Raw genomic sequence first — 56,780 nt, forward strand, 5'->3', positions numbered from 1 at the left:
GAAGCGCTATCTAGGACAAGCGAACGGTCTGGTCGGATTGGGGACCGCAGCCGCACTCCTGTTCTCCCAGTTGCTGGGCGGCGTTCTCCTGCTGGCGCTCAGCCTCAACGGCGTGGTGTGGATCGACCTCGCCACCTCCGTCGTGGCCTTGGCAACCCTGGCCGCGGTCAAGGTTCCCGATCTCGGCTTCCATGTTCGCGACGAGCCGTTGCTGACCGAGATCGCCGGCGGCTGGCGCTACCTGAACGAACGCCGCGGCCTGCTCGCCCTCGCAGCCTTCTTCGCGATCGCCAACGGACTCGGCGGGGTCGTGGTCGTCGTCACCACACCGATGGTTCTTGCCTTCGGCAGTACTGCGACGCTCGGGCTGGTGCTGGCTGCCCAAGGAGCCGGCCTACTGCTCGGCGGCGTGCTGATGGCGATCTGGGGCGGCACCCGGCAACGGATCACCGGGATGATCGCCGGCGTCGGATTGATCGGTCTGAGTTCCGTGGTGATCGGGCTGCGTCCTTCGGCCTTCTTCCCCATCGCCGGCATGTTCGGCGTCGGCTTCTGCGCCGCGCTGATCAACGCGCACTGGCTCGCGCTGGTCCAGGTGAAGGTGCCGCACGAACTGCTCGGCCGCGTGCTCGCGACGATCCTGATGCTCGCCCGGGTGGTCATGCCACTCGGCTATCTGGCCGCAGGTCCCTTGGTGGACAAGGTATTCGAGCCGCCGATGCGTGCTGGTGGCGGCCTGACCCGGACCCTCGGACCGGTCTTCGGCACCGGGACCGGACGTGGCATGGCCGTGGTGGTCGCGATCACCGGCGTACTGCTGCTGGTGTGGTCGCTCCTCGGCCTCGCCTCCCGCTCCCTTCGCACTGTCGAACAACAACTACCCGATGCAGTGGAGGACTGACGATGTTGACCTACGCCGGCACTGACTCGTTGGGGCTGCACCTGTACTCCGGCAGCGATCTGCCGCCGGAGGGCAGCCGGCACCGGGCTACGGTCGACACCATTCTGCAGTGGGCCAGCGGCTACCTGTCCAACCCGCACGAGGAGCTCGGCCGGAACGGACCGGTCTGCCCGTTCGTCTCGGCCTCGTTGCGCAAGGCTCTCTTCAGGGTTGCGGTCCACCCGGGGACGCCGGATCCGGACGAGGTCGCCGAGATGGTCCTGCGCTACAAGGCGTGGTTCGGCAGCCTCGAACCGACCGAAGGTGCAGGAGCGCAGTTCAAGACGGTACTGATCGCCTTCCCCGATCTCGACGACGAGGCCGTCGGCGCGGTGATCGACGGAGTACAGCTGCGGCTCAAGCCGTCCTTCGTCGCCGATGGGCTGATGCTCGGCCAGTTCCACCAGTTGCCACCCGAGGCGGGCGGCCTGTGGAACCCGGACTTCCGCCCGTTGCACGCACCGGTGGCATTGCTCGCGATCCGGCACATGGTCCGCAGCGACCTGCCCTTCCTGGTCGACGAGCCGGCCTTCGTCACGCAGTACGAGAAGCTCTTCGGTACTGCGTGACGCGGCGAGCCCCCGCAACCTCGGGACAAGGTTGCGGGGGCTCGAACTTCAGCGCGGTTACTGGCCGCTGAAGGTGAAGCTGGAGCCGGGCTCCTTGACGATGTCGCCGTCCCTGGAGTTCGTCACCGTGACATTGCTCAGGACCGCGTTACCGCGGGCGCCGCCCATCGCGAGGATGCCGGAGCCGTTGTTGGACTTGTCGATCCTGACTCCTGTGATCGTCACGTTCGGCATCTCACCGCCGCCGGTCTTGAACTGGATGCCGTCGTACGTCGAGTCGTAGATGTCCGTGTCCCGGATGGTGACGCCCGGGATCGGCAGGTTCGACGGGAACAGCGTGATGGCACCGAACTCCTGGTCCTCGTTCCAGAAGGCGCCGCCGGTCCGGTAGAGGCCGTTGTTCGCGATCAGCGTCGTCCCGGAGAACGGCAGCGGGTCGTGATCGGTCGCCAGCATGATGCCGGGGTAGTTCATCGTGTCGTAGATGAGGTTGTTCTCGATCTTGTTGCCGTAGCCGCCGTAGATCGCGATGCCGTTCGCCCGCCACGGCAGCTGGACGGTGTTGTTGGTGAACGAGTTGTCGTGCCCGATGTCGACGGACTGGTCCTTCACGTACTTGTTCGCCCAGACCGCCAGCGAGTCGTCACCCGTCGTACGGAACGACGAGTTGAAGACCTTGGAGTTCCTGGTGCCGTTGGAGAAGTTGATGCCGTCGGCATAGGTGTCCCGGATCCGCATCCCGCTGAACTCGAGCCCGTCGGCCGGACCCCACAGCTCCGGGATGTTGTCGTAGTCCCGGCCGACCCAGACCGCGACGTTGGCATGCTCGATCCAGACGTTGGTGATCTTGGTGCCGGTACCGAACCGGCCGTTCAGGCCGACGCCACCCTCGGCGTTGCCGTCACCGCCACGGATCCGGCCCGAGCCGAAGATCGCAAGGTCCGAGATCTGCACGAACTTGTCGATGTCGAAGCCGAAGTTGCCCTCGTGCGGGTGGTTGATACCGCCGGCGTTCTGCGGCTCGATGGTGGAGTAGAGCTGCGAGTACCACATGCCCGCGCCCTTGATCATGGTGTTGCTGATGCCCACCTGGTTGTACTGACCCCGGTTCAGCGGGTCGTCGGTGAGGATCTTCTTCTCCTGCCGCCACTGGCCTTGTGGGATCCAGACGCAGGAGATCACGCCGTTCTGGTCGTCGGTGACGGCGCGCTGGATGGCGTCCGCGTCGTCGATCCCGTCGTTCGGCACAGCGCCGTACTGCGTGATGCTGGTGCAGCCGGCGGGTTGGCTCAGGGCCGGCGCAACCTGCTCGAGGTCGACCGTGTCGATGATGTAGAACGACGCGGTGTCACCCGAGTCGCGCTGCAACTTGAACTTGGTGCCAGGCGGGTACGACGAACTCAGCAGCGCGTGGGACTCGTCGAAGAGCCGTCGCGCGTCGCCGCCGGGGGTGTTCGTCAGCGCCTCGGGTCCGTCGCTGCTGCCGTACAGCCAGCTGTAGTGGGAGGACAGGGTCAGCTTCTGCGCGAAGGTGCCGTTGACGTAGAGGCTGATGGTGGCGTCGATGCCCTGACCGTTGGCCGAGTCGGGGATCGAGTTGCGGACCACGATCGAGTTCGTCTGGTTGGTGGAGGTGAACTCGACGAACTGACCGGTGGAGTTCAGCCGGACCGACTGGCGGCCGGAGGACTCCGTCGCGAAGTTGGTGTGGCCGAAGGTCCGCAGCGCGTCCGCAGTCAGCAGCGTGCCCGTGTAGTTGGCGGCCTCTGCCTCGTACGATGTGTAGGGAACCGCCGCACCACGACCGACGACGATCGCCCGCGAGAGCGAGTTGTTGGTTTCGTTGGTCTCGGCAACGACATTGGTGGCGTCAGCCGCCGCCGTCAAGGTTGCTCCGCCGCTCGTCGCGGTCCAGGTGCCGGTGACGGCCACGTTGACCGTAGTACCGGCTGCTATGGAAGCGGTGTTGGTGTTGAGGACCGTACTGCCGATGGTCAGCCGGGTGACGCTGGTTGCTCCGGTCGCGGCGGTACCGCGGTTGTTCACCGAGACGGTGAAGGAGACCTGGGCACCGACTGCCGGGTTCGGCGGGTTGGAGGTGATGCCGAGCACCTGCAGGTCGGGTCCGGGCGCCTGCGCAATCACCAGTTGCGTAGCCGCCTGGAAGGTGTTGTTGGAGTCGTTCTGCTCGACGATCGTGTTGGTCGGGTCGACCACGGCTGCGACGGTGTAGCTGCCTTGGGCCCGGGTTCCGGCGTTGGCCGTGACTGTGGTCGATGCGCCTGCGTTCAATGCTCCGACCGAAGCGGTTCCGACGACCGTGCCGCCGAGGAGGAAGTTGACGCTGGTCGCTCCGGCCCGCTGCCGAGCCGATGTTCTGGACCGTGGCCGACAAGGTGATCGGGCTGGCCTCGTTCGGCGATGCTGGGGTCCAGGTGGTCGAGGTGACCACCAGGTCCGGGTTCGGCGCCGGCGTACCGATGACCTGGAAGTCGGCGACCTGGCCGCCTGGTGCACCGGTGTTGCTGAAGATCTGCAGCCGGACGTCGGCGGCGCGGCCGGTGACCGGGATGGTGATCGAGTTCTGGTTCGACGACGGGTTGAAATGGTAGTCCGTCCGGGCCGAGATCGAGGTGAACGCGGTCGCGGACTGCTCGCGGCCGAACACCTGGATGCTCTGCGTCCGGGCCCCCCACGCCTGGTCGGGGTTCAGCTTCACGACGACCGAGTCGAGGTCGGCGTTCGAGCCGAGCTTCACCGTCAGGGTGGCCGGGTAGCCGTTCGACTCCCAGTAGGTGCCGATGGAGTTGTCGTTGGCGTTGGCCGCGACGAAGCTGAAGACCGACGAGGAGGCCTCGATCGGCTTCCCTGCCGCGAGGTTAGCGCCGCCCGACTGGCCGCTGCGACGTACGCGGTTGCTGTCGGCGGACTCGTTGCCGACGGCATCACGTGCGCGGACGTAGTACTCGACTGTCGTCGAGGTGGGCTGCGCCTCGGTGAAGGTGAGCACATTGCCGGCGACGGTGGTGACGGCCGTGTTGTTGCGGTAGACCGTGTAGCCGGTGACGGCGACGTTGTCGGTCGACGCGGACCAGTTGAGCCGGATCTGGCCTGAGCTGGGCTCGGTCAGCACGAGGTTGCCGGGGACGGTCGGCGCCTGGGTGTCGCCGCCGGTGTCCGGGCCGTAGAGCTCGAACTCCGAGAGCTGGCCGGCGGGCCAGCCGGTGTTCGCGGTGATGTTCAGCCGGACATAGCGGGTGGACGTCGCCGGGAAGTTGATGGTGACCGTGTTGTTGCTCGTCGGCGCGAAGTTGTAGCCGGCGCTGGCGACGATCGTAGTGAACGTCGATCCGTTCGTACTGCCTTGTACTGCGAGGGTCTGGGTACGCGCACCCCAGCTCGCAGGGAGTTTCAGGACCACCTGGTTCACGCCGACCGTCGAACCGAGGTCGGCCTGAAGCCACTGGGGGAACGCGTTGTTGTTGCTCTCCCAGTACGAGTTCTGGTTGCCGTCGCCGGTGTTGCTCGCCGGGTACTCACCGAGCGCACTGCTGGCGGAGAGGGTCTTGGTCAGGGTGGCGGTGATCGCCGTAGGTGCTGCTGAGGCTGTTCTCGGCAGGAAACCGGCGGTGAGTAGCACCGCCGAGAGCAAGCCGATCATCAGCCGCCACGCAGGCTGCTTCCGTTGCATGGGATAGTCCTCCGTCGTTCGGGCGGGGGCGGGAGTGACTGCGCCGAACTCACAAGAGGTGTTATGCAAAATTGCGTTGATCTGCCAACTTCTTGCGGGACGGTAGTCAAAGGTTGCAGTGCCGTCATCTGTTCGTCAACACCTCGTCACACTTGACCGCCCAACGACAGCCGCCGCCCAGACCCCTCATCCGCCCACAACGACCCCTCCACGACATACGCCCTCAACAGCCCCGTCAGCCCCGGATCCCCCCGCCCCCTCAACTCCTCAGTAGCCAGATGCCGCCCCACCCCAGCCAGGAGATCCGCAACCTGCACCCGCGCATCCCCCCGAGAATCAACCAACCCAAACCCCCGCAACGGCCGCGCCGGCGCCACCCTCACCTCTAGAACGGGCTCCCTCAACAACCCTCTGGCCGACGCGGCCTCGCCACCTGCCACCTCTTCGGCCGCATCAACGCCGGCCTCCACCACCGCTGCACTCACCCCCGCCTTCACGCGTGCCTCAGCAAGGAGGATGCGGATCTGATTGACACGATGGGGAGTCAGCGCGCTCTGCTCGTCGTGGATGATGTCGACCACCCGCCCGCCCGCACTCCAGTGCAGCGTGGTGTCAACCAGCGCAGTAAGCAGCGGCTCCAACGGCGGCGGCACACTAGACCGCTCATCGAGCAACGTCGTGAAGACCTCCTCCGCCCGCGCCCGGGTCCCACACAGCAGCTCGATCACCTCATGCCCACCCCGCGCCCGACGAAGCGCCTCGTAGTACCTATCCACAGCAGGCCGATTGACCACCCGATGCCGCTTGGTCCGCATCATCGCGGCGAAACTGGTCAGCACGGCGTACCAGTTGGCAGTACCGAAGACCTCCGGCCCCTCACGATGCAACCTCAACGCCACACCGCGAAGGTCGACCGCGAGACTCGTCCCAGCCGCATACGTCGGCTCACCCAACAGGAAATCGACCATCCGATTCACCACAAAGAACCGCTTGTCGGTCAGATGAACCGAAGCCCGCCCTTCCAACGACTCCAACAAACACTCGACAGCAGACCTCCGCCGAAGCATCTGCGTCGACTTGTACTCCGAGTTCGGGTGCCGCGAATTCGCCCGCACCCGAGCCACCAACTCAACCGCCTCCGCGACCCCGAGATCGACAGCGGCATGAGTGATGACCGGCGTACTCGGATCAAGAAGATTGCTACCAGAGAACCCGGACTCGTCACAGGCAATCTCGACATACCGCATAGGTCCGTCTACTCCTACACCAAAGGCTGCACGCTGAATCACCCCGGCGCCGAACACCAGGGCCAAGCACCCGACCTCACCGGCCCGGGCGCGCGATCACACGAAGTACTCGCGGATCAGTAAGCGGCAGCAGCCTTCTCAGCAGACATGCCCCCATCATCACAACCACCCCACCTCCCCGCCACCACTTTCCGTCCCCACCGCCACCGCCACCACCTTCCGTCCCCACCGCCACCGCCACCACCTTCCGTCCCCACCGCCACCGCCACCACCTTCCGTCCCCACCGCCGCCGTCACCACTTTCCGTCCCCGCCGCCACCAGCTCGCCCATCCACGCGACACCGCGCCACACGCGAGCTCGGCCGCAGCTGCTCAACCCGTTGAGCCAAGTCCTACCGGGCCCCATCGCTCTACCAGTGAGGCATCCCCTCCCACTCAGCCCTTCCGCGAGCGACCATCACCCCGCCGCGCAGCTCCCTTGTCCCGACCGACAGGCAATGGGCAACTACCCGCCCGAGTTCCGCGCTCAGCCCCTGCCGCATCAGGCCTGCATTTCGAGCCATCACCTGTCGGTCGGGACACCGATAGCCATGGCTATCGGTAAGGGGAACTGCTTGTCGGCATATCCAAATTTGTTCCACCCAAGCGGGGATCAGCCTGATTCCGACACCCAGCCAGGCAGTGGTCGAGCTGCGCGAGGCGGGCAGGACCTACTCGATGATGGTCGCGCTCAGACTTGTCGTCGGCGGGTGGTTCGCATGGCATCCGGGATGCACTGCCTAGCTGGCGGTACGACGCGCTCGCCCCCCGTCATCGGTGGCGATGAGTTTTTCCGGCCTCGCTCGTCTCGATGTCCGACAGAGACGAACTCAGGAGGTCAGTGATCATGGCGAAGGTGCTCTACTCGGCCGGTATCTCCCTGGACGGTTTCATGACCGGCCCCGGCGGCGACATGTCGTGGCTGACGCCGTACCTGGGACCGAACCCCCAGGTCGAGGCGCTCATCCCACAGATCGGTTCGCTGCTGGTGGGCCGGCGAACGTTCGACGGCGACGACCCGCACAAGGGCGGCGAAGGCGAAGGCAAGGCATTCGGCGGCGGTTGGGAGGGCCCGCAGTACGTCGTCACTCATAACCCACCCGACACCACGATCACGGACGTCACCTTCGTCGACGACTTCGGCAGCGCACTCGCCCAGGCGAAGGAGGCCGCGGGCGACAAATACGTCAACGTCCTCGGCGCCGGTATGGGCAGGCAATGCCTGGCAGCCGGCCAACTGGACGAGATCTTCGTCGGCATCGCCCCCGTCCTGCTCGGCGACGGCGTCCGCTTCTTCGACCTGGGCGGCGGCAACGTCAAGCTCGAGCGAATCAGCCAGGCCGAACTCCCGCTCGGAACCAACCTCTGGTTCAAAATCCTTTAGCTGGGCCGGCCGGGGCCGGGGGCTGCACGCTCGCGGAGGTGAGCCGGCGAGCGGGCGTCAGCGTCGCCGCGCCGTACAAGCACTTCGCGGACCGGGACGCGCTGCTGGCCGCGCTGGTCCAGAAGGGGTATGCGGAGCAAGGCGAGCGCTTTCGGGCGGCGATGCGGCGCAAGCCGGATCCGGCGGACCAGCTCGCGGCGTTCGCGCAGGCCTACGTGCAGTTCGCGGCGGATCGCCGGCCGGTGTTCGAGCTGACCTTCACGGCCGGCCTGGACAAAGCGCGGTACCCGGAGTTGATCGAGGCCGGCGCCGGGCTCTTCGAGGTGATCTTCGAGCCGGCCCGGCAGCTCCGCCCGACCGACCAGGAAGCACGGAAGTTGGCGCTAGCGGTGACCGCGACCGCGACCGTTTCGCCGTCTTCATGCTCGAAGGGGTTCTGCTCGGCAGTCCACAGCAGGCCGTAGTACAAGCCAGGAAGCAGGCGGCAGCGAGCGCCCGCGCGCTTATCTGACCGGGCCTGTGGAGTCCCGTACTACGAGGTTGGGCACCAGCGAGATCTGGCGACGGGGGGAACCCGGCTCGGCGAGGCGGGCGCGGAGGGTTTCCACGGCCAGCCGGCCGACGTCCAGCTTGGCCGGCGAGACGGCGGTCAGTGGGATGTCGGAGAGGTCGGCGACCTCGTCGTCGTAGCTGATCACCGAGAGGTCGCCGGGCACCGCGATGCCGTTCGCGATGGCCGCGTTGAGCAGCAGGGTCGCCTCGCGGTCGGGGAAGCAGATGACCGCGGTCACCTTCTTGCGCAGGAGTTCCGCGAGGAAACGCTCGGCATCCGCAGTGGTCCACCGCTCGCGCGACTCGACCAGCACGGGGACATCGCCGAGTCCCGCCCGGACCTGCGGAGCCGTGTGCGGGCTAACCCGTTCCAGGTAAGCGATCCGGGTGTGGCCGAGGCCCCGCAGATGCTTGACCGCGGCACGCGCACCGGCTCCATGATTCGAGCCGACGAACTCGTGCAGCGTGTCCGGATCCTCCAGCCCCCGCTCGACGAGGACGACCGGCACATCGAGGTCCTCCAGCCCGGCCAGGCTCGGTCCATCGGCCGCGAGGATCAGCCCGGCCGCACCGGCACTCACCAGCCCGTCGACCGCCTGCCGCTCCTCGACGGAATCCCACTCCGTACTGCGCAACAGCATCTGCGCGCCGTGTTTCGCGAGTTCACGCTCGATGCCGACGATGATGCGCGGGAAGTAGTAGGTCATCGACGGCACGGCCACGCCGATCAGCGGTCCGGTCTCGCTGCTCGCGATGTACATTCCCGACCCCTGCCGGCGATAGACGAGCCCGTCCTGGACGAGCAGATCCACCGCCCGCCGGACCGTATTCAGGCTGACACCCTGCTCGCGCGCCAACTGCTGCTCGGTCGGCAACTTGCCGCCGGGCCATCTCAGTTCGGCGATCCCGCGGCGCAGTTCACCGGCGAGATGCCGTGCTTTCTGCCCACGCACAGCCTCGGCCGCCGGTACCTCGGATGCGCTCACGCGCCGACTCTACCGGCAGAACTCTGGAAATTCATTAGCATCAATCTGTTGACCCAGGGAATGACTTGGAACACACTCATCCGAAACAGCCCCAGCGATCCGCCCCGCTGAAGGAGAGACAGTGAAACGACGCACCTTCCTGGCCGGTACTACGGCCGCCGCCGCTGCCCTCACCCTCGAGCTGCCGGCCTTCGCGGCCCCAGCGGACTTCGCAGCTCTGCGAGCCAAGTGGGCCGCCGACCTCACCGGTAGCGCGGCGATCGTTCCGGCCGACCCGGACTACGCCGCGGCCCTGGCCCGGCTGGATGCCGCGGTGCTGTCATCGCTGGCCAAGCTGGATCGCACCGCGACCAGGAAACTCATCTTCACCGATCAGCCACTGACCGCGGACCCATCGATCCCGAACACCTACGTCCGCCTGGAGCAATGGGCGACCGCCTGGGCCACCCCGGGATCGCAGTACCACGCCGACCCCGCATTGCTGGCCGTCATACAAGCTGCACTGGAGTCGATGGACCAGCTGATCTACAAGACGACCACGGTCGAGTTCGGCAACTGGTGGTCGTGGGAGATCGGTGCGACCCGGCCGCTCGCGAACATCATGGTCCTGCTGTACGACGAACTGCCGGCCGAGACCCGTGAGCGGTACTGCGCGGCCATCGACCACTTCGTCCCCGACCCGTACCGGATGTTCCCGCCCGAGCGCGGCCCGATCGTCTCGACCGGCGCGAACCGGGTCGACCTCTGCCAGGCGATCATCGTGCGGTCACTGGTCACCGAGGACGAAGCGAAACTCACGCATGCCCGGGACGGCCTCAGCGACACCTGGCAGTACGTCACCAGCGGCGACGGGTTCTACCGCGACGGTTCGTTCGTGCAGCACACCTGGGTCGCGTACACGGGCACCTACGGCCACGTCCTGCTCAACGGTATCGGAAAACTCCTTGCCCTGCTGGCGAATTCGCCCTGGGCAGTCACCGATCCGAAGCGGCAGATCCTGTTCGACTCGGTCGCGAAGGCTTACCTTCCCGTCGTTCACGACGCGCGGATGATGGACTTCGTCCGCGGCCGCGCGGTCTCCCGGTACAACGCGTCCGACCACAACGACGGCTACACGGCGATCGAGGCGATCCTCCGCCTCTCGAAGGGCGTCGACTCCACCCTCGCCACCCAATGGCGAGCCGCGGTCGCCGGCTGGGTGCAGCGCGACACCTTCGGCAATCTGTTGTCAGGGGCAACGATCCCGCGGGTCGCGCTGGTCAAGAGCCTGGAGGGCGTGACGCCGGCGCCCGAGCGCGATGGCCACACCTTGTTCGCGAGCATGGACCGGTCCGTCCACCGCCGCTCGGGCTGGGCCTACTCGATCTCGATGGCCAGCAGCCGGATCGCGTACTACGAATGCGGCAACGGCGAGAACGACCAGGGCTTCCACAGCGGATCCGGGATGACGTACCTCTACGACAGCGACAACGGCCAGTACGCCGACGCATTCTGGCCGACCGTGGATCGCTATCGACTCCCCGGCACCACTGTCGACAAATTGCCATTGGCACCAAAGGCCGGCGGCGAATGGGGCGCGGCTCGCCCCACGACGACCTGGGTCGGCGGCTCCACCCTCGACGGCTACGCCGCGATCGGCCAGGACCTCCAAGGTCCCGTCTCCCCGATGCGGGCGCGGAAGTCCTGGTTCTGTCTGGATGAGTACGTCGTGGCGCTCGGCGCGGGCATCACCGGCAGCAGCGGCAACTCCGTGGAGACCGTCGTGGAGAACCGCAATCTCCACAGCACCGGCACGAATCCCTTTACCGTGAACGGGATCCAGCAGGTCCCGAACCTCGGCGACTCCCAAGCCGTCGACGCGCGCTGGGCCCATCTCGACGGGGTTGGCGGCTACGTCTTCCTCAACGGCACGCAGGCCCTGCAACTGAAACGCGAGGAACGAACAGGCTCCTGGCGAGACGTCAACACCGGCGGACCGACCACGCCGATCACCCGGCGCTACCTGACGATGTGGCTGGACCACGGCGTCGACCCGGCCGACGCGAAGTACAGCTATCTCGTCGCACCGGGAGCATCCGCCGCCCGGACCGAGCAACTGGCCCAGTACGCCGGGTTGCTGGTCCTCCGCAACACCGCAGACGTGCAGGCAATCCTCAGCGGCGGATTGTTGCTGGCCAACTTCTGGAAGGCCGACCGGATCGCCGAACTGACCGCGGACACTCCTTGTTCGGTGATCCGGCGGGTGCGCGGCCGGGAGATCGACCTCGCCGTCTCCGATCCGACCCAACTCGCCGCTGCCGTCAAGCTCCGGATCTTGTTGCCCGGGGCAAAGGTCGTCCGGGCCGACGAAGGTGTCACCGTACGGCGTACCCTGCTCGGCCTCGACATCAGCGCCGACGTCACCGGGGCGGCGGGGGCGACCAGAAGCTTGACGGTCCGGATCTAGTAGTCGGCTCCGGCGGTGAGCATGATCGGGCGGATCTCGACTGCCAGGCCGTCGATCCTCGTGTCGGGGAGGAGGTCCGCGAGTTCGATCGCGCGGGCCTTCGACTCGACGTCGACGAGGTAGTAGCCGCCGACGGAGGCCGCCCGGAACGGTCCCGGGCGGATCCCCCGGCTGGAGATGACCGTGCTCGTCGTCGGATCGGCAAGGGCGTGGCTGCTGATCATCTCGCCGGCCTCCTCGGCGATCCGGCGGAACTCGTCGCGCCCGGCCCGGACCGACGCCCGCTCCGCCTCGGTCAGTTCCAGCACCTCTGCGTCCACCTGCAGGATCAGCAAGTACTTCACCGGCCACTCCTTCGCTCCGGCCGCCCGTTTGCGACCCCTCGATCAAAAGGTCGGAGCCGACCGCGCTGCTTTGACATGATGGGCGGCATGTTCACCTCCACCGAGCGCCTGACCGTGCGACGGTTCCGCGCCCAGGACGTCGCGGCCTTCTCGGCGTACCGGTCGGTGCCGGAGGTCGCGCGCTACCAGTCCTGGGATGCGCCATTCAGCCTCGAGAAGGCGACCGCGACGGTGCAGGGGTTCGCCAACGGGGATCCGCTGGCGGCCGGCTGGTTCCAGTACGCGATCGACCTCGACGGCGTACTGATCGGCGATCTCGGGCTGAACCTGGCCGAGAACCTGATGCAGGCCGAACTCGGCTTCACCCTGGCACCGGAGTACCAGGGCAAGGGCTACGCGACCGAGGCTGTTCGCGGGTTACTCAACCATCTCTTCGTCGAACGGAACCTGCATCGCGTCTCGGCCGAGTGCGACACCCGCAATCTCGCCTCGGCTCAATTGCTGAGGCGAATCGGCTTTCGCGACGAAGGCCTACGGCTGCAGAACACCTGGTTCAAAGGCGAATGGACCGACGACTTTTTCTTCGGCCTCCTCCGCTCCGACTGGTTCTGATCCCGTCCCCAAAGGCAGCGACCGGGGAGCGCTCCCCACCCGAAGGCGCCAGCCACCTCCCCCATTCACAAAGGAACAGGATGGCAGCCGCAACCGCGCCAGCTTGACCAACCCCATCGAGGCACCCCTGCCCCCAGCACGGCCCATCTTTGTGCACCAGTTGAGCGTTCCGCCGCCGGAGAACGCTCAGCGGATACACAAGGCCGGCAACCGACGTGGGCGTTCCGCGCCTTGTGCACGGCCTGAGCAGACGATCGGCCCGAAACACTCAGCCGGTGCGCAAAGACGTCCACACCGCGGGCAACGCGCCCGCCCGGCCTTGGAAGCAGCCGACCTTGCTCAATCACGTTCCGCGCAACTGGACCAACATCCACCGGGACCAGCGCGACGAGAGCCGGCCCTGCGGCGGTCCTCCGATGCCCTGCGTCGGACGTTGTTTGAGTGATTGCGGTCAGTGCGGGCACTAACTGCTGCCGCGTGCGGCCCAAGCCCTCGCGATGAGGTGGATCGAGCCGTCCTCCGCAACGGGCAGACGCTGCTGAAGCTCTTCTCTCAGGGCATCCTGCGCAGGCTGTTCGAGGGCACGGAGGTACGCCGGCCCCGGGTCCCTGGCCGCCGAGGAACGGATTCCAGTAGTCGTCGAAGGACGTGAAGACCGTCGGTATGTCGATGGCGCGCGTGGTGATGTCTGACAACCCAGCCTCCGAGAACAGCCGCTCCAGCCCCTCGGGATTGCAGAACGGGAACCGGGCACCCTCGTCGTGCGCGGCATCCTCCGGCCGTAGGTCGAGAGCGGCATCCCAGAAGTACTTCATCAGCTGCATCTGATCCGCGTAGTCCCAGACGTACACGGCGACCGTCTTGCCGATCGTGCGCATTCGTCGGAGTGCGCCGATCCGGTCCGGCACGAAGTTGAGGGCGAGTCCCGCGACGACCACGTCGACCGATTCGTCCGGGAGATCCTCGGCGCCGCGGACCTCGAACCGCACCCGCTCGTCCTGCACGGTCTTGCGGGCATGGTCGAGGAAACCGGGCGACGGATCCAAGCTGAGCACTTCGGACGGGTTCGCAGTACTGAGAATGGTGCTGGTCAGCGCACCGGTGCCGCAACCGACATCCATCCAGCGCAACCCGTCCGGCTGATCCAGCCACGCCAGGAACTCCTTGGCCACCTGACGGCTCCACCGGCCGACATACGACTCGTAGATCTCCCCGCTCGCCCAGACATCCATCCCAACACCATAGGCCCGCCCTCGCTGACCCAAACACCCTTCGCCACCTCCCCCGCCTTCCTCCGCGCCCCGCCTTCCTCCGCGACCCGCCTTCCACCTCCCCCGTCTTCCTCCGCGACCCGCTTTCCTCCGCGCCCCGCCTTCCACCTCCCCCGTCTTCCTCCGCGACCCGCTTTCCTCCGCGCCCCGCCTTCCACCTCCCCCGTCTTCCTCCGCGACCCGCTTTCCTCCGCGCCCCGCCTTCCACCTCCCCCGTCTTCCTCCGCGACCCGCCTTCCTTGCCTCGCCTTCCTTTCCTTTGTTTTTAGCTTGTGGTGGTTCTCGCCGGCAGCGTGACCCCGGTGAGGCGCTCGGCCTCCAGCCACAACCGCGCGCTGACCTGTACGTCGAGGGAGCGGCTCGGCGCCTTCGCCTTCTTCGCCGGGCCGACCAGACCGAAACGGCCACTCGGACCGTAGTACGAGCCGGCCGGGGCATCCGGGCTCGTCGCGGCGACCAGCAGCGGTTCCGCACCCATCTCGACGCCCTGCGACGGGAGCGGGTTGTGGTTCTCGACGAGCGAGTGCCACCAGGGCAGCTTGTCGCGGCCGAGGCTCGCCCCCGCGCTCTGGAGGTTGGTGCGGGTGTAGCCCGGGTGTGCCGCGGTGCTCAGCAGGTTCCAGCCACGCTCGGCCGCGATGGCCGCGAGCTGGTGGCTGAACATGAGGTCGGCCAGCTTCGACTGGGCGTACGTGCCCGTGGCGCGGTAGCGGGTCTGCTCCCACTGCAGGTCGTCGAACCGGATCTTGCCGAAGTTGGCGACCCCACTGCTCATCGTGGCGACCCGGGGTGCGGGCGCCGCGAGCAGCAACGGCAGCAGCCGCAGGGTCAGCGCGAACGGGCCGAGGAAGTTGCTGCCGAACTGCAGCTCGAAGCCGTCCTTCGTCGTCATCCGGCTCGGCGGTGTCATCACTCCGGCGTTGTTGACGAGCAGGTCGATCGGGGTGCCAGCCGCGATCATCCCGGCGGCGAACTCCTCCACCGAGGCGAGGTCGGCCAGGTCGATCCGGCGTACTTCGAGCTGCGCGTCCGGATGCGCGGCGAGGATCTCGTCGCGGGCGGCTTCGCCCTTGGACATGGTCCGGACGGCGAGCACCACCTGGGCGCCGGCGGCGGCCAGGCGCTTGGCCGTCTCCTTGCCGGTGCCACTGTTCGCACCGGTGACGACGGCGAGTTTGCCAGTCTGATCAGGGACGACGTACATGAGCTGCTCCTTCATAAAAGACTGCTGGTCTGTTACGAAGGAAACTATCAGACCGCTGGTCTGATGACAATAGACCGTCGGTCTGTAAGATGTGGGGATGACGTTTCAGCGGGCACGCAGCGAGGAACAGCGAGCGGAACGGCGGCGGACGATCCTCACCACCGCCGAGACGATGCTGACCGAGATGCCCGTCGCCCAACTCAGCCTGAACGAGCTGAGCCGCCGGGTCGGACTGGCGAAGTCGAACGTGCTGAACTACTTCGAGTCGCGCGAGGCCGTGCTGCTCGAACTGGTGGATGTCGAGATGCGGGCCTGGGTGCAGGATCTGGCCGACGCACTACGCGAGGTGGATCCGGCCGGGTCCGCGACGGATCGCGGCAACCAGCTGACAGCCGCCGTCGTACGGACGCTGAAAGCACGGCCGGTGTTCTGCGATCTGATCAGCGCACAGGCAGCGGTGCTGGAGCACAACATCTCCGCCGAGATGGCGCTGGCGTTCAAGCGCGGCATGGTAGGGCGCTACCAGCAGATGATCGAGCTGGTGGCCGGCGTCCTGCCGGAGATCGGCGACGAGGGTGCCGGGCAGTTCATCGCGACGGCGAGCCTGCTGGCCGGAGCGATCTGGAGCCATGCCTGCGCCGGCCCCGCCATACTCGCCGCCTACGAGGCCGACCCCACCCTGGCCGCGCTGCGAATCGAGTTCGAACCAGCACTCACCCAGAGCCTCAACGCCTTACTGACCGGCCTCCTCCCCCGCTGAGGCCCGACAGCTCCACCTTGCGTCCGAAGAAGCGAGGGGTCTGCCCCTCGCCCCTTCGGACGCAAGCAGTCAGGGTCAGTGGCGGCTGTCAGGGCAGGTAGTAGTTCGGGTTCGGGAGCTTGAAGGTGCGGTCGGCGAAACCACCCTTGAGGTCGCTGAACTGGTCGCCGAAGTTGGCGACGATGTCGTAGCCGAGCGACTCGATGTGCGCGCGGGTGGCCGACTTGTAGTGGATCGTCGTGCAGGCGCCGTTCGGGTCGGCGGCGCAGGCCGTCTTCAGGTAGGCCGGGTAGTCGGCCAGGGCCGGCTTGGTGAACAGGCCGTCCTCGCCGTTCCGCAGGCCGGTCGGCTTCGGGTAGCCGGCGTCCACGCCGACCCCGTCCTCGGTCAGGTTGCCGAGCGTCGCCGCCTCTTGGGCCGCGCCACGTCCGGTCAGGAAGAAGATCGCGTAGCCCTCACGCTCGGCGGTCTTCACCAGGTCGACCATGCCCGGGACCGCGGGGAACCGCTGCTCGGTGACGAAGGTGCCGTTGGTGGTGGGGTTGAACGCCCAGTTGCTGGCGATCTCGTAGCTCCAGGTGGCCAGCGCGGTGTCGTCGACGTCGAGCAGGATCGCCTTGGTGTGCCGGGTGTGGTGCGGGATCGACAGCCAGTGCTTGCCGGAGGCCGCGACCGAACCGGCTTCCTTGGCGTAGTTGCTGTCCGGAGCGAAGGTGCCGGTGCCCAGCGGATCGCCGTAGTAGTTGCGGATCTGCTGCCGCAGTACGTCGATGTTGGTGATCTGGCGCTCGGACCGCGGCGTCGAGGTCTGGATAGCCGGCTGCTGGGCCGCGACCCCGGCCGAGTACGCGACTCCGCCCGCGACGGAGGCGACGGCCACAGCGGCGACACCGGTGAGAATCAGCCGGCGCGACGGCCGGCGCCAGGAACGGTTGACCATGATGACCTCTCCCAAGGACGGGTAATGCTTGCAGAAGCAAACTAACCCCGCACCGGCCGATCACCGTGAAGCCGCCCACAACTCTCGGGGAATCCTCCGCGCCGCAATCACCGAGCGACGGCGCGACGCCCCACCCCCCCATCGCGTCACCGTCGGCCGGGGGATCCCCCGATGCGGCCGGCCGGCGGTGGTCGCCAGATCACCGAGCACGCGGCGGAGCGGGTGATCGCGGCCGACTTCCTCCCCAGCGCATCGCAGAAGCCGTAGCGCACAGTGCGGCGGTCAGACCTTCTTCGTGTAGCGGTGACAGGGCACGGGGATCGGTCCGTGCTCCGTGATCGCGGGGTAGTCGAAGGCGCCGCTGTCGGCCCAGCCGCTGCGCTCGTAGAAGCGGCGGGCGCGGGCGTTGCCAGTGGCAACCGCGAGCCAGGCTTCGTCGTGGCCGTTCGCCTTGACCTGGCGTTCGGCATCGGCGATCAGGACGCCGGCCACCCCCGAGCCGCGGTGATCGCCGGAGACGTAGACCTGCTCGACCTCGTCGGCCACCACCATCACGAACCCGGCCACCTCATCACCGGCCACCGCGACCGTGGTGTCCCCGATCCGCTCCGGAACCCTGTCCCAGAAGGACTCCTTGGTCCGGACCGCCACCAGCTCATCCGGCACATTTCCGATATGACCGTCGCCCCATCCGGCGTACCAGATCGAGGCGACGGCATCGACATCACCGGCTTCGGCAGCGCGCAGAGTGACCGTCATTCCGTCACTGTAGAGCGAACCTGCCGGCTTTTGCGTGGCTTATTCGGGGTCGTAGGCAAGGTTCGGGCGCAGCCAGCGCTCGATCTCGGCCAGCGGCATCCCGCGACGCTCGGCGTAGTCCTCGATCTGGTCCTTGCCGAGGCGGCCGACGGTGAAGTAGCGGGCGGCCGGGCTGGCGAAGATCAGACCGCTGACCGCTGCGGCCGGGGTCATCGCGTACGACTCGGTCAGGCCGAGGCCGAGCTTGTCCGCCTCGAGCAGCTCGAAGAGTTCCTTCTTCTCGCTGTGGTCGGGGCTGGCCGGGTAACCGAGGGCAGGCCGGATGCCGCGGAACCGCTCCGCGTGCAGATCCGCCAGTACCGGCTCCGCGTCCGGCTCGAACCACGCCTTCCGTGCCTCCAGGTGGATCCACTCGGCGAACGCCTCCGCGAGCCTGTCCGCCAGCGCCTTCACCATGATCGCCCGGTAGTCGTCGTTCAATTCCTCGTACTTCGCGGCAAGCTCCTCCGCACCGTGGATCGCGACCCCGAACCCACCGAGGTGGTCACCGGCAGGCGCGATGTAGTCGGCCAGGCAACGGTTGTCGCGGCCCGCCGGCTTCTCGGTCTGCTGCCGCAGCATCGGGAACGAGATCTCCAGCCCGTCGAGCAGGATGTCGTCACCTTCAGCGTGCGCGGGCCAGAAACCGTACGCCCCCTTCGCGGTGAACGAACCGTCGCGAATGATCTCGTCGAGCATCGTGTTGGCGTCGTCGAAGAGTTCCTTGGCGACCGGGTTGTCCAGGATCGCCGGGTACTTCCCCTTCAACTCCCAAGCCAGGAAGAGGAACTGCCAGTCGATCATCGCCCGCAGCGTCTCCAGGTCCGGCTCGACCACCTTGAGACCGGTGAAAGCCGGCACCGGCAGCTCGCCGTACTCGACCTCCTCGCGGTTCGCCCGGGCAGCCTCGACCGTGAGGATCGGCTTGCGCTGCTTGTTCGCATGCTGCTCGCGGAGGATCTCCTGAGCGGCATGGTTGCTAATGGCAAGCTCCTTGGCGCGATCGTCGTCCAGCAGGTCGGAGACCACACCGACCACCCGCGACGCGTCCAGCACGTGCACCGTCGTGTTCTCGTACGCCGGTGCGATGCGCACCGCGGTGTGCTGCTTGGAAGTGGTCGCACCGCCAACCAGCAACGGAAGATTGAGCCCACGACGCTGCATCTCGTCGGCGACGGCAACCATCTCGTCGAGCGACGGCGTGATCAGCCCGGACAGGCCGACCACGTCCGCACCTTCGGCGATCGCCGTGTCGAGGATCTTCGCCGCCGGCACCATCACGCCGAGGTCGATCACCTCGTAGTTGTTGCAGCCGAGCACCACGCCGACGATGTTCTTACCGATGTCGTGGACGTCGCCCTTGACGGTCGCGAGCACGACCTTGCCCTGGCCACGAACGTCTTCCGCGCGACCTTCCTGCCGGGCCAGCTCCTTCTCGGCCTCCATGAACGGCTCGAGGTAGGCCACCGACCGCTTCATCACCCGGGCGCTCTTGACCACCTGCGGCAGGAACATCTTGCCGGCCCCGAACAGGTCACCGACGATCTTCATGCCGTCCATCAGCGGACCCTCGATCACCTCGAGCGGACGCTTCCGGGTCAGCCGGGCCTCCTCGGTGTCCTCCTCGATGAAGTCCACGATGCCGTGCACGAGCGCGTGCGACAACCGCGCCTCGACGTCGGCCTCCCGCCAGCTCAGGTCGACCTCGCGCTTGGTGCCCTTGCCCTTCACGTTCTCGGCGAAGCTGACGAGGCGGTCGGTGGCGTCGTCGCGACGGTCGAAGATGACGTCCTCGACCAGTTCCAGCAGATCGGCCGGGATGTCCTGGTAGACCGCGAGCTGGCCGGCGTTGACGATTCCCATGTCCAGGCCGACCTTGCCCGCGTGGTACAGGAACGACGAGTGCATGGCCTCGCGGACGATGTCGTTGCCGCGGAACGAGAAGGACAGGTTGGAGATACCGCCGCTGATGTGGACACCCGGACAGCGTTCCTTGATCAGCGGCAGCGCCTCGATGAAGTTCTTCGCGTAGCCGTTGTGCTCGGACATGCCGGTGGCGACGGCGAGCACGTTCGGGTCGAAGATGATGTCCTCGGCCGGGAAGCCGATCCCCGTCAGCAGGTCGTACGCGCGCCCGCAGATCTCCACCTTGCGCTCGACGGTGTCCGCCTGGCCCTGCTCGTCGAAGGCCATCACCACCGCGCCCGCGCCGTAGTCGCGGATCCGCCGGGCCCGGTCGAGGAATTCCTCCTCGCCCTCCTTCAGGCTGATCGAGTTGACCACGCCCTTGCCCTGCACGCACTTCAGGCCGGCCTCGAGCACGCTCCAGCGCGAACTGTCGATCATGATCGGGATCCGGGCCACCTCGGGCTCGGTCGCGATCAGGTTCAGGAACGTGGTCATCGCCTCGACGCTGTCGAGCAGGTCGGCGTCCATGTTCACGTCGAGCAGGTTGGCGCCACCGCGGACCTGCTCCAGCGCGACATCCACCGCGGCCTGGTGGTTGTCGGACTCGATCAGCCGGCGGAACCGCGCCGACCCGGTCACGTTGGTCCGCTCACCGATCATCACGAAGCCCATGTCCGGGCCGATCGAGAACGGCTCCAGCCCGCTGAACCGGGTGGTGTGGTTGGGCTTGACCACCTCGCGCGGCTTCACGCCCTCGACCGACTTGGCGATCTGGGCGATGTGGGCCGGCGTCGTACCGCAGCAGCCGCCGACGATGTTGACCAGCCCGGACTCGGCGAACTCCTCGAGCATCCCGGCGGTCTGGGTCGGCGTCTCGTCGTACCCGCCGAAGGCGTTCGGCAGGCCGGCGTTCGGGTGCGAGGCGACGTAGGTGTCGGCGAACCGGGACAGGTCCGCGACGTGCGGGCGCATCTCCTTCGCGCCGAGCGAGCAGTTCACCCCCACCACGAGCGGCTTGGCGTGCTCGACCGAGCTCCAGAACGCCTCGACGGTCTGCCCGGACAGGGTCCGGCCGGACAGGTCGACGATCGTGACCGAGATCCACAGCGGCAGGTCCGGCGCCACCTCGCGGGCTGCGGCGATCGCGGCCTTCGCGTTCAGTGTGTCGAAGATGGTCTCCACCAGCAGCAGGTCGACGCCACCCTCGGCGAGCGCGGAGATCTGCTCGGCGTACGAGTCGCGGACCTGCTCGAACGACACCGCCCGGTACGCCGGGTCCTCGACCCGCGGCGACAGCGACAAGGTGACATTCAGCGGGCCGATCGAGCCGGCCACGAACCGGCCGCCGGCCTCGTCGGCGGCCTGGCGCGCGAGCCGGGCGCCTTCGATGTTCATGTCCCGCACCAGCGACTGCAGGCCGTAGTCGGCCTGGCCGATGCTGGTCGCGGTGAAGGTGTTGGTGGTGGTGATGTCCGCGCCGGCGTTCAGGTACTGCCGGTGGACATCCAGGATGACGTCGGGCCGCATCAGGTTCAGCAGGTCCGGGTCACCACTGACGTCATGACTGTGATCGAGGAAGCGGTCGCCCTTGTAGTCCTCCGGGGTCAGCTTCGCGCCCTGCAGCATCGTGCCCCAGGCGCCGTCGAGAACTGCGACCTTCCGGTCCAGCAACTCCCGTAGCTCGGTCTGACGTCCGATTACCGGCGTACTCACTCGGCTACCTCCAGATTGACTCCGGAGGCGCCCTTCCAGTCAGACCCCGGCCGAGCGTGGCGGACCCCTCCGGGACCGTTGCAGCGCCTCTCGACCTGGATGGATATCTTACTGATCGAGACACAGGGATGCCGAATCATTGCCCGAGTACTGAGACCGCCGCCCTGACTGATGAGACGACGACTGGTGACGCCCTGGGTGGTCAGTGGATCAGGGACTGGATTCCGGGGGCGTAGAGGTCGGCGATCAGGGGTGGGTCGGCGGTGGCGACCGGGCCGGTCTTGTCGACGGTCATGGCAGCGCCGAGGCCGAGGATGTGGGCGATGACGAGCTCAGCCCGTACTGCGGTGTCGTCGCCGGTGAGGCGGGCGGCGAAGGACCGGACGACCTGGTCGTGGAAGCGTTCGCGGAGAAGCTTGCGTTCGTCGCCCGGGCCGATCGCGAAGACGACCCGGAGCAGCAGGTCCGAGCCGTGCTCCCGGCGCCAGTTGACCAACGTCAGGACGACGTGCCGGCCGAGCTCGGAATTAGGAGCCTTGAGCAACAATTCGGCCGCGTCGCTGAAGTCGGCGACGCGGTCGAACAGTGACTCCTTGCCGCCGAAGTGCTTGACGATGAGCGACGCGCTGACACCGGCGTCGGAGGCGATCCCGCGCAGCGTCACGGCGGCGTACGGCTGGAGGGCGAAGGCTCTGCGGGCTGCCCTCAGGATCGCGGTCCGGCCGGCATCGGTCACGGCGTACTGGCTGCTTCGGCCAGGTCCGGCTCGCGAGCGGCCGCAGTACGACGGGCCGGAATCAGCAGGGTGAGGCCGACTGCGGCAAGGGCGGCCAGGCCGGCGATCACGAAGACGGTGAGGTACGCGCCGAGCGTCGGAGCGGTGTGACCGGACTTGGTGGCGACCATCGTGGTCAGCACTGTCACCACGATGGCGCTGCAGACTGCCTGGCCGATCGTGCGCATCAGCGTGTTGAGGCCGTTCGCGGCGGCCGTTTCGGTCACCGGCACAGCATGCATGATCAGGGCGGGAAGTGCCGAATACGCGACGGCGGTCCCGGCCGAGACGACAGTCGCTCCGGCCACGACGGCGGCCAGGTTCTCGCTGGTGAACAGCCGTACGACGTACCCGACCGCCATCAGCGAGCCCGCGACGGCCAGCGTGAACCGCGGTCCTCGGGCGACGGACAGACGTGCGGACACGGGCGAGAACAACACCATCGCGACACCACCCGGAAGCAGGCAGAGTCCGCTGACCACGATCGACGCACCCAGGCCGTAGCCGGTCGACGTCGGTTCCTGAACGAGCTGCGCGGTGGAGAGCGAGTTCGCGTAGAAGGCGAAGCCGATCAGCAGGGCGGCGAGGTTCGTCAAGAGCACCGCTGGTCGCGCCGACACCCTCAGATCGACGAGTGGCGCGCCGACGCGCAGTTCGTACCAGACCCAGAAGACCGCGATCAACGCCGCGCCGCCGAACAGCCCGAGGGTGGACGCCGATGCCCATCCCCACGTACTGCCCTTCGAGACCGCGAGCAGCAGGCAGACGAGGAACGCACTCAACCCCAGCGCACCGGGTACGTCGAAGCGCCCGCTCGAGCGCACCTTGGACTCGGGCACGATCAGCAGCACGAGGGCGATGTCGAGCAGGCCGAGTCCCATGCAGATCCAGAACATCGTGTGCCAGTTGGCGTACTCCACCACCAGCGTCGCCGCCGGAATCCCTAACGCGGCACCGACGCCGAGGGTCGAACTCATGATCGCGATGGACGGGATCACCCGCGCCGGCGGTAGCTCGTCGCGCAGGATGCTGATCCCGAGCGGGACCACGGCGACGGCCGCACCCTGGAACGCGCGGCCGAGGATCAGCACCGGCAGCAGCGAACTGATGGCGCAGAGCAGCGAGCCGAGGACCATCGACGAGAGCGCGATGAGCAGCACCCGGCGCTTGCCGTACATGTCCCCCGCCCGGCCGAGCAGCGGGGTGAAAACGGCTCCGGTCAGCAGCGTTACGGTGACGAGCCAGCTCACATCTGTCGGGTGGCTGTGGGTGAGCGCAGGCAACTCGGGCAGCAGCGGCACCACGATCGTCTGCACGACCGCGACCAGCACACCACAGCTTGCGAGCGTCGCCAGCACCATCCGGGGATGAACACCAGGCCGAACAGTCAACTTCGAGTCCTCACGGAGCTGGCCAGGACCGCGCACGGGCGGGCGCGGATCGCTTACCGAGCAATAGTAAACACTTGTTCACCTCGCCTCAACTCGATTGATTGTCTTGGAAGTGGTCCACCAAATCGAGGGTGAAGTGGACCAGCTCGTCGGGCCGGGTGCCGCCTACGTTGAGTGTCATGAGCGAGTTGACGATGCTGCTTGACGTGACGCCGCCCTTCCTTCCGCCCGGAGCCGAGGTGATGACGGCGACCATCGACCTGGCACCGGGCGATCCCGGTACGCCGCCGCATCGCCACTCCGGGCCGGTGTTCGGGTACGTCCTCGAGGGCGAGTTGCTGTTCGAGCTCGAAGGCGAGGACCCGCGGGTGATCCACGCCGGCGAGGCTTTCTGGGAGCCAGGCGGAGACCTGATCCACTACCAGGCAGCCAACAACCTCCCCGACCGCCCAACCCGCTTCGTCATCGTGATGCTCGGCGTCCCAGGCGAACCGATGCTCACCCTCGTAGCTGCCGCCGAACTGGAAACCCGCCGCCACCGCCGCGGCGCAAGCCCATCCGACCACGCGACCCAGCCGGCCGGAGGGACGCCCGAGCCTGAGGCACCGCGGGGCGGAGCACCTGCCGAGCTTCCCGCTCATCGGGGCGGAGCGACCGCCGTGCTCGGCGCCCAGCGGGGCGGAGCGACCGCCGTGCTCGGCGCACTGCGGGACGGAGCAACTACCGTGCTCGGCGCCCAGCGGGACGGAGCAACCACCGAGCTCGGCGCCCAGCGGGGCGGGGGGAACTGACGATGCGGATCTTTCTTGCTGGAGCGACCGGGGTGATCGGGCGGCAGGTTATTCCGCGGCTGATCGCCGAGGGACACCAGGTCACCGGCCTGACCCGACGTGAGGCCGACACCGCGGCGCTGCGGCGCCAGGGCGCGCAGGCAGTTGTCGCCGACGTGTACGACGCACCCGGGCTGACCAAGGCGATGATCGAGGTCCAGCCCGAGGTCGTGATGCATCAGCTCACCGACCTCAGCGGCGGCAACTTCCAGGCCAACTCCGACATCCGCCGACGCGGTACGAGAAACCTCGTCGACGCCGCACTCACCGTCGGCGTGACCCGGATCATCGCCCAGAGCATCGCCTGGGCCTACGAACCCGGCGACGACCCGGCCGACGAATCAACCCCGCTCGACCTCGGCGCCGCCGCCCCACGCCTGCAGACTGTCCAGGCAGTCTCCCAGCTGGAGGAGACCGTGGCCGAAGCGCCCGAGTGGGTCGTCCTCCGCTACGGCCTCTTCTACGGCCCCGGCACCTGGTACACGAAGGGCGCGTTGATGGACGACCAACTCCGCGCCGGCAAGCTGGTCCCGACCACCGACATCACCAGCTTCGTCCACATCGAAGACGCAGCCGCCGCGGCCGTCCAGGCACTCGCCTGGCCAACCGGCCCAGTCAACATCGTCGACAACGAACCAGCCGCAGCCACCGACTGGATCCCCACCTTCGCCGCCTCAGCAGGCGCCCCGACCCCGCCGGCGACTACCGGCGACCGCCAGAAATGGGCCCGAGGCGCCACCAACACCCATGCCCGCACTCACCTCGGTTGGACCCCACAACACCCCACCTGGCGCACCGGCTTCAACAGCTAAAGCAACAGCCACCCCCTCACCCCTCACCCCTCACCCCTGCAGCCAAGTCCAGCGCCGGCGTCGCCCCTTTTGAGGCGACCTTGTGCTTGGCTTGAGCACTTCCAGGCCGCAGTTTGCTGATTTGGTGCACAAGGGTCCGCTGGCGCGGGGGCTGGTGGCGCGGGCGGTGTCCCGACCGACAGGTAATGATCGCCGGGATCGCCCTGGATACCGCCTGGCTGAGCGTGGCTCCCACCCGACGGACCGACCATTACCTGTCGGTCGGGACGGCGCCTTCGGCTCCGGCAAGGCAGCGCCGGACACGAGGATCGGGTCCGATGCTCTCGAGGGGGTAGGAGAGCGATCGGACCCGATCAGCCGGCTCGCGCGTGGGGGGTGCGCCTGCGAACCGGTGCTTGTTGAGTTGTGAGGGACGAGCCGTGGAGCCTGCCGTCCGGGGAACGGTGGGAGTCGTCGGTCGGCCCTCGCGGCGGGAGTCGTCGGTCGGCCCTCGCGGTGGGAATCGTCGGTCGGCCCTCGCGGCGGGAGTCATCGGTCGGCCCTCGCGGCGGGAGTCATCGGTCGGCTCTCGCGGTGGGAGCTGGGCTCCCGCCGTGGGTGGGTTAGCGGACTGGGCCGGTCATCAGGGTGATGGTGGCGGTGTGGGACTGGCCGGACTGGTCCTGCCAGGTGACCGGGACCTTGTCGCCTGCGTGGTGGGAGTTGAGGGCGGTGGACAGCGTGTCCGGGGAGTCGACCGCCTTGCCGTCGAACGAGGTGATCACGTCGCCGGCGCTGAGGCCCGCCTTGGCTGCGGCACCGTCGGCGACGACATCGTTGACGACCGCGCCGGAGACGCCCTGGTTCGCGAGTACCGAGATGCCGAGCATCGCGGAGTCGCCAATGTGTACGTCCGCCGAAGCCTTGCCCGACTCGATCTGGTCAGCGATGTCCAGCGCCTCGTTGATCGGGATCGCGTACCCCTGCGTCGTGGTCTGGCCCTGCCTGTTGCCCTGACCCTGCCCGTTGCTCTCGCCGTTCCCGTTCCCGTTTCCAGTGCCGTTCCCGGTGCCGCTTCCGTCGCCGGAGCCGAAACCCGAGCCGTCACCGAAGCCAGAGCCGTAGCCCGATCCGTTGCCGCCGCCGTCGCCGTACGCCGCCAGCTGAGCCGACGACGAAGATTTCGCGCCGTAAGCCGCCAGTTGAGCCGACGACGAAGAGCTTGCGCCGTACGCCGCCAGTTGGGCCGAGGAGGATGACGTTGCGCCGTACGCCGTCTGGCCGGGGCCGCCGTTTCCGCTGTTGCCCGAGCCGCCCGCGGTGTCGACGCCGATGACCTCGCCCTTCGAGTTCGCCAGCGGGCCGCCGGAGTCGCCGGCCTGGATGTTCGCGTCGGTCTGGATCAGGCCGGTCAGGTTCTCGGGGTCGTTGCCGGATTCGTCGGTCGCGGTGATCGCCTGGTTGAGCCCGGTGACCTTGCCGGCCGCGTAGCTCGGCGTACCGCCGACTCCGCCCGCGTTGCCGATCCCGACCACCTGGTCGCCAAGCGCGACCTTCGACGAGTCGCCGGTCTTGGCTACCTCGAGCCCGGAGGCGTCCTTCAGCTTGAGTACCGCGATGTCGTGGGCGTCGTCGTACCCGACCACGCTGGCGTCGTACGTCTTCCCGTTCCCGATGTCGGTCACGGTGATCTTGGTGGCGCCCTCGATCACGTGGTGGTTGGTGAGGATCTCGCCGTCCGGGGTGAGCACGATCCCGGTGCCGGCGGCGCGAGCGCCTTCGTACCCGAGCACGGTGTTCACGTCCACCAGACCGGACGAGACCTTCGCGGCCACAGCCGAGGCATCCATCGAAGATGACAGACTCGAGGTGCCGCCGCCCCTGTGCTGATCGATGCCCCAGGCAACCGTCCCGATCGCGGTCGCCGTCGCCAGACTCAGCACCCCGATCAACATCGGCAGCCGCTTACGCTTCTTCGGCGCCGGCGGCATCTGGCGATGCCCCCATGGCGGCCCATACCCCTGCGGCCCATAACCCTGCTGGTAGGACGCACTTCCCTGCCCCGGCTGCCCAAACGGCCCGTACTGCGGCCCACCCTGCGGCTGCCCGTACTGCGATCCGCCCTGCGGCTGCCCGCCCTGTGCCGGCTGCGGCCCGCCCTGTCCCGGCCCACCCTGCGGCTGCCCGTACTGCGATCCGCCCCGCGGCTGCCCGCCCTGTGCCGGCTGCGGCCCGCCCTGTCCCGGCCCGTACTGCGGCTGCCCATACTGCGATCCGCCCCGCGGCTGCCCGCCCTGTGCCGGCTGCGGCCCGCCCTGTCCCGGCCCGTACTGCGGCTGCCCATACTGCGATCCGCCTTGCGGCTGTCCGCCCTGCGGCTGCCCGTAGTGCGGTGCGCCCTGCATGTGCCCCTGCGGCTGTTGCGACGGCCTTGGTCCCGAGAGCGGGCCCTGCGGTCTTGCGATCGGCACCTGTGGTCCACCAGCCGGCGGTTGTCCTGCCGGCGACCCCTGCGCTGCCGTCGGCCCTTGTTCTGCCGCCGGCACCTGTCCCGGAGTCGGACCCTGCTGCCCGTCAGCCGGTCCCTGTTGTCCCTCGTTGCCGTTCATTCCCGTTGCCTCCTCAGCCCGTCCCTGCCTGCAACGAGTAGACCTCGCCAAACTGAGAACTCCATCGAGTCAACCGATGAATCAGCTGAGAATCCTGTGTGCTCCAGCTCTCACTGATCGAGGAGCTTGGCCACGGCAGTCACGACCGCACGACGGCGCCGGGCACGGGAAACCGGTGCCGTGGCGGTGAATTCCGGCGTCATCGACGACCAGTTCGTCGCGATCGCCTGAACCAGCGACAGCAGCTCCGCGAGCCTGAAGTCCGAGTGGAAAGCACCGGCCCGCCGCGCCTTCTCCAACTCGGCCAGCCGGTTCGCGTTCACGTCCAGCACGGCTTCCAGCCGCGCACTCCCCGGCCGTTCCAGCCGGTACCAGACCGCCAGCCGCAGGTGCTCCGGATGCTCCTCGAAGAAGTCGAACACCCGCCCGGCGTACCTCGGCAGGTCGTACGCGTCGAAGTTCACCGCCTCGAGATAAGCCTCCACCGAAGCAGTGAAGACCGCGTCGAACAGCCCGTCCTTGTTCCCGTAGTACGCGTAGAGCATCGCCTTGTTGCAGCCGGCCACCTCGGCGATCCGGTTCACCCGGGCCCCGGCGATGCCGAGCGCGGCAAACTCCTCGGTGGCCGCTTCGAGGATCCTGGCCTTGGTCCGATCGGCGTTCCGTTGCATGCCCACCAGTCTAGCAACCAACCGGTCGGTTGATTTCTGGACCAGATGGGGGTCTCCTTGAATTAACCAACCAGTCGGTTATATAGCGAGGAGATCATGACCACCATCTGGCTCACCACCGGAAGCTCCCGCGGCCTCGGCCGCGACCTCACCCAGGCCGTGCTAGCCGCCGGGGACCGGGTGGTCGCCACCGCCCGGAAGCCGGAGCAGCTCGACGACCTGGTGCGGAAGTACGGCGACTCCATCCGGGCGGTAGCGCTCGACGTCACCGATGCGGCGGCGGCGCGCGCCGCAGTACAGGTGGCCCTTGATGAGTTCGACGGCCTGGACGTGGTCGCCAACAACGCCGGCTACGCGAACAGCGCACCGATCGAGGACACCGACGACGCCGACTTCCGGGCGCAGGTAGAGACCAACCTGTTCGGCGTGGTGAACGTGACGAAGGCTGCGCTGCCGGTGTTCCGGACGCAGCGCAGCGGGCACTTCCTGCAGTTCTCGTCGATCGGCGGCCGCGTCGGTGGTACGCCGGGGATGGGTGCCTACCAGACCGCCAAGTTCGCCGTCGAAGGCTTCTCGGAGGTGCTCGCGAACGAGGTGCGGCCGTTCGGGGCGAAGGTGACCATCATCGAGCCGGGCGCGTTCCGGACCGACTGGGGTGGCTCGTCGATGACGATCGCCCCGGTCCGTGAGGACTACGACTCCACCGTCGGCGAGCTGAACCGCTACCGTGTAGGGGCCGATGGCAAGCAAGCAGGCGATCCCGCCAAGGCGGCCCAGGCAGTGCTCAAGATCGTCGGCCTGGACGAACCGCCGCTACGGCTCCTGCTCGGCAAGGACGCCCTCGAACACGCAGACCGCGCCTCCAAATCCCGTGCCGCCGAAGCCGCCGAGTGGGCGCACCTGACCACCTCGACCGACTACGCCTGATCCACCAGAAAGCCGCCGAGTGAGCGCAGCGGACCACGTGGACCGATTACGAGTGATCCAGGAGGAAGCCGTCGATCAGGACACTCCTAGCGACGAAGGGAGCTGATGGCGTCGGCGAGCAGGTCGATGCCCTCGACGACCTCTGATTCGGTCAGGCTTCCGTAGCCGAAGACCAGACCGCCCGGTCCCGCATCCACCCAGTAGGGCGCCAGGCCATAGACCCCGAGGCCGCGATCCAGTGCCGCCTTCGTCACAGCGGCTTCGCTCAGATCGGCCGGCAGCCACGTCATCACGTGCAGCCCCGCCGACACCCCGATCGGCACCAGGTCCGGCACCTGTTCGGCCAGCCGGCCGACCAGCGCGTCCCGCAACCGGCGGTACCGCGGCCGCATCCGGCGCAGATGCCGGTCGAACTCACCCCGCGCGATGAAGTCCGCGAAGGTCAACTGGTCGAACACCGGCGAGCCGCGATCGTCCCGCACCTTCGCGTCCGACATCTGCTCGACCAGGCGGCACGGCAGGATCAGCCAGCCGAGCCGGAGCCCGGGCGCGAGCGTCTTGCTCGCCGTACCCGCGTAGACCACGCACTCCGGTGCCAGGCCCTGGATGGCGCCGATCGGCTCGCGGTCATACCGGTACTCCGCGTCGTAGTCGTCCTCGATGATCAAAGCATCGTGTTTCGTCGCCCAAGCGATCAGCGCAGCCCGCGTCCGCGCCGAAGCCACGGCCCCGGTCGGGAACTGATGGGCCGCGGTCACCATCACGACGTCCGCGCCCGATCGCTCGAGCGCCTCGACATCCAGCCCGGTCTCCAACACCGGTACGCCGACCGCCTCCAGCCCCGCGTTCACCGCGACTTCGCGCAACTCGTTGTCGGACGGATCCTCGACCGCCAGCCGCCGGTATCCGGCAGCCGCCAGGACCTGCAGGAGCAGCCGCGAACCTTGCGCGAAACCGTTGCAGATCAGCATGTTCTCCGGCCGCGCCGACGTACCGCGGACCCGGTTCAGGTAGTCGGCCAACGACTCGCGGAGTTCGGCGGTGCCACGACCGTCCAGGTAGGCAAGGCTCCTGTTCGGCGTCTCGTTGAGCATCTTGCGGATCGACCGCAACCAAGCAGCGCGGGGGAACTGCGAGACGTCCGGCTTGCTGTACTTGAAGTCGATCCGCGGTGGCCCACCGAGCTCCCCAGCGGCCCTCTCCTGCACCAGGATCCCGGCCGCCGCCGGCGCGACCTGCGTGTAGCCGCCGGTCCGGCTGACCAGATACCCCTCGGCGACCAACTGCTGGTAGGCCTCGACCACCACACCCCGGGACAGCCCGAGATCCGTCGCGAGCGCGCGGGTGGCGGGCATGACCACGTCGGCCCGGAGCAGCCCCTGCCGGATCCGGTCGCGGATGCCGCTCTCCAGTTGCTGGTGCAACGGCACGGACGAGTCGCGCCGGAGCTCGACCAGCAGCTCGCCGGCGCCGGAATTGGTCCTGGATCGACTCATAGAACTGGACCTTATCGACATACCGCTTCGCTGTCAGGGTGGTGAGCACCACCACTTTTCTCCAAGGAGCCGGATCATGACCACCACCCTCACCCTCGAACTGCTGTATCCGGGCGAGACCGGGTACGACGAGGCCCGGACGATCTGGAACGCGATGATCGACCGACGCCCGGCCGTGATCGCCCGCTGCCACAGCACCGCGGATGTCGCGGCAGCTGTTCGTTTCGCGCGGGCCGGGGAGCTGGAGATCGCAGTCCGTTGCGGCGGCCACAACATCGCCGGCCTCGCCGTACCCGAGGGTGGGTTGATGATCGACCTGACCCCGATGAACGAGGTCCGCGTCGACCCCGAGCGGCAGATCGCCTGGATCGAGGGCGGCGCCTTGCTGGGCGAGCTGGATCGCGCCACCCAGGAGTACGGCCTCGCCACCACCGCCGGCAACGTGTCGCACACCGGCGTCGGCGGTCTCACCCTGGGCGGCGGCATGGGCTGGCTGGCGCGGCAGTTCGGACTCGCCTGCGACAACGTGATCTCGTACCAGCTGGTGACCGCGGACGGCGACCTCGTGACCGCGAGCGCCACCGAGAACCCGGACCTGTTCTGGGGGCTGCGCGGTGGCGGCGGCAACTTCGGCATCGTCACCTCGTTCGAGTTCCGCCTGCACCAGGTGGGCACCTGCACCCTCGTCACCGAGTTCACCTATCCCGCCACGGAGGGCTTCGCCGTACTACGAGGTTGGCGCGACCTGAACGCCACGGCTCCCCGCCAGGCCACCTTCACCGCCAGCGTCCGCGGCGAGGAGCTCACCGTCGGCTTCATCTGGGTCGGCGATCCTGCCGATGGCACCCAGCTGATCCCAGCCTTCCGATCCCTCGGAACAGTAGTTGCCGAGAGCATCGAAGAGCTGTCCTACCTGGCGCTCCAGACACGCGACGACAGCATCCAGGGGCACCGATTCCGTCGCTACTGGAAGGGCCACTACTTCAAGTCCCTGCCTGACGACGCGATCCGCGCACTGCTCCGCAACCCCGGCATCGGCGCCAGCCTGCAGGCGTACGGCGGCGCGATCGCCGACGTACCGGATTCCGATGCCGCCTTCAGTCATCGCGACGTGATGTTCGAGTTCGTCACCGCCACCCGTTGGGAGGACGCCGCCGACGACGCGGAACGGATCGGCACGATCCGCGCGTACGCCGCCACGCTCGAGCCGTACGCCGGTGGCGCCTACGTCAACACCCTCAACGGCGAGAGCGTCAGCCGCGCCTTCCCGCCGGCCAAGCTGGCCCGGCTGACCGCACTGAAGAACAGCTACGACCCGGCCAACATCTTCCACCTCAACCAGAACATCAGGCCGTCGGCCTAACTCTCCTTCTTGTCCAACAAGGCCTTCTTGTCCAACTGCTCCAGCCCCCACAACGGCAGACCGCGGCGACGGCGGCAGGGACGCCCCTGCGCGCAGGCGATAGCCGGCCAGGCCCGGAACGGCATCGACGGGATAGCCGGAACTGCTGACGTCCGGGAGTTCTTCCGGCCGCTGCGCTGAGCTCTGGTCAGTCGACCGGGACGCCGAGGGAGCGCAGGATCGAGGCGCCTTCGGCCAACTGGTAGCCGGCCCGGCGGAAGTCACCCGATTCCAGGCAAGCGCGGCCGATCGCGAGGCGGGCCTGTCCTTCGAGGAGCCAGTCCCCCAGCCGGATCGCGGCCGCCAGGGCGACCTTCTGGGTCACCAGCACCTCTTGCCAGCGGCCGGACTCGGCCAGCCGGGGCTCCAGCGCCCAGGCGAGCTCCCAGGCATCGGTCAGCATCCCGTCGTCGAACGCGACCTGTACCGAGGCCACCTCGAGGGCGACCCGGGTCGCCTCGTCCAGCGAGACGGGGAATTCATTGCCATCGGCAAACGATGCCGGAAACGTCAGTGACACAGGGCAATCCTACGACTACTTTCCATCATCCAGATCACAACTGTGTGACTAGGCAACCAAATCAGCGGCGAGCGGGGACGGCGACGCGGGTCAGGTCGGCGGCGACCACGATCTCGCCGTCGAACTCGGCGGCCGCCTCCTCGTGGAAGCGCTCCGGCTCGGTGTAGCGCTGGGAGAAGTGGGTCAGGACAAGCTTGCGAACCCCGCACTCCTGGGCGACCCGGGCGGCCTGGCGGGCAGTCAGATGACCGAAGTTGGTAGCGAGCTCACGTTCCGAGGACAGGTACGTCGACTCGATCACGAGCAGATCGGCCCCGTCGGCGAGCTGGAACACCCCGTCACAGAGCCGGGTGTCCATCACGAAGGCGAATCGTTGCCCCGGGCGCGGTTCGCTCACCTGCTCCACCGTCACCGTGCGTCCGTCGACCACGATCGAGCCCGCCTGCTGGAGGCGGCCGACGGCGGGTCCGGCCACGCCGTACCGGGCCAGTTCGGCCGGCAGCATCCGCCGGCCGTCCGGTTCGATCAGCTGGTAGCCGAACGACTCGATCGGGTGTTCCAGCCTGCGCACCCAGAGCTGGCCGAACGAGCCGACCGACAGCAGGCCTTCCTCGTCGATCGGCTCCTCGCGAAGGTCGGCCCGCTCGAAGAAGGACGCGGCGTACCGGAGCCTGGTGAAGTAGTCCTGCCCGGACGCCGGGTAGTGCGCAGGGACGGGATGCTGCACGTCATCGAGTGAGAGCCGCTGCACGATCCCCGGTACGCCGAGGCAGTGGTCGCCGTGGAAATGCGTGACACAGAGCCGGGTGATCGCGCCGGCCGGCACCCCGGCGTACAGCATCTGCCGTTGGGTGCCCTCGCCCGGATCGAACAGGAAGCCCTCGGAATCCCAGCGCAGGAAGTAGCCGTTCTGGCTGCGCTCTCGTGACGGCACCTGACTCCCGGTGCCCAGCACAACCAATTCACGCACGGCCACACAGTACTTCGTCAGGTCAGCGCTGCCACCAGAGTTTTCGAGGAGATGTTGCCGCCGCAGGACACCACGGCCACTCGCCGGCCGGCCAGCTCGGACCGACGAATCCGGGCCGCGGCGAAGACGGCGTCGAGCCGCCGGCCGTCGAGCTGCTCCAGCAGCTCCACCGCGATCGTGCCCTGCCCCGCGACGATGTCCGGATCGTTGTACGGCGAGATGTAGGTCCAGCCGTTCTCAGCGGCCTCGGCGCGGGCCAGCACCTCGTTGGCGCCGGAGTCGGTGCCGACGCTGCGGACCTCGATGCCGAAGCGCTTGATCGCGGCGACCTTGCTGGCGGACGCATTCTGCGGCACGTAGACGATGCCGTGGCCGCCGAGGGTCGCGAGCGCGTTGCTCACGCCGAGCCCGTGGTTGCCGGTCGAGCCGATGACCTGCACCCCGGACCCGACGGCTACCGCCTGATCGCCGAGCGGCTGGCTCCCCTACTCACCCTGCCGCTCTGACTGCACCGGCTGGCCGGCGAGGCTGGTACCGAGTGCCTGCCAGTCCAGCACGGGTGCGGCGAAGTCGCGGATGGTGGCCAGCAGGCCGAGTCGCGCGGCGCGGACCTCCGGGTCCTCGGCCATCACCAGGATCTCCTCGAAGAAGTTGGTGATCGGCTCGACCAGCACCTCCGTCGCGATGACGAACTCGCCCAGCGCGGTCGGTGCGGTACCGACCTTCTGGACCGCTTCGTGCAGCACCAGCTCGGCCGGCTCGGTCAGCTTCGACGCGTCGTACACCGCGGCCACGTCGGCCGGGACGATCCGCCGCGCACGCTGCAGTACTGCGACCAGCTCGGCGAAGCCCGGCGTCGTCACCTGACGCTGGAGCTCGGCGAGGGTCTCGTCGGCGGTCGCGGGCGCTTCGGCGAGCGGCAGCACGGCAGCGACCTGGAGGTGGTCGTCACCACGGTCGAGAACCTGCTGCTCGTACCGCCGGACGGTGAAATCGGCCACGTCGGCGAGCGACTCGGCCGGCACCTCGATGCCCTGGGCGCCGATCTGCTCGGCCGCCGCGGAAAGCCCGACAGGCAAGGTGATCGCGCGCAGTTCCGGGTGCTCGCGCAGGATGGCGACGACACCGGCGGCGGCACGGCGCAGCGCGAACGGGTCCGAGCTACCGGTCGGCTTCGCGCCGATCGCGAACAACCCGGCCAGCAGGTCGAACCGGTCCGCGAGTGCCAGCAGTGCACCCGGGATCGTTGACGGCACCGGGTCGCCGGCGGAGCGCGGCAGCTCCATGTCGAACAGCGCCTGCGCGACCGCGTCGGTCTCACCAGCACGGCGCGCGTACTCGCGGGCCATCGTGCCGGCCAGGCTGGTCAGCTCGACGACCATCTGCGAGCCGAGGTCGAACTTCGCCAGCTCGGCCGCGCGCTGCAACGTCTTGACGTCCTCACCGTCGAGCCCGATGATCTTGCCGAGGCTCTCCGCGATCCGCCCGATCCGGCCGGCCCGCTGGGCCATCGAGCCGAGCCGCTGCTCGAACGCGAGCTTGTCGAGGCCTTCCTTCATCGCCGCGGGGGTGGTCTGCAGATCCGCGCGCCAGAAGAACGCAGCGTCCTCGTAGCGGGCCCGGAGTACACCTTCGTTTCCGTTCCGGACCGTTGCCTCCTTGACGGAACCGTTGGCAACGGCAACGAAATGCGGCAGCAGCTCGCCGTCGGCGCCGCGGACCGGCAGGTAGCGCTGGTGCTTGCGCATCACCGTGGTCAGGATCTCGGCCGGCAGGTCCAGGTAGTCGGCCGAGAAGTTGCCGAGGATCGCCGTCGGCTCCTCGATCAGATTGACGATCTGGTCGAGCAGCGCGGACTCGGCTGCGAAATCGACGCTGCCGTTGACCTCGGCGGCGAGCCGCTCCGAGGCCTCGACGATCTGCTGGCGGCGCTTGGCCGGGTCGGCCTCGATGCCGTGGATCCGCAGCAGGTCCAGATACCCCTCGGCCGCCGCGATCTCGACGGTCGGCTGGGCCGCGGTGCGGTGGACGCGGGTGGTGCGGCCGGCCGTCAGCGTCGACACCGAGACCGGGACGACCTGGTCACCGAGCAGCGCGACCAGCCAGCGGACCGGGCGGGTGAACGACAGCTTGGCGTCGTTCCAGCGCATGTTCTTGTCCGACCGCAGACCGCTGACGATCTCGGCCAGCAGGCCGCTGAGCACCTCGGCCGCGCCGCGACCCGGGTCGGGCTTGGTCACCGCGACGTACTCGACGCCGTCGACCTCGAGGTCGTGCAGCTCGCTGGTCTCGACGCCCTGGCCACGGGCGAAGCCGGCGGCCGCCTTCGTCACGTTGCCCTCGGCATCGAACGCGGCGGCCTTCTTCGGCCCGCGGGCGACTCGCTCGGCGTCCGGCTCACTGGCCTGGACGGCCGCGACGAACGCGACCACCCGGCGCGGGGTGGCGTAGGTGGTGACCTCACCATGACCCAGCCGGGTCGCGGCCAGCTTCTCGGTCAGTGCGGCCTTGACCGCCGCGGCCGTCTTGGTCACCTCCGACGGAGGCATCTCCTCGGTGCCGATCTCGAACAGCAGCTGCCGGGTGCCGGTCATCACCGGGAACTCGGTCGGCTCCGGCGCGGCCGCCGGCAGCTCGGCGATCCCCAGCGGGTGCTCGAGCTCCGTGCGGCGTTCGGCCCACAGCTGGGCGACCTCCCGGGCCAGGCCGCGCATCCGGCCGAACGCCTTCGCGCGTTCCGTCGTACTGACCGCGCCGCGGGCGTCGAGGATGTTGAAGGTGTGCGAGCAGCGCAGTACGTGGATGTGCGCGGGCACCGGCAGCCGGGCGTCGAGCATCCGGCGGGCCTCGTTCGCGTACTCCTCGAAGAGCCGCTTCTGCGATTCCACATCGGCGTCGTCGAGATAGAACCGGCTCATCTCGTACTCCGCCTGGCCGAACGCCTCGCCGTAGGAGATCCCCGGCGCGTAGGAGATGTCCTTGAAGTGCGAGACGCCCTGCAGCGCCATCATGATCCGCTCGATGCCGTAGGTGATCTCCACCGACACCGGGTCCAGCGTCATCCCGCCGGCCTGCTGGAAGTAGGTGAACTGGGTGATCTCCAGGCCGTCCAGCCAGACCTCCCAGCCGAGCCCCCAGGAACCGGTCGCCGGGTTCGCCCAGTTGTCCTCGACGAAGCGGATGTCGTGCGCCTCGATGTCGATGCCGAGCACCTCGAGGCTGGCCAGGAAGAGCTCCTGCGGGTTGCCCGGGTCCGGCTTGAGCACCACCTGGAACTGGGTGTGCGTCTGCAGCCGGTTCGGGTTCTCGCCGTACCGGGCGTCGTCGGGACGCACGCTCGGCTCGACATACGCGACCCGCCACGGCTCCGGACCGAGCACCCGCAGGATCGTCGCCGGGTTGAGCGTGCCGGCGCCGACCTCCGTGTTGAACGGCTGCACGACCATGCAGCCCCGGTCGGTCCAGTACTTCGTCAGCGCGAGCAGCGCGTCCTGCATGGTGAGCACGACAACAACCTCAGGTTCGGGAGTTTCGGGATCTGGAGATCGGCCCGTCGTGGTCCAGCGGACCGAGAACTCGAAAGACCGAGGCGCTAAGTCTATTCGCCTTTCACCCCCACCAGCACCGGGTTACCTCCGCCTCGTCAGTCTTCGAGCAGGACGCCGGTCAGGACGAGGCCGAGCAGCCGGTCAGCCTCGGCCGCCTCGGGTCCGCTCACCAGCGAGATGGCATTGACCAGCTTGAGCAGGTCGTCGATCCGCACCGTCTCCCGGACGGCGCCCTGGGCGCGGGCGCGGCTGAGCAATCGGTCCCCCGCCGTCCGGATTCGGAGATGTACCTTCGACCCGGCTTCGGCACTCAGTATCAACGCCGCACCGAGACCGCGGTTGGTGGTCGCGTGGCCGACCATACCGCGCAACCACTGGGTCAGCGCCCGGCCGCGATCGGGATGCTCGAGCAGCCTTTCAGCCTCGGCGCAGACGAGGTCGACACTGCCGAGGAACACCTCTTCGAGCAACGCCTGACGGCTGCCGAAATGCCGGTGCAGAGTCGCGGACCCGACCCCCGCGCGCCGGGCGATCTCCTCCATCGACGCATCCGCCCCCTGTTCGGCGACGACCTCCGCCGCGACGGCGATCAACCGCTCGTAGTTGCGCCGCGCATCGGCCCGCATCGAAGGCATCCGCAAACTCCCTTGGCTAAATGGGGTGGCACCCCATATCGTAGCCGACAACAAGCGGGGGCCCACCCCACTTAACTCAGAAGGAGTTCCGATGCGGATCGGATTGGCTTTCGGCGACGTCCGCGGCGCACTGCCACTGGCGGAGATCATCGCCCAGATCGAAGCAGCCGCCACGGCAGGGTTCCCCACCGCCTGGTCGGCCCAGGCCCTCGGTTGGGATGCCCTCACCACCCTCGCCATCGCAGGTCAGCGGATACCGGCACAAACCGCACCGCAGGGCGCCGGCCCGCGCCCAGACGCACCCCACCAGCAGCCGGGCCGACGGCCGGGATGGCTGGCCTGGGGGGATGGAACTCGGGACCGCGGTGATTCCGGTGGCCCAGCGGCATCCGCTGGTGTTGGCCAGCCAGGCGCTGACGACACAGGCCGCGACCGGGAACCGGTTGACGCTCGGGATCGGGGCCGGGATCTCGGCGATGGTCGGGCGAATGTACGGACTGCCTGTCGACCGGCCGGTGCGGCGGATGCGGGAGTACCTGGAGGTACTACGACCGCTCCTGCGGGGCGAGTCGGTCGAGCACCGAGGTGAGAACCTCACAGCGATGGGCCGCGTCGGAGTACCGGATGCCCGACCGCCACAGGTATTACTCGCCGCCCTGGGACCGGCCATGCTCCGCGTGGCCGGGGAGGTCGCCGACGGCGCGATCACCTGGATGACCGGACCGCGAACTCTGGCCGACCACATCGTCCCCACCATCACCAAGGCGGCAGCCGACGCGGGCCGCCCGTTCCCTCGCGTAGTAGCCGGCTTCACCATCTGCGTCACCAACGACGAACAAGCCGCCCGGGCCGGCTTCGACGAACAGTTCGCCCTCGCCGGCCAGGTCCCGGAGTACCGCGCGATGCTCGATCGCGAAGGCGCCACCAGCCCGGCCGACCTCCTGATCGCGGGCGACGAGGAGTCCGTGATCCGCCGACTCAACGCCCTGCGTTCAACCGGGATCACCGACCTGATGGCCACCCCGGTCGGTGATGCCAGCTCCCAGGCACGCACCACGACAACGCTCGCCGCCCTCCTCACCTGACCCGTCACCCACCGACCCAGCGGTCCGCGGCCGGTCGACCCAGGCCAGGCCTTGGTCGGCGCGGCCGTCCTGAACCACACAGCCGGCGGCAACAGCTCACGGCGGGCTCTGCTTCGGCAGGATGCCTGCGCCCGGCAGGGCCTAGGGGGTGAGCGCCCGCAGGACTGCCGACACCAGTCCGGCTCGCTCGGCCCGGCTGAGGGGTCGGCCGGTGACCGACATCCACGCGAGTGTCCCGTTCTTGGCTGCGGCGCAGGCGCCGTGGGCCCGGACCAGACCTGCTCGGCTGGGCCTTGGGCCGGCCAACGCGGGCAACCTCGCGGCGGTCGACGAGATCTTTGCGCCGGACTTCTACAGCCACCCCTTGCGGCAGTCGGGCACCGCCCCTGTCCGGACCGCCTGGACGATGGTGCGGGAGAGGTTTCCCGACCTCCGGATCGAAGCCGAGGACATCGTGGTGGACGAGGACAAGGTCGTCGTAGGGGCAACCATCCACAACGCCGGCCCGGACGCCGCCGGGAACCCTCCCACGATGTTCGAGCTGCTCCGGGTCACAGACGGCCGAATCGCCGAACTCTGGGGCGTCAGCACCCTCCACCGGCGCTGATCCTCGGTCTACTCATATCACGGCCATGCAATATGAATTTCATACGATAGGTAGGTCTTCACGACGCCACAGGAGCACAAGTGACCACTCATCACCGTCGCCGGACGATGTTCGCCATGCTGTCCCACTTGTTGTCTCTTCGGGCATCCTCTAATGTGGTGTCCGTATCATATGAGTCCCATATGAAATTAGGAGAGAGTTCACCCAGACTCGGTGAAGCTCTATTTGCCGGCAGTGCGTGCGTCGGCAGCTGGGTGGGTCAGCGCGGCTCAGCCGTCGGCGAGAGTCTCCGTCGCGGCTCGGCCCGCTTCCGCCGTACGCCGGAGGAAGCCGGCGAGCAGCTCCAGGTCGGCGTCGGCATATTCGGCGAGGAGGGCGTCCATCGTGCCGTTCATCCCCGAGTAGAGCTGGAAGACCTCGGCGCTGCGGTCCTTCAGCGCGCGAACCTCGACGGCCCGGCGATCGCTCGCCTCCGGATCCCGATCGCGGCTGATCCAGCCACCGCGCTGAAGCCGGTCGAGAATGCCGGTCATCGTGGCGGGATGCAGGCCGGCCCGCCTGGCCACCGCGGTCGGGCTCATCGGTCCGTGCCGGGTGATCAGCTCGAGGCAGTCGAGGTCGACATCCTTGAGTTCCAACTGCGCGCCAACCTGATGGTTCAGCAACGACAGCTGATTACTCAACTGCCGCAGTTCGTCCTTGATCTCCGTGGCCAGCCGCCGCCGGCTCCGTGCCGCAGTACGGGCTGCTACGGGACTCATAAGATGCACCTCTCATGCTGTACGACTTTCAAACAACAGCCTAGTGGTTCGAGCCGAGCAGCCGACCTGCAACTGAAGCGACAGTCAGGCGATTTCGTAGCAGGGCACGGGATGGCCGGCGCCCTCGGCGACCCGCCGTTCGCGCTCGGCGAGATCGCGGCCCCGGTCGAGGCCGTCGGGGCGCGGGTCCAGGTCGAGCAGTCTTCCGCTGGCCGAGGCCACTGCGGCACATCAGCGGAAGGCGAGCGGACGCGCCCGGGGCAAGCTGGTCCTCGACGTCAGGTAGCACGCGGCCGCGGCGCACCTCAGCCTGAGTGGTCAACAGGCTGAGGTGAGACCGGTGACCTCTCGCGTGGATCGAGGGGGCGAGTATGTGAAGCTGGAGGGGTGACCGGGGTGGCTGTGTGAAGTGGGCACTGCCGGGCACAGGTTGGGTAACCCGCGACGGGCAGTCTTCCGGCGCGGTGACTTGACCTCAACCGTGGTTGAAGTTTCAAGCTGGTGTCGCTGTCCGAGGACACCGCAGATTTAGGCCCCCGGGCCCTGACGAAGGAGCAGAGTTGACCACGTACACGCTGCCAGAACTCTCCTACGACTACGGCGCACTCGCGCCGCACATCGCCGGCGAGATCATGGAGCTGCACCACTCCAAGCACCACGCGACCTACGTGAAGGGTCTCAACGACACGCTCGAGAAGCTGGCCGCGGCCCGCGAGGGGGGCGACTTCGGCTCCATCGTCGGGCTGGAGAAGACGCTCGCCTTCAACCTCGGCGGCCACGTCAACCACTCGATCTTCTGGAAGAACCTGTCCCCGGACGGTGGCGACAAGCCCGACGGCGAGCTGGCGGCCGCGCTGGACGAGTCGTTCGGCTCGTTCGACGCCTTCCAGGCGCACTTCACCGCCGCGGCGACCACCATCCAGGGGTCCGGCTGGGCGATCCTGGGCTGGGACGCGCTGCAGGGCAACCTGCTGATCCACCAGCTGTACGACCAGCAGGGCAACCTGCCTGCCGGGCAGATCCCGATCGTGATGCTGGACATGTGGGAGCACGCCTTCTACCTGCAGTACAAGAACGTGAAGCCGGACTACGTCAAGGCCTGGTGGAACGTCGTGAACTGGGCGGACGCGGCCGCGCGCTTCGACGCCGCCCGCAGCAACGCGGGCGGTCTCATCACCGTCGGCTGATCACCTGACGACCTCTTGCGTCCGAAGAACTGGTGGGTCCCACCCCTTCTTCGGACGCAAAGCGGTCGCCCGTACGACGTATCGCTCGGCCGGCCGTAGATCGCCATCTCGACCGCGCCGCCGCTCGGGTCAGCGTTGGCCGCGGCCGCCGGCGAGGCGCTCGACGGCCTTGGTGATCCGGTTCTGCCGGGTCTCGGGCTTCTTCGTCTCCTCGATCCCGAGCACGAACCAGCTCCGCTGGCTGTAGGACAGCCCGTCGAAGAACTTCCGGGCCGCCGGCTCCGCGTCGAGCGCGGCCGCGAAATCCGCCGGTACGGCGACCTCTCGCTCGGCGGCGTCGAGCACCAGCTCCACATCGACCTCGTCGCCACCCTCGACCCCGGCGGCCTCGCGGTTCGGCGCGCTCACCCCGACCATGAACTTGCCGCCCATCACCGCGACCGTACTGCGGTAGCTGTGGCTCCCGATCGTCACCACGACCGGCGGCTTCTTGCCCTTGCCGAGCGCCTCGATCACGTCGGGCGGAACCTCGATCCCGACCTTCGTCGTCCCGAGGAGTCTGGTCCGGAACTTCATCACGCGCCGCCGAAGAAGCCGGTCAGCACCGGCGCGATCGCCGTCGCCTTGATGATGTGGGTCTGCCCTGGGATCTCCTGGTGCACGGCACCCGGTACGGCGTCCGCGAGGGCCTTGATCGCAGTACGCATCGTGGCCGGGCTCTTACCGCCTGCCGCGATCAGGACCGGCATGGTCAGCCCGGCCCATTGGGATGCGTCGAGCGGCTTGCCGAACGCGTTCTCGCCGACCAGCTCCGCGTCGTACGGGAGGGTGTGGGCGACGGCCTTCATCGCCTTCCAGGCCGGCATCAGCTTCATCAGGGTGACGACGATCGCCGGCAGTCCGATGCCTTTCGTCATGAAGTACTTGATCGCGTCGCCCCGCTTGCCCGCGTCCGCGAGCGCGCGCATGTCGGCGGCCCAGGTCCGCGGGATCGGCTTGCGGCTGTCGTCGACCACGAACGGCGCCTCGAAGACGGCCAGCTTGCTGATCGGTAGCCCGGCCGCGGCAGCGCGTAGTACGAGCGCACCGCCGGATGAGGTGCCGTAGACGTACGCAGACCCGCCGGCCGCCTCGATCACAGCTGCGAGATCCTCGATCTCGCGCTCGACCTCGTAGACCTTCGCATCGCCGCTGTCACCACGGCCGCGCCGGTCGTAGTTGTAGACGGTGTAGTGCGAGGCCAGTTCCTTCGAGAGGTCCGGCATCGGACCCTGCGCCCGGCTGCACAGCGCGCCGTCGACGAGGACGACGGCGGGCCCTTCACCGGCCCGGTCGTACGTGATCGTCGTACCGTCCTTGGATCTCACTGTGTTCGAAGTGATGGTGTTCATGCGAAGAACTCCTTCAGCGCGGGAGCCAGTACTGCGGCGTCGACGTTGTGCTGCTGACCGGGAAGCGTCCGGTGACTGCCGTCGCTCAATGATTTGACCACGGCTTCGTTGCCGAGCCGCATCCATTCGTCCGAAGCGCCGCCGGTGAGTACCTGCGTCTGTACTGCGACGGCCGCGACCGTCTCGGTCGGAACCGAGTAGTCGCCCATCACCGTCGCGTCGTACGCGAGGGTGTGCGCGATCGCTTCCTGAGCCGGCCACCAGGGCGATGCCTTGGCCATCTCGACGAACTCGGGCGGCAGTCCGACCACCTCGGCCATGAAGTACTCCGCTGCCTGGTCGCGGCGGCCTTTGGCGACGAAGTCGCGGTAGATGTCCGCCGTGTTCGCGGGCGGGCGCTCGCGGGTGCCTTCGAGGATGAACGGCGGCTCCCACAGCGCCAGCCGGTTCACCGGCCGGCCCGCGGCGGTCGCGAGGAGCGCGAGCACCGCGCCGGACGAGGTCCCGTAGAGGTGAGCCGAGCCGCCGGCAACGGCGAAGATCGCATCCAGGTCCTCGAACTCGCGCTCCATCTCGTAGACCTCCGCGTCGCCGCTGTCGCCGCGGCCCCGGCGGTCGTAGTTGTAGACCGTGTACTTCTCCGCCAGCAGCGCGGCCAGCGGGGCGTTCGACAACCGGTCCACGGAACCGCCGCAGACGAGGACGACCGCGGGCCCGTCGCCCAACCGGTCGTAGGCAATCGCAGTGCCGTCCGCCGAAGTGACCTTGTCCATCGTGAGCTCCTCAACCGATCGGACCCGGTGCCATTCACCTGGTCTCACCCCTGCGTCGAGTGGATCACGTCGCTTTCGACAAAGTTCTCGAAGCTTCTTCAGCAGGCTGCCGTGCGGTTTCTTCAGCAGGCCGCAGTGAGTTTCGTCAGCAGGCGGCCGCGCGGTCGAGGAGGAAGGCGCGCTCACGCTCGTTGCGGGTCATCGCCGCGGCCCGTTCGAACTCGGCGCGAGCCTCGTCGAGGCGGCCGAGCTTGAACAGCAGGTCACCTCGCACGCTCGGCAGCAGGTGGTACTCCTTCAGCGTCGGCTCATCGAGCAACGCGTCCACCGCGACGAGTCCCCGCTCCGGCCCGAACGCCATCGAGATCGCCACCGCCCGATTGAGCTCGACCACGGGCGACGGGGTCACCTGCGCGAGTACGGCGTACAGGCCTGCGATGCGCGGCCAGTCGGTGTCCTCGGCCTCGGCCGCGCGGGCGTGGCAGGCGGCGATGGCCGCTTGCAGCAGGTACGGACCAGGTGGTTCCTCGGTCGACCAGGCGCGGTCGATGCTCTCCAGGCCGCGGCGGATCAGCAGCCGGTCCCAGCGGCGGCGATCCTGGTCGAGCAGAAGAACTGGCTCGCCGGAGGGGCCGACCCGGGCGTTGGCCCGCGATGCCTGTAGCTCCATCAGGGCGACCAGGCCGTGTACCTCGGACTCGTCCGGCACCAGCTCCGCCAGCAGCCGGCCGAGCCGCATCGCCTCGTTGCAGAGGGTCGGGCGCATCCAGTCGTCACCGGCGGTCGCGGAGTACCCCTCGTTGTAGATCAGGTAGATGACCTCGAGCACCGACGACATCCGGTTGACCAGCTCCTCGCCGGTCGGTACTTCGAACTCGACCTCCGCCTTGGCGAGATTCCGCTTGGCCCGTACGATCCGCTGCGCGATCGTCGACTCCGGCGCCAGGAACGCGCGCGCGATCTCGTCGGTCTTCAGCCCACCGAGCAGCCGCAGCGTCAGCGAGACGCGAGCATCGGTGGTCAGCACCGGGTGACAGGCGGTGAACACCAGCCGGAGCAGGTCGTCCTCGATCGTGTCCTCGAGGATCGCCTCGACATCGTCCTCGACGCTGTCGCCGTCGATCTCGAGCTGATGCCCCATCTCGACCAGCTTCCGCTGGTACGTCTCCTTGCGCCGGATCAGGTCGATCGCCCGCCGCTTGGCGATCGCCATCAGCCAGGCGCCGGGATTACTCGGTACGCCGGACTCCGGCCACTGCTCCAACGCAGCCACCAACGCATCCTGCGCCAACTCCTCGGCCAACCCGACATCCCGCACGATCCGCGCGACGCCGGCAATGATCCGCGCCGACTCGATCCGCCAGACCGCGTCAATAGCCCCGTGAGTGTCCGTAACCGTCACCCGACCGATAGAACAGCACGGTTGGGGTCACGGCAAGCTTGCCTTCCCACGCACCTCCTCCGTCGCTCGTCACACGCACTCTTCGGTGGCTCTCCACACGCACCAGCCAAAACCCGTCGTCGGACCACCCGCGGTTCCTGCCCCCTCCCTGATCCGCACCCCCAGCCCGGTTGGACCAGACCCACAGATCCGCTGTGGCGAACCCCCAACTTCGAGGGGTTGACCCCACTAAGTGGGGGTTACCCACCCGGATTCCACAGGCAACCCAACTTCGAGGGGCCAACCCCTCAAAGTGGGTTCGCCGACCGCCAAGATGACGACGGCGTACTGCGGGCGGAGGCGGGCGTGTCCGGGTGCCGGCCGACCGGTCCGGCGATCGGGCGACGCCGATGGGCTGGATGTGCTCAACCCACTGATATGGGGGTTCGCCCCTCCTGTCGGGGTTCCCTCCCTGGTATGCCGATGGGGCAACCCCGACAGGAGGAGGGGAAGCACCGCGTCTGAGCGAAGCGAGGCGGCGTATCGGGCGGGTGGGGTGGGTGGGGTGGGGTGTACAGACGCAGTAGCTGCGTCGGCACATCCCCGAGCCGCGACGCAGGAGCGGCGATCCCAGGGCGGGAGCGCCGACGCAGGACGTACGTGGGGATCCCCCAGAGCTCGGTCGGCCGGGCTCCGGGGGCTAGCGGTTAGTTCTGGAAGAGGTCTGAGTCGGGGGCGAAGTCGGCTTCTTCGACTACGCGGCGGACCTCGATTTCGCCGTCGAGGGCTTCGGCCAGGCGGGCAGCCCACTCGACTGCTTCGTCCTTGGTGCGGACGTCGACGACGATGATGCCGCCGATCAGTTCCTTGGTCTCGGCGAACGGCCCGTCCGTCACTGTCCGCTTACCGCCTGCGACCTTCACCCGCGCACCGAGCGAACTCCGATGCACTCCCTCGGCGAACAGCAGTACGCCGGCCTTGGACAGATCCTCGACCACCTTGCCGACACCCTCGGCGACCTCCTGCCTCACCATCCGCCCGGCCTCGGTGTTCTCGTCTGCCTTGTTGATGATCATGTAGCGCATCGCTGTACTCCCTCGTCGAAATCTGTCGATCACTTACTCTCACGTCGAGCAGGTCATCCGCAGATCGACACACCACATTTACCCGGGTCCGCTCCGGCTTCAGCTGTCGGCCTGGTCGCCGGTGGGGTGGTAGGCGCAGGCGTCGTTGAGGTTCTCGGTGGGGGGTGGGGTGACCGACTTCCCGGGGGTGGTCGACTTGCCGGGGGTCGCGGGCGTCTTCGGCGTCGCCGGGGCGTCGGACGGCTTGGCCTCGAGGGCCTTCTGGACCGTCTCACGCAGACCCTCGTAGTCGGGGTGCAGGTACTTGAGCTTCAGCTTCGACACATCCAGGTACACGTTCGACACCGTGCCGGACTTCACCTTCAGCCCCAGCTGGACCAGCGCCGGCAGCAGCTCCTGCGGGATGTCCGTCCGGAGCAGGTGCTTGCCCGCCTTCGCGATCGCCTGGTACTTCGTGACGAGGGTCGACGGATCAGCGGCATCGACGATCCCCTTGATCGCGCAGCGCTGGCGGATCTGCCGCTGGTCGTCGTCCGCGCCGTACCGGCCCGCGCGCGAACCACAGCGCCTGGAAGCCGTTGAGGTGCTGTTGCGGACCCGGGTGGAGCCACTGGCCGGGTGGGGTGTGCGTGCTGCTTTCCCCGCCCATCGCGACCTTCTCGTTGATGTTGACGGTGATCCCGCCGAGCGCGTCGACGATCTCGTCGAAGCCCTGCAGGTTCACCTGCAGGTAGTAGTCGATCTTCAGTCCGGTGGCCTCGCCGACGGACTGCTTCACCACGTCGGCACCCTGGTTGTCGGACGGGCCGAGGATGCCGGGGTGTGCGTCCGGGATGTTCTGGTACATCGCGGTCAGCATCCACTCCAGCCGGCCTTCGAGGCTGAGCCCCTCCTGGCCGAAGCCGTCCGGGTAGAACTTGTGTAGCGGCGAGTCCTCCGGGAACGGCATGAAGGTGAGCTGTCGGGGCATCGAGATCAGCGCGGTGTCACCGGTCTGGGTGTCGATGCTCGCCACGATGACGGTGTCGGTGCGGACGCCGATCCGGCCCTTGCCGTCGTCGCCGCCGAGCAGCAGCAGGTTCAACCTGGGCTTACCCTCCCAGGGATCCTTCACGTTGACCGTGCTCGGCCGGGTTGCGCTCTTGCTGTCCCCCTGCGACTGGAACACGTTCTGGACCAGCGACCGCTGGGCGAGGACATTCTGTACGCCGACGGCAGCGGGCGCCGCGATCGCGAAGCAGAGCAACCCGACCGTCGTCGCACCAAGCGCCCGTCCCGCCGGACCACCCGTTGCCGGGCGCAACAACCGGTGCGAGCCGACGATCACGATGATCCAGAGCAGCGCGAGCAGACCGATACCGACGCTGGTGATCAACAACCGGCTCGGCACGACCGCCGCCGCGAGAACCTCGTCGCGACGCGTCAGCCCGACGTACACGACGAGCCCCAGCAGACCCAGGGTGAGGGTGAGAACGAACACGCCAAGCCGCCGGCGGCCGCCGATAATCAGGCCGACGCCCGGCAGCAGAGCGCTGAGCAGGGTCAGTCCGAGCGAGCCGGACACGCTCCGGGACCGGGCATGACCCGTCCCCGCAGTACGACCCTTCGCACGGGTCGCGCGTGATCGACTCCCCATATCTCCCCTGTCAGCGCCCGATACCAGTGTGCGTCCAGTACCCAAGACGCACACTTCTTCAGACGCCACTGAGCGCCGATCGGTTTACTTCACCGGAAGTCGACCTGCCCCGGCGGCACCCGGGACGGGGCGCGTGGAGGCTCGAGCGGGCGGAGCAGACCGGCGGCGAACCAGGCCTCCACCGACTTGGCCTCCTTCGGATTCGGGACGTAGACGACCCGGGCCATCCAGTCATCGGAGTTGTTCCGCCGCCACTCCAGGATCAAGCCTGGCCACGGGCCTCGCTCGTGCGCTGTGGCGAGCACCCAGCAGTGCCGCCGCCGGCTGTCCGGCGGCGGCTCCCGCGGATATCGCCTGTTGCTCCCCATGGCCCTAGGATCGCACAGAGGTTCGATTGTTGGTCAAATTTCGCGGAGGGTTCACACCCCCGTACTGCGAGTCAGCGGGACAGGTTCCGGAAGCGGGTCGCGGCCAGCGGCAGGAAGACGGCGGTCAGGAGCAGCGGGCAGACGAGCGCCGCCAGGAGGGCGTGGTCGCCGATCCAGGATGCGGGTGCGGTATCGGGGTTCTCGAAGAGCGATCGAGCAGCGGTCGCGGTGAGCGAGAGTGGGTTCCATTGCGCGATCGCCCCCAGCCAGGACGGCATCGTGGACGTGCCGACGAAGGCGCTGGAGAGGAATCCGATCGGCCAGACGAGCACCTGGACCATGCTGATGCTCTGCGCGTTCTTCACCACCAGACCGATGAAGATTCCGACCCAGAGCAAGGCGAAGCGGAGCAGCAACAGCACCCCGAACGCGGCGAGCGCCGCCGCGAACGTGCCGTGCCAGCGCCACCCCAACGCCAGGCCGGTGACCACCAGCACGGTGAGCGTGACGATCGAGTCGAGCAGGTCGGCGATACACCTGCCGAGCACCACCGCGGCCGAGCTGATCGGCAGCGAGCGGAATCGGTCGGTGACGCCCTTCGACGCATCCTCGGTGACCGCGATCATCGTGCTTTCGAGTCCGAAGAGCATGGCCAGCGCGAAGATCCCGGGCACCAGCAACTCGTAGTACGACTGGCCCTCGGGGCGTTCCATCGCGCCGCCGAGCAGGGCGCCGAACATCAGCAGCATCAGGACCGGGAAGAGCCACTTGAAGATGACCACGCCTGGTTGCATCCGCCAATGCGTCAGATCGCGCCGCGCGATCGTCCAGCCGTCGGCGAGAGCCCAGCCGAAACGGTTCGTCATACCGCCACCTCCGTCGTGGTCAAGTGCAGGAAGACCTCGTCGAGCGTCGGCCGCCGCAAGGTGATGTCCTCCGGTTCGATCATTGCCTCCCGCAACGACGTCGCCACGTCCACCAAGGCCCGGGTGCGATCCCGCACCGGGATGCTGACCCGCAGGTCGTCGACGCGGACCTCGCCGTCGGCCAGCCGTTCCACCAACGCCAGCACTCGCGGGACGTCGGCCGGGTCGAGCAGCAGCAGATCCAGCCAGTCGGCCCCGAGCTCCGCCTTCAGCTCGTCCGGGGTGCCTTCGGCAACGACTTTGCCTGCCTTGAGCATCGAGATCCGGTCCGCCAATCGATCCGCCTCCTCCAGGTACTGCGTGGTCAGCAACACCGTCGTTCCACCGTCGACCAGGTCCCGGACCGCGGACCAGACCTCGATCCGCGCGGCCGGATCGAGCCCGGTCGTCGGCTCGTCGACGAACAGCACGGCCGGCGCGACGATCAGGCTCGCCGCCAGATCGAGCCGCCGGCGCATCCCGCCGGAGTACTTGGCGACCGCCTGATCCGCGGCCGCCGTCAGCGCGAACCGTTCGAGCAACTCGTCCGCCCGCCGGACCGCGGCCGGGCGGGACAGATGGTTCAGCCTGCCGAACAGGACCAGGTTCTGCCGCCCGGTGAGGATCTCGTCGACCGCCGCGTACTGCCCGACCAGGCCGATTCGCCGCCGAACCTCCGCACCCTGGCGGCGTACGTCGTACCCGGCGACCGTCGCCTCGCCGGAATCCAGCTCGAGCAGCGTCGACAGGATCCGTACCGCGGTGGTCTTGCCGGCCCCGTTCGGCCCGAGCAGGCCGACCACCGTGCCGGCCGCGACCTCGAGGTCGAACCCGTTCAGGCCCGCCCCCTCCGTCCCGCCGGCGTAGTTCTTGCGTACTTCGCTTGCCACGATCACGCCTTCTGCCACTTCCATCCCCTCTTGCAGTTTGAACCGTAGACTGTACCGTACACCGTACGACTCGATACTGATCAGCTCAACGACGACCGGCTAAGGTTTGTTCCCGTGCCTGGAAAAAAGACCGCCGTGGCCGATCCGGCCCGCAGCCTGGCCCTGCTCTGGGGCACCCACACCAAGCCCGGCCGGTCCGGGCTGACGCTGCGGGCGATCGTCGACACGGCCATCGAGCTGGCCGACGCGAACGGGCTGGAAGCGGTCTCGATGCGGCTGGTCGCCGAGCAGCTCAAGGCCGGCACGATGTCGCTCTACACCCACGTGCCGGGCAAGGGCGAGCTGACCGTGCTGATGTTCGACTCGGTCTACGGCGACCTGTACGGCGATGTCGACGAGCCGGCGCGGCAACCGGGCGGCTGGCGCGGCGCGATGGAGTTCGTTGCCAAGCGCAACTGGGAGGTGCTGATGCGGCACCCGTGGATCCACGACGTGCCGGCCGTCCGGTCAGCGCTCGGGCCGAACATCACGCTCAAGTACGAGGCCGAACTCCGGCCGCTGGACGGGGTCGGACTGACCGACGTCGAGATGGATTCGACGCTGAATCTGATCATCACGCATGTGCACGGCACGGCGCGGACGGCGGCCGAGCACCTCGCCACGCAGCGCGAGTCGGGTCTGACCGACGCGGAGTGGTGGCTCACGACGGGGCCTGCGCTCGCGCGGTACATGGGAGCCCTGGCCGAGCGGTTTCCGGTCGCCGGGCGGGTCGGAACGGCCGCAGGCGAACAGCACCAGGCACCGATCGACTCCGAGCACGCCCTGAAGTTCGGCCTCGACCGCATCCTCGCCGGGGTAGCGCTCTTGATTGAAGAACGCAAGAACTAGCCCCTCGTACTGCGGGGCGCCGGGCGGCGTCGTACTGCGAGGTGGCGCGGCGTCGTACTGCGGGGGGGGTGGGAGTGGGTTGGTTCAGACCGGGAGGTGGGCTCCGGTTAGGGCTTCGTTCTCGGCTAGGAAGCGGAGGACGGTGGCGATGCTGGCTGGCGGGGTCCAGGTGGAGGTGTTGGCGGTCGGGCGGGCGCGGCGGTTGGCTGGGGTGTCGATCGTGCCGGGGACGATGGCGTTCACGCGGATGTTGTCCTTCGCGTACTCGACAGCGAGCGCATCGACGAACGCGAGCACACCCGCCTTCGCGGTGATGTAACCGGCCGCCCCGGAGAACGGCTTCAGCGCGGAACCGCTCGACGTACAGACCACCGCTCCCCCACCGGCCGCGATCAGCTGCGGAAGCACGGCCTGGGTGACCAGATACATCGGCCGCAGATTGAGCCGCAGCTGGTCCTCGAACTCCTCGACCGGCGTCTCGTGCACCCGGGCTCCGGACGCAAACCCACCGACCAGGTTGAGCACAGCCTTGACCGGCGCTCCCGCGTCAGCGGCAGCAACCTCGGCAACCTGCGCCGCACCCGCCGGATCGGAAAGGTCCGCGACCAGCGTCTGCAATCCCTCGTGCTGCCCGAGCTCCGCCAGCGTCGCCTCGCTACGACCCGGCACCACAACCCGCCAGCCAGCCGAGAGGAACTCAGCCGTCACCGCCGACCCGAGTCCACCAGTCCCACCCGCAACAACCACAGTCCGACTCATGACGGCAGCCTAGTGCCGCACTACTCGAGGAAGGCCAGGGTTGGCGGGGTGCCGGGGAGGGGAAGGCGAGGGGGCCGCCGGTGGGGCGGGAACGCCGGTGGTGGCGCCGGAGGGGCGGGAACGCCGGTGGTGGCGCCGGAGGGGCGGGAACGCCGGTGGTGGCGGGGCAAGGGCGGAGGGCAGAGGTGCCGCCGGACAGGCGGAGGAGCGGGAGCGCCCGAAGGGCGGAGGGCAGAGGTGTCGCCCGGGTGGCGGAGGAGGGGAGCGCGCCGAAGGGCGGAGGGGCGGAGGCGTTAGTCCGGGAGGGCGAGGGTTCGGCCGGCGGCTCGGGCGGATTCTATGGTGCGGGAGAGGGTGTCGCGGAGGGCGGTTGCCTCGTCGGCGAAGCCTTGGACGACGGTGGTGTCGCCGACTGGTTCGGTGCGGGCGAGGAGTTCGATGTAGCGGTCGCCGTCCTCCAGGGCCGCTTCGGCGCGGAGGGCTGCGTCGGCCGAGCGGACCCGGTCGGCGTACTGCTCGAGCAGCTCGACCTTGCGCTTGATCGCATCCACCGAGCGGGTGATCGCGCGGCGTTGCGGACCGAGTACGGCTTCGAGCTCGGCCGTCGCCATTCCGCTGGCGATCTCGAGCTGGCGGGCGCGGAGTGCGGACTGTTCGTGCAGGACCTGGCCGATGTCCCAAAGCTGTTCGGGGAGGACCAATTCGTTCTGCATCTCGTCGAGCAGGCCGCGCTGGGAAACCGTTGCCCCGAGCACCGTTCTCACCGCACGCTGCGCGCGCCCGAGCATTCGGCCGGCCGCGTCGTCGAAGTCCTCGGGCAGTAGGTACTTGCCGTGCTGCAGCCGCGCGGCCTTGTGACCGCGGTTCTCGACCGCTGAGCTGACGGCGACCCCGCCGGTCAGTACGACGGCGACCACGGCGAGCGCGAGCGCGGACCACGCGGCGACGGCGGTCGGCAGGGTGATGGCGAAGATGATGAGCCCGAGGATCCAGCCGCCGACGCAGATCGCGAGCCAGACCAGCAACGAACCGAACGTCGCTCCCGGCGCGATCGACCAGGACGTCTCCCGCTTCGGCCGCGGCTGCCCGGCCGGGACGAACAGCTCCGGCTTGCGCTCGAACAACCGCCGCACCTCGACCGGTACGTCGGGCGCGAACACCGGCTCCAATGCCATCGCCACCTCCTCATCCGTCGAGCACTCAGCGTAGCGGTGCGCCTCCACTACAGACCAACACCAGACGCCCGGCACCTGAGGGAAGGAAGGAGGGCGGAGAGACCGAGGGAGGGCAGGGCTGGAGGGAGGTGCGGGTGCGGAGGGGACCGAGGCAGGGCAGGGCTGGAGGGAGGTGCGGGTGCGGAGGGGACCGAGGCAGGGCAGGGCTGGAGGGAGGTGCGGGTGCGGAGGGGACCGAGGCAGGGCAGGGGCGGAGGGAGGTGCGGGTGCGGAGGGGACCGAGGCAGGGCAGGGGCGGAGGGAGGTGCGGGCGCGACGGACCGAGGGAGGGCGGGGGCGGAGGGAGGGCGCGGGAAGGGGAGGGTGCCGGTCATGGCGTGAGGGTGGTTGCCAGGCCGTTCAGGACGAGTGTCAGGCCGAATTCGAAGAGTTGGTCCAGGTCGTAGTCGAAGTCGAAGCCGTTCGGGAGGGCTTGGAAGCCGGGGAGGTCTGCGGTTTGCATCAGGTTGGTGAGGCGATCGGCGTGGTGGTCGGCCCATTCGTCGGCGGTCATGCCGGTGTCTTGTTCGGCTTGGGCCTCGGGTTCGAGGTTGAGTGCGACGCCGCGGACGTAGCCGAAGACGGTAATCGCGGCGTACATCGCCGTGCTGGCGTCGATGCCGAGGCCGGCGACGGATCGCAGTACGGCGTCGGTGTGCATCGCGAGGTTGGGGAGTAGCTGCGGGCGGTTGAGGGTGACGGCGCCCGGCAGCCAGAGGTGGCGACGGTACGCCGCCCACTGCAGGCGGGCGGCCTGTTCGATCCCGTCGCGCCAGTTGGTGGGACGCTTTGCAGGGAAGGGGAAATCGCCGACCGCAGTTTCGACCATCTGCAGGATGAGGGCGTCCTTGCCGCCGACGTACCGGTAAAGCGCCATCGTCGAGACGCCGAGGTCACCGGCGATCCGCCGCATGGACAGTGCCGGCAGGCCATCCGCATCGGCGATCGCGATAGCGACCCGCACCACCCGCTCCCGGCTCAAAAACTCCTCACCGGGCTCGACAGCACCTCGTACGGCCCCTGGGTGGGCCCCCGGTTCTCCGGCAGAGCGCGGAGCCCCCGCGACGCCGGCGGAACCCCGCGAGGTGCCGCTGCCGGCAGAGGCGCGCGGGGCGCCCGCGTCGGCTGAACCGCGGGAGGTGGCGGAGCCGCGCGAGGCGATCGTGCCGGCGGAACCCTGCGAGGCGGCCATGCCAGCAGAGGCGCGCGAGCCTGCTGCCCTCCGGGGGGCGGTTGGGGTGGGTGGGCGGCGGGGTGGGGGGCCGACGATGTTGCCTACGCCGGGGCGGGGGTGGATCAGGCGTTCTTGCTGAAGGAGGGCGAGGGCCTTTGTCGCGGTGGCCATCGCGATGCCGTGGTCGCGGATCAGGGCGCGGGTCGAGGGGGCCCGGTCGCCTGGTTTCAGGTTGCCGGTCTGGATCCGTCGCCGGAGCCCGGCTGCGATCCGCTGGTACGGCGCGTCGGTCATCGAGGTCCTTTCGCACTAGTGCACTCGGTGCTGTTTCCGCAGCCGGTCCCGCTCACCAAACCGGCCTTGCACCGTTCAGGAAATTGGTGCACTAGGGCGGCTGCCGCCGTACGAGCCCCGGATGCCAGCGAGTGGCTACCTTGCTGTGTGTACACCGTACGTGCACTACCCCATCGAAAGGAAGTCGACGATGTCGAAGAACGTGTTGATCTCCGGCGCCGGGATCGCCGGGCCCACGCTCGCCTACTGGCTGCACCGGTACGGGTTCCGCCCGACCGTGGTCGAGGTCGCGCCCACGCCGCGCCCCGGCGGTCAGACCGTCGACATCCGCGGCATCGCCCGCGAGGTCGTCACCCGGATGGGGCTGATGCCGGCGATCAAGGACCGGCTGATGCACGAACTCGGGATGGAATACGTCAACGCCTCCGGACGCCGATCCGCGGCGTTGCCGGTCGAACTGTTCGACGGCGGCGGCCCGGTGGCCGAGATCGAGATCCTCCGCGGCGACCTGGCCGAGATCCTGCTGGACGCGACCGCGGGCGAGGTCGAGTACCTGTACGGCGACTCGGTCACCGCGTTGGCCGAGGACGAGCGCGGTGTCGTCGTGACGTTCCGAGAAGGCGGCGAGCGGAGGTTCGACCTGGTCGTCGGTGCGGACGGCGTGCACTCGCGGGTGCGGTCGATCGCGTTCGGGCCGGAGTCGGAGTACGTCCGGCATCTCGGCGGCTACGGATCCTTCTTCACCGTCGACGCGCCCGAGCCGCTGGACGGGTGGATGAAGATCCACTCGGCACCGGGCGGTCGCTGGGTCGGGCTCCGGCCGGATCACGATCCGCGGCAGGCGAAGGCGCTGCTCAGCTTCCGGTCGCCGACGATCACCTACAACCGACGGGATGTGCAGGAGCAGAAGGCGCTGCTGGTGAAGACGTTCGCGGGGATCGGCTGGCAGACGGCGAAGATCCTCGAGCAACTGCCCGAGGCGGACGACTTCTACTTCGACACGACCAGCCAGGTCGTCGTACCGGAATGGTCCCGCGGCCGCGTGGCGCTGGTCGGCGACGCCGGGTACTGCGGTTCGCCGCTGGCCGGACACGGTACTGCGCTGTCGCTGGTCGGCGCCTACTGTCTGGCGAGTGAGCTGGCCATTGCCGATGGCAACCACCTGCGCGCGTACCCGGAGTACCAGCGCCGGATGCAGCCGTACGTCGACCAGCGGATGGAGCTGCCACCGGGTGGACTCAAGATGGCGATGCCGATGACGAAGACGGGCATCCGGCTCCGCGACGCCTCGACGCGGCTGATGACGTCGCGCCCGTTCCGCCCACTGCTGGCCAAGGCCACGATCGCAGCACCTGACCAGATCTCCCTCTCGGCGTACGACGCACTGCCCGGAGCCGCCGCGCCCGGCCAGACCTCCACGGCCGTGGACGACGCTTCCGCCGGAACCGCTACTCCGGCCAGGAGGAGTTGAGGATGGTGTCGACGAAGTTGATCGGCTGGAAGCCGGGGACGTAGCGGGCCAGGACGTCGGCCTTCACGTTGCCGAAGGTGGTCGCTGAGCGGTGTTCGATGCCCCTGGTGAAGGCTTCGAGGATGCGGTTCTTGAAGTCGGGCCGCGGGTGGGCGGCGACGATCTCGGCACGCTCCGAGGCGGAGATGCGGTCGAGGGCGATCCCGAGTACGTCGGCCTCGACGCCGGTGGTGACGAGCGCGATCTCGGGGTGGTGCGGCGCGGGCGCCGCGGGAGCAGGCGCCCGCAGTACTGCGGGGCGCCTCGCGGGAGCGGGTGCTCGCAGTACGGGCTCGTGTCTGGGTCAGTCGAGGGGGGAGATCCAGTCGGGGTTGCGGCCGAGGAGGGCGAGCAGGGTGGCCAGGCCGGAGGCTTCGGCGGGGATCTTGACGCCGCGTTCGAAGGCGGCGCCGGGGCCGCGGGACGCCTCGGTGTCGGGGATCCGGCGGGCCAGCGTGAGCGCCATCTCGACCATGTCGGCGGGCGGGTCGTACGGGATGTCGATCGCCCGGGCCAGGTCCCACGCGTGCACGACGCAGTCGAGCTGCCGGAACGTCAGCGCCACCCGGCGCGGGAACGTCCCGAACTCGCGGACCTCCATCGGCCGGTCCAGCGCTCCCCCGTCGGCGAACGCGTCGGCGACGCGGACGTTCGACCGCCGGTACGCGCCGGCCGGGTTGTCACCGAGCCGCCCACCGGTCCAGGTCTGAACAGGTGCCGACCCGTCGGTGGCGGCGGCGGCGAAGCCCTCGTTCTCGCTGACGACGTGCCGCAGCAGACCGCGGACGGTCCAGTCGGGGCACGGGGTCGGGAACCAGAGCTGTTCCGCCCGCACCTGCATGACCACTTCGCCGAGTACTGCGCCGGCTCGCCGATCCAGATCCCGGATATCCATCCGCGCTC

The 56,780-nt window shown here is 68.3% G+C and carries 50 protein-coding genes and 2 pseudogenes (1 of these 52 cut by a window edge); 16 read left to right on the top strand and 36 right to left on the bottom strand.

Annotation, left to right across the window (positions count from 1 at the left end; translation table 11 throughout):
* Together F1D05_RS13605 and F1D05_RS13610 are read left to right on the top strand one after the other, a co-directional pair.
* Positions 1-901 carry the 3' portion of a non-ribosomal peptide synthetase/MFS transporter gene (locus F1D05_RS13605; protein ID WP_246486858.1) on the top strand. The gene continues 2,930 nt to the left of window position 1, outside the view, so the window shows 901 of its 3,831 coding nt (coding positions 2,931-3,831); its start codon lies beyond the left edge, outside the window; the stop codon is at positions 899-901.
* A gap of 2 nt (positions 902-903) precedes the next feature.
* Positions 904-1,509: a DUF6875 domain-containing protein gene (locus F1D05_RS13610; protein WP_185448040.1), complete on the top strand. Its 606-nt coding sequence runs from the start codon at positions 904-906 to the stop codon at positions 1,507-1,509.
* A 57-nt stretch (positions 1,510-1,566) separates the two neighbouring features.
* On the opposite strand, the gene F1D05_RS40175 is transcribed toward F1D05_RS13610, so the two are convergent.
* The 4 genes and pseudogenes from F1D05_RS40175 to F1D05_RS13620 all read right to left on the bottom strand — a co-directional run bounded on the left by F1D05_RS40175 (position 1,567) and on the right by F1D05_RS13620 (position 6,447).
* Positions 1,567-3,726 carry a CARDB domain-containing protein gene (locus F1D05_RS40175; protein ID WP_246486994.1) on the bottom strand — a complete coding sequence of 720 codons (2,160 nt, stop codon included), beginning with the start codon at positions 3,724-3,726 and terminating at the stop codon, positions 1,567-1,569.
* 3 nt (positions 3,727-3,729) lie between these two features.
* Positions 3,730-4,026: pseudogene (locus tag F1D05_RS40180) on the bottom strand (CARDB domain-containing protein); the annotation flags it as partial.
* A 49-nt stretch (positions 4,027-4,075) separates the two neighbouring features.
* Positions 4,076-5,200: pseudogene (locus F1D05_RS40185) on the bottom strand (discoidin domain-containing protein); the annotation flags it as partial.
* 146 nt (positions 5,201-5,346) lie between these two features.
* Positions 5,347-6,447 carry a hypothetical protein gene (locus F1D05_RS13620; protein WP_185448041.1) on the bottom strand — a complete coding sequence of 367 codons (1,101 nt, stop codon included), beginning with the start codon at positions 6,445-6,447 and terminating at the stop codon, positions 5,347-5,349.
* A gap of 886 nt (positions 6,448-7,333) precedes the next feature.
* Here F1D05_RS13620 and F1D05_RS13625 point away from each other — a divergent pair.
* Both F1D05_RS13625 and F1D05_RS13630 read left to right on the top strand, forming a co-directional pair.
* Positions 7,334-7,870 carry a dihydrofolate reductase family protein gene (locus F1D05_RS13625; RefSeq protein WP_185448042.1) on the top strand — a complete coding sequence of 179 codons (537 nt, stop codon included), beginning with the start codon at positions 7,334-7,336 and terminating at the stop codon, positions 7,868-7,870.
* Positions 7,852-8,334 carry a TetR/AcrR family transcriptional regulator gene (locus F1D05_RS13630; RefSeq protein WP_185449153.1) on the top strand — a complete coding sequence of 161 codons (483 nt, stop codon included), beginning with the start codon at positions 7,852-7,854 and terminating at the stop codon, positions 8,332-8,334. Before F1D05_RS13625 ends, F1D05_RS13630 begins: the two co-directional genes overlap by 19 nt.
* Positions 8,335-8,373: 39 nt before the next feature.
* Here F1D05_RS13630 and F1D05_RS13635 read toward each other — a convergent pair whose 3' ends face one another.
* On the bottom strand, positions 8,374-9,408 hold the full coding sequence (locus tag F1D05_RS13635; RefSeq protein ID WP_185448043.1) for a LacI family DNA-binding transcriptional regulator: 1,035 nt from the start codon (positions 9,406-9,408) through the stop codon (positions 8,374-8,376).
* Positions 9,409-9,529: 121 nt separating this feature from the next.
* On the opposite strand from F1D05_RS13635, the gene F1D05_RS13640 reads away from it, so the two are divergent.
* Positions 9,530-11,854: a polysaccharide lyase 8 family protein gene (locus tag F1D05_RS13640; RefSeq protein WP_185448044.1), complete on the top strand. Its 2,325-nt coding sequence runs from the start codon at positions 9,530-9,532 to the stop codon at positions 11,852-11,854.
* Here F1D05_RS13640 and F1D05_RS13645 read toward each other — a convergent pair.
* Complete coding sequence (locus F1D05_RS13645; RefSeq protein WP_185448045.1) at positions 11,851-12,198, bottom strand: YciI family protein; 348 nt, start codon at positions 12,196-12,198, stop codon at positions 11,851-11,853. The two genes, F1D05_RS13640 and F1D05_RS13645, sit on opposite strands and share 4 nt — an antisense overlap.
* An 87-nt stretch (positions 12,199-12,285) precedes the next feature.
* Here F1D05_RS13645 and F1D05_RS13650 point away from each other — a divergent pair, with 87 nt between their 5' ends.
* Positions 12,286-12,810, top strand: coding sequence for a GNAT family N-acetyltransferase (locus F1D05_RS13650; protein ID WP_185448046.1), 525 nt, complete (start codon positions 12,286-12,288; stop codon positions 12,808-12,810).
* 65 nt (positions 12,811-12,875) lie between these two features.
* On the opposite strand, the gene F1D05_RS13655 is transcribed toward F1D05_RS13650, so the two are convergent.
* Together F1D05_RS13655 and F1D05_RS13660 are read right to left on the bottom strand one after the other, a co-directional pair.
* The gene (locus tag F1D05_RS13655; protein WP_246486668.1) at positions 12,876-14,042 is read right to left on the bottom strand and encodes a class I SAM-dependent methyltransferase; all 1,167 of its coding nucleotides are present in this window, start codon (positions 14,040-14,042) and stop codon (positions 12,876-12,878) included.
* Between the two features lie 304 nt (positions 14,043-14,346).
* Positions 14,347-15,300: an SDR family oxidoreductase gene (locus tag F1D05_RS13660; protein ID WP_246486669.1), complete on the bottom strand. Its 954-nt coding sequence runs from the start codon at positions 15,298-15,300 to the stop codon at positions 14,347-14,349.
* A gap of 82 nt (positions 15,301-15,382) precedes the next feature.
* Between F1D05_RS13660 and F1D05_RS13665 the strand changes: the two genes are divergently transcribed.
* On the top strand, positions 15,383-16,045 hold the full coding sequence (locus F1D05_RS13665; protein WP_185448047.1) for a TetR/AcrR family transcriptional regulator: 663 nt from the start codon (positions 15,383-15,385) through the stop codon (positions 16,043-16,045).
* Between the two features lie 88 nt (positions 16,046-16,133).
* Here F1D05_RS13665 and F1D05_RS13670 read toward each other — a convergent pair whose 3' ends face one another.
* The 5 genes from F1D05_RS13670 to F1D05_RS13690 form a co-directional block, all read right to left on the bottom strand.
* Entirely contained in the window at positions 16,134-16,985 is an 852-nt protein-coding gene (locus F1D05_RS13670; protein ID WP_185448048.1) for an HAD family acid phosphatase, read from the bottom strand.
* Positions 16,986-17,267: 282 nt separating this feature from the next.
* Positions 17,268-17,744, bottom strand: a complete 477-nt coding sequence (locus tag F1D05_RS13675; protein ID WP_185448049.1) for a GNAT family N-acetyltransferase — start codon at positions 17,742-17,744, stop codon at positions 17,268-17,270.
* Between the two features lie 39 nt (positions 17,745-17,783).
* Entirely contained in the window at positions 17,784-21,404 is a 3,621-nt protein-coding gene (metH, locus tag F1D05_RS13680) for a methionine synthase (protein WP_219733000.1), read from the bottom strand.
* A gap of 202 nt (positions 21,405-21,606) precedes the next feature.
* Positions 21,607-22,140: a TetR/AcrR family transcriptional regulator gene (locus F1D05_RS13685; protein ID WP_185448050.1), complete on the bottom strand. Its 534-nt coding sequence runs from the start codon at positions 22,138-22,140 to the stop codon at positions 21,607-21,609.
* Positions 22,137-23,570, bottom strand: coding sequence for an MFS transporter (locus F1D05_RS13690; protein ID WP_206686204.1), 1,434 nt, complete (start codon positions 23,568-23,570; stop codon positions 22,137-22,139). Before F1D05_RS13690 ends, F1D05_RS13685 begins: the two co-directional genes overlap by 4 nt.
* Before the next feature lie 179 nt (positions 23,571-23,749).
* Here F1D05_RS13690 and F1D05_RS13695 point away from each other — a divergent pair, with 179 nt between their 5' ends.
* On the top strand, positions 23,750-24,361 hold the full coding sequence (locus F1D05_RS13695) for a cupin domain-containing protein (RefSeq protein ID WP_185448051.1): 612 nt from the start codon (positions 23,750-23,752) through the stop codon (positions 24,359-24,361).
* 2 nt (positions 24,362-24,363) lie between these two features.
* A complete protein-coding gene (locus F1D05_RS13700) occupies positions 24,364-25,212 on the top strand; it encodes an NAD-dependent epimerase/dehydratase family protein (RefSeq protein WP_185448052.1) in 849 nt (282 codons plus the stop codon).
* A gap of 602 nt (positions 25,213-25,814) precedes the next feature.
* Here the strand turns inward: F1D05_RS13700 and F1D05_RS13705 are convergent.
* Both F1D05_RS13705 and F1D05_RS13710 read right to left on the bottom strand, forming a co-directional pair.
* The gene (locus F1D05_RS13705) at positions 25,815-27,596 is read right to left on the bottom strand and encodes a trypsin-like peptidase domain-containing protein (protein ID WP_185448053.1); all 1,782 of its coding nucleotides are present in this window, start codon (positions 27,594-27,596) and stop codon (positions 25,815-25,817) included.
* 314 nt (positions 27,597-27,910) lie between these two features.
* Positions 27,911-28,471, bottom strand: coding sequence for a TetR/AcrR family transcriptional regulator (locus tag F1D05_RS13710; RefSeq protein ID WP_185448054.1), 561 nt, complete (start codon positions 28,469-28,471; stop codon positions 27,911-27,913).
* A gap of 96 nt (positions 28,472-28,567) precedes the next feature.
* On the opposite strand from F1D05_RS13710, the gene F1D05_RS13715 reads away from it, so the two are divergent.
* The gene (locus F1D05_RS13715; RefSeq protein ID WP_185448055.1) at positions 28,568-29,398 is read left to right on the top strand and encodes an oxidoreductase; all 831 of its coding nucleotides are present in this window, start codon (positions 28,568-28,570) and stop codon (positions 29,396-29,398) included.
* Positions 29,399-29,484: 86 nt separating this feature from the next.
* Here the strand turns inward: F1D05_RS13715 and F1D05_RS13720 are convergent, their stop codons facing one another.
* Positions 29,485-30,894, bottom strand: coding sequence for a PLP-dependent aminotransferase family protein (locus F1D05_RS13720; RefSeq protein WP_185448056.1), 1,410 nt, complete (start codon positions 30,892-30,894; stop codon positions 29,485-29,487).
* A 76-nt stretch (positions 30,895-30,970) separates the two neighbouring features.
* Between F1D05_RS13720 and F1D05_RS13725 the strand changes: the two genes are divergently transcribed.
* Positions 30,971-32,257 carry an FAD-binding oxidoreductase gene (locus F1D05_RS13725; RefSeq protein WP_185448057.1) on the top strand — a complete coding sequence of 429 codons (1,287 nt, stop codon included), beginning with the start codon at positions 30,971-30,973 and terminating at the stop codon, positions 32,255-32,257.
* A gap of 187 nt (positions 32,258-32,444) precedes the next feature.
* On the opposite strand, the gene F1D05_RS13730 is transcribed toward F1D05_RS13725, so the two are convergent.
* The 5 genes from F1D05_RS13730 to F1D05_RS13750 all read right to left on the bottom strand — a co-directional run bounded on the left by F1D05_RS13730 (position 32,445) and on the right by F1D05_RS13750 (position 37,969).
* A complete protein-coding gene (locus F1D05_RS13730) occupies positions 32,445-32,816 on the bottom strand; it encodes a hypothetical protein (RefSeq protein ID WP_185448058.1) in 372 nt (123 codons plus the stop codon).
* A gap of 61 nt (positions 32,817-32,877) precedes the next feature.
* A complete protein-coding gene (locus F1D05_RS13735; RefSeq protein WP_206686205.1) occupies positions 32,878-33,786 on the bottom strand; it encodes a ribonuclease Z in 909 nt (302 codons plus the stop codon).
* 17 nt (positions 33,787-33,803) lie between these two features.
* Positions 33,804-34,226, bottom strand: coding sequence for a pyridoxal-phosphate dependent enzyme (locus F1D05_RS13740; RefSeq protein ID WP_185448060.1), 423 nt, complete (start codon positions 34,224-34,226; stop codon positions 33,804-33,806).
* Positions 34,227-34,271: 45 nt separating this feature from the next.
* On the bottom strand, positions 34,272-37,283 hold the full coding sequence (locus F1D05_RS13745) for a glycine--tRNA ligase (RefSeq protein WP_206686350.1): 3,012 nt from the start codon (positions 37,281-37,283) through the stop codon (positions 34,272-34,274).
* Positions 37,284-37,429: 146 nt separating this feature from the next.
* On the bottom strand, positions 37,430-37,969 hold the full coding sequence (locus F1D05_RS13750) for a TetR/AcrR family transcriptional regulator (RefSeq protein WP_206686206.1): 540 nt from the start codon (positions 37,967-37,969) through the stop codon (positions 37,430-37,432).
* Positions 37,970-38,316: 347 nt separating this feature from the next.
* Between F1D05_RS13750 and F1D05_RS13755 the strand changes: the two genes are divergently transcribed.
* Together F1D05_RS13755 and F1D05_RS13760 are read left to right on the top strand one after the other, a co-directional pair.
* Positions 38,317-39,054: a TIGR03564 family F420-dependent LLM class oxidoreductase gene (locus F1D05_RS13755; RefSeq protein WP_206686207.1), complete on the top strand. Its 738-nt coding sequence runs from the start codon at positions 38,317-38,319 to the stop codon at positions 39,052-39,054.
* Positions 39,055-39,265: 211 nt separating this feature from the next.
* Entirely contained in the window at positions 39,266-39,661 is a 396-nt protein-coding gene (locus tag F1D05_RS13760) for an ester cyclase (RefSeq protein ID WP_185448062.1), read from the top strand.
* Between the two features lie 269 nt (positions 39,662-39,930).
* Here F1D05_RS13760 and F1D05_RS13765 read toward each other — a convergent pair whose 3' ends face one another.
* Positions 39,931-40,422, bottom strand: coding sequence for a MarR family winged helix-turn-helix transcriptional regulator (locus F1D05_RS13765; RefSeq protein WP_185448063.1), 492 nt, complete (start codon positions 40,420-40,422; stop codon positions 39,931-39,933).
* Between the two features lie 560 nt (positions 40,423-40,982).
* Between F1D05_RS13765 and F1D05_RS13770 the strand changes: the two genes are divergently transcribed.
* Positions 40,983-41,609, top strand: a complete 627-nt coding sequence (locus tag F1D05_RS13770; protein WP_185448064.1) for a superoxide dismutase — start codon at positions 40,983-40,985, stop codon at positions 41,607-41,609.
* A gap of 129 nt (positions 41,610-41,738) precedes the next feature.
* Here the strand turns inward: F1D05_RS13770 and F1D05_RS13775 are convergent, their stop codons facing one another.
* The 10 genes from F1D05_RS13775 to F1D05_RS13815 all read right to left on the bottom strand — a co-directional run bounded on the left by F1D05_RS13775 (position 41,739) and on the right by F1D05_RS13815 (position 50,062).
* Entirely contained in the window at positions 41,739-42,185 is a 447-nt protein-coding gene (locus tag F1D05_RS13775; RefSeq protein WP_185448065.1) for a YdeI/OmpD-associated family protein, read from the bottom strand.
* The gene (locus F1D05_RS13780; RefSeq protein ID WP_185448066.1) at positions 42,185-43,000 is read right to left on the bottom strand and encodes an alpha/beta fold hydrolase; all 816 of its coding nucleotides are present in this window, start codon (positions 42,998-43,000) and stop codon (positions 42,185-42,187) included. Before F1D05_RS13780 ends, F1D05_RS13775 begins: the two co-directional genes overlap by 1 nt.
* Positions 42,997-43,773 (bottom strand): alpha/beta fold hydrolase, encoded by a 777-nt coding sequence (locus F1D05_RS13785; protein ID WP_185448067.1) that lies wholly within the window; start codon positions 43,771-43,773, stop codon positions 42,997-42,999. Before F1D05_RS13785 ends, F1D05_RS13780 begins: the two co-directional genes overlap by 4 nt.
* Positions 43,774-43,918: 145 nt before the next feature.
* Complete coding sequence (locus F1D05_RS13790) at positions 43,919-45,175, bottom strand: RNA polymerase sigma factor (protein ID WP_185448068.1); 1,257 nt, start codon at positions 45,173-45,175, stop codon at positions 43,919-43,921.
* A 686-nt stretch (positions 45,176-45,861) separates the two neighbouring features.
* Positions 45,862-46,239, bottom strand: coding sequence for a YciI family protein (locus F1D05_RS13795; protein ID WP_185448069.1), 378 nt, complete (start codon positions 46,237-46,239; stop codon positions 45,862-45,864).
* Positions 46,240-46,338: 99 nt separating this feature from the next.
* Entirely contained in the window at positions 46,339-46,584 is a 246-nt protein-coding gene (locus tag F1D05_RS40190) for a hypothetical protein (RefSeq protein ID WP_246486670.1), read from the bottom strand.
* 127 nt (positions 46,585-46,711) lie between these two features.
* Entirely contained in the window at positions 46,712-47,803 is a 1,092-nt protein-coding gene (locus tag F1D05_RS13800) for an LCP family protein (RefSeq protein WP_246486671.1), read from the bottom strand.
* Positions 47,804-47,964: 161 nt separating this feature from the next.
* Positions 47,965-48,243 carry a hypothetical protein gene (locus tag F1D05_RS13805; RefSeq protein ID WP_185448070.1) on the bottom strand — a complete coding sequence of 93 codons (279 nt, stop codon included), beginning with the start codon at positions 48,241-48,243 and terminating at the stop codon, positions 47,965-47,967.
* 71 nt (positions 48,244-48,314) lie between these two features.
* On the bottom strand, positions 48,315-49,109 hold the full coding sequence (locus F1D05_RS13810) for an ABC transporter permease (protein ID WP_185448071.1): 795 nt from the start codon (positions 49,107-49,109) through the stop codon (positions 48,315-48,317).
* Complete coding sequence (locus tag F1D05_RS13815) at positions 49,106-50,062, bottom strand: ATP-binding cassette domain-containing protein (protein WP_185448072.1); 957 nt, start codon at positions 50,060-50,062, stop codon at positions 49,106-49,108. Before F1D05_RS13815 ends, F1D05_RS13810 begins: the two co-directional genes overlap by 4 nt.
* Before the next feature lie 90 nt (positions 50,063-50,152).
* Here F1D05_RS13815 and F1D05_RS13820 point away from each other — a divergent pair, with 90 nt between their 5' ends.
* On the top strand, positions 50,153-50,926 hold the full coding sequence (locus F1D05_RS13820; protein ID WP_185448073.1) for a TetR/AcrR family transcriptional regulator: 774 nt from the start codon (positions 50,153-50,155) through the stop codon (positions 50,924-50,926).
* A gap of 84 nt (positions 50,927-51,010) precedes the next feature.
* Here F1D05_RS13820 and F1D05_RS13825 read toward each other — a convergent pair whose 3' ends face one another.
* The 3 genes from F1D05_RS13825 to F1D05_RS13835 form a co-directional block, all read right to left on the bottom strand.
* On the bottom strand, positions 51,011-51,685 hold the full coding sequence (locus F1D05_RS13825) for an SDR family NAD(P)-dependent oxidoreductase (RefSeq protein WP_185448074.1): 675 nt from the start codon (positions 51,683-51,685) through the stop codon (positions 51,011-51,013).
* Positions 51,686-51,978: 293 nt separating this feature from the next.
* Positions 51,979-52,860 carry a hypothetical protein gene (locus F1D05_RS13830; RefSeq protein WP_185448075.1) on the bottom strand — a complete coding sequence of 294 codons (882 nt, stop codon included), beginning with the start codon at positions 52,858-52,860 and terminating at the stop codon, positions 51,979-51,981.
* A 370-nt stretch (positions 52,861-53,230) separates the two neighbouring features.
* The gene (locus F1D05_RS13835; protein ID WP_246486672.1) at positions 53,231-54,367 is read right to left on the bottom strand and encodes a TetR/AcrR family transcriptional regulator C-terminal domain-containing protein; all 1,137 of its coding nucleotides are present in this window, start codon (positions 54,365-54,367) and stop codon (positions 53,231-53,233) included.
* Between the two features lie 190 nt (positions 54,368-54,557).
* On the opposite strand from F1D05_RS13835, the gene F1D05_RS13845 reads away from it, so the two are divergent.
* Positions 54,558-55,838 (top strand): FAD-dependent monooxygenase, encoded by a 1,281-nt coding sequence (locus tag F1D05_RS13845; protein ID WP_185448076.1) that lies wholly within the window; start codon positions 54,558-54,560, stop codon positions 55,836-55,838.
* Between the two features lie 343 nt (positions 55,839-56,181).
* On the opposite strand, the gene F1D05_RS13855 is transcribed toward F1D05_RS13845, so the two are convergent.
* Entirely contained in the window at positions 56,182-56,772 is a 591-nt protein-coding gene (locus tag F1D05_RS13855; protein ID WP_185448077.1) for a TIGR03086 family metal-binding protein, read from the bottom strand.
* Positions 56,773-56,780: the final 8 nt, after the last annotated feature.

This window comes from Kribbella qitaiheensis, assembly GCF_014217565.1.
In the GTDB taxonomy this organism is placed as follows: Bacteria; Actinomycetota; Actinomycetes; order Propionibacteriales; family Kribbellaceae; genus Kribbella; species Kribbella qitaiheensis_A.

Excerpts from the sequence above, each read along its gene's own strand:
- F1D05_RS13610 (WP_185448040.1), top strand. The coding sequence starts at position 904 with ATGTTGACCTACGCCGGCACTGACTCGTTGGGGCTGCACCTGTACTCC.
- F1D05_RS13620 (WP_185448041.1), bottom strand. The coding sequence starts at position 6,447 with ATGCGGTATGTCGAGATTGCCTGTGACGAGTCCGGGTTCTCTGGTAGC.
- F1D05_RS13625 (WP_185448042.1), top strand. The coding sequence starts at position 7,334 with ATGGCGAAGGTGCTCTACTCGGCCGGTATCTCCCTGGACGGTTTCATG.
- F1D05_RS13650 (WP_185448046.1), top strand. The coding sequence starts at position 12,286 with ATGTTCACCTCCACCGAGCGCCTGACCGTGCGACGGTTCCGCGCCCAG.
- F1D05_RS13655 (WP_246486668.1), bottom strand. The coding sequence starts at position 14,042 with ATGGATGTCTGGGCGAGCGGGGAGATCTACGAGTCGTATGTCGGCCGG.
- F1D05_RS13660 (WP_246486669.1), bottom strand. The coding sequence starts at position 15,300 with ATGAAGGAGCAGCTCATGTACGTCGTCCCTGATCAGACTGGCAAACTC.
- F1D05_RS13665 (WP_185448047.1), top strand. The coding sequence starts at position 15,383 with ATGACGTTTCAGCGGGCACGCAGCGAGGAACAGCGAGCGGAACGGCGG.
- F1D05_RS13670 (WP_185448048.1), bottom strand. The coding sequence starts at position 16,985 with ATGGTCAACCGTTCCTGGCGCCGGCCGTCGCGCCGGCTGATTCTCACC.
- F1D05_RS13675 (WP_185448049.1), bottom strand. The coding sequence starts at position 17,744 with ATGACGGTCACTCTGCGCGCTGCCGAAGCCGGTGATGTCGATGCCGTC.
- F1D05_RS13695 (WP_185448051.1), top strand. The coding sequence starts at position 23,750 with ATGAGCGAGTTGACGATGCTGCTTGACGTGACGCCGCCCTTCCTTCCG.
- F1D05_RS13700 (WP_185448052.1), top strand. The coding sequence starts at position 24,364 with ATGCGGATCTTTCTTGCTGGAGCGACCGGGGTGATCGGGCGGCAGGTT.
- F1D05_RS13705 (WP_185448053.1), bottom strand. The coding sequence starts at position 27,596 with ATGCAGGGCGCACCGCACTACGGGCAGCCGCAGGGCGGACAGCCGCAA.
- F1D05_RS13710 (WP_185448054.1), bottom strand. The coding sequence starts at position 28,471 with ATGCAACGGAACGCCGATCGGACCAAGGCCAGGATCCTCGAAGCGGCC.
- F1D05_RS13715 (WP_185448055.1), top strand. The coding sequence starts at position 28,568 with ATGACCACCATCTGGCTCACCACCGGAAGCTCCCGCGGCCTCGGCCGC.
- F1D05_RS13720 (WP_185448056.1), bottom strand. The coding sequence starts at position 30,894 with ATGAGTCGATCCAGGACCAATTCCGGCGCCGGCGAGCTGCTGGTCGAG.
- F1D05_RS13725 (WP_185448057.1), top strand. The coding sequence starts at position 30,971 with ATGACCACCACCCTCACCCTCGAACTGCTGTATCCGGGCGAGACCGGG.
- F1D05_RS13745 (WP_206686350.1), bottom strand. The coding sequence starts at position 37,283 with ATGCAGGACGCGCTGCTCGCGCTGACGAAGTACTGGACCGACCGGGGC.
- F1D05_RS13750 (WP_206686206.1), bottom strand. The coding sequence starts at position 37,969 with ATGCCTTCGATGCGGGCCGATGCGCGGCGCAACTACGAGCGGTTGATC.
- F1D05_RS13755 (WP_206686207.1), top strand. The coding sequence starts at position 38,317 with ATGGAACTCGGGACCGCGGTGATTCCGGTGGCCCAGCGGCATCCGCTG.
- F1D05_RS13765 (WP_185448063.1), bottom strand. The coding sequence starts at position 40,422 with ATGAGTCCCGTAGCAGCCCGTACTGCGGCACGGAGCCGGCGGCGGCTG.
- F1D05_RS13775 (WP_185448065.1), bottom strand. The coding sequence starts at position 42,185 with ATGAAGTTCCGGACCAGACTCCTCGGGACGACGAAGGTCGGGATCGAG.
- F1D05_RS13780 (WP_185448066.1), bottom strand. The coding sequence starts at position 43,000 with ATGAACACCATCACTTCGAACACAGTGAGATCCAAGGACGGTACGACG.
- F1D05_RS13785 (WP_185448067.1), bottom strand. The coding sequence starts at position 43,773 with ATGGACAAGGTCACTTCGGCGGACGGCACTGCGATTGCCTACGACCGG.
- F1D05_RS13795 (WP_185448069.1), bottom strand. The coding sequence starts at position 46,239 with ATGCGCTACATGATCATCAACAAGGCAGACGAGAACACCGAGGCCGGG.
- F1D05_RS13805 (WP_185448070.1), bottom strand. The coding sequence starts at position 48,243 with ATGGGGAGCAACAGGCGATATCCGCGGGAGCCGCCGCCGGACAGCCGG.
- F1D05_RS13810 (WP_185448071.1), bottom strand. The coding sequence starts at position 49,109 with ATGACGAACCGTTTCGGCTGGGCTCTCGCCGACGGCTGGACGATCGCG.
- F1D05_RS13815 (WP_185448072.1), bottom strand. The coding sequence starts at position 50,062 with ATGGAAGTGGCAGAAGGCGTGATCGTGGCAAGCGAAGTACGCAAGAAC.
- F1D05_RS13825 (WP_185448074.1), bottom strand. The coding sequence starts at position 51,685 with ATGAGTCGGACTGTGGTTGTTGCGGGTGGGACTGGTGGACTCGGGTCG.
- F1D05_RS13830 (WP_185448075.1), bottom strand. The coding sequence starts at position 52,860 with ATGGCATTGGAGCCGGTGTTCGCGCCCGACGTACCGGTCGAGGTGCGG.
- F1D05_RS13835 (WP_246486672.1), bottom strand. The coding sequence starts at position 54,367 with ATGACCGACGCGCCGTACCAGCGGATCGCAGCCGGGCTCCGGCGACGG.
- F1D05_RS13845 (WP_185448076.1), top strand. The coding sequence starts at position 54,558 with ATGTCGAAGAACGTGTTGATCTCCGGCGCCGGGATCGCCGGGCCCACG.
- F1D05_RS13855 (WP_185448077.1), bottom strand. The coding sequence starts at position 56,772 with ATGGATATCCGGGATCTGGATCGGCGAGCCGGCGCAGTACTCGGCGAA.